Raw genomic sequence first — 57,671 nt, forward strand, 5'->3', positions numbered from 1 at the left:
CCTAGGCAAGAGGGCCGGATAGCAGGCGATCTTTCTTATTTTGCAATCCACATCAGCTAAAATTCATTGAAATGTACCCTTAAAAACAAAACCCCGAAAAAATTCGGGGCTTTGTCAACAATCTGAAGCAGCCGTATTGGCTGCTTTTTCTTTTCAGGCTGGATTCGCTCCTCCAAAGCGAATTTCCTGATCCAAAATAACTTCTTTCGGAGGGCTTTCCATAGGAATCGCGTATGGAATCAAGGCAAATTGCACTTCTTGGATCGGATCCGGCAGGCGAGGAGTGACCAGAAAACGTACTTGAGTCTGACCGCCGCCTCCATGAGTGCCGTTTCTACGGACGCTGTATTGCTGTTTGCCTGTCACTTCCAATAACAAATGAGGGCGGATATGACCTATGTTTTCGTTCGTTGAAAGATGCTCGATTTCCAGGAAAACAATACTTCCGTTCTGATGCTGCATCGCGTGGGTCAAAACGTACCGGAATCCGTTTACAACGGATTTCTGCATGACAGGTAACACGTTTATCAGCTCGCCGGGTTCGTCCGGAACGACCGAATGGCGGCCTTCATTGAGGCTGTGCAGCAGCCAACTAATTTGCGGAATATCAAGATCATAGGTTATGGCCCATTGCTGCATGATCTCTTTTGACGGAAAGTACCGTTTGCCGTTCGCTAACGCTTTTCGCTCGCAGAACAGTTGAAGGAGCTTCGCGTCGATCGATCTGAATTTATCATTATATTCATTTGGAATACGTTGCATTTCCGACCATCCCATGCGGATACTCCTTTTTACATTTGTTTTTTTCATTATTATACCAAATCATCACAGGCGTTCCTACTATGGGCCATCGTCGGCTTTTTGCACAATCATTTCATCTCAGGAAATACGCTTGACAGGGTTTATTGATCAGTAGTAAAATACCAATCAGAGGAAAATTGAACAAATGTTCAAAACAGTTGTTCAAAACAAATGTTCAAGTGTGGATGGCCAGGGCAAAACAAGGAGGGACATATGAAACACGACGCGCAAGGAAAAGACGTGAAGCTGAAAATATTAAATGCGGCCAAGAAGCTTTTTGCCAAAAAAGGGTTCGAGGGTACGACCGTCCGGCAAATATGCGATGAAGCCGGCGTGGCTCTGGCGCTCGTATCTTATCATTTTGGCGGCAAAGAGAATGTGTTCTACGCGCTGTTCGAGACGTTTGCGCCGAGCTTTCTGCAAAAGGAATACGATCTGGCCGATCCGATAGACGATCTCAAGTCGCTGATCCGCGAATTTGCGCTTTTCCGGCTTGCGGAGCCGGAGCTGATCAATTTGTTGCAGCAAGAGGTAATGATGCAAAGTCCGCGCCTGGAGAAAGTACAAAACATCGTTTACGCGCTTTGGCTCCAGCTGCGAGCGATTCTTGAAGCAGGCAAACGGCAGGGGCAGTTCGACTATGAGTCGCTAAGGCATACGGTGCATTTTGTCGTGGGGACGCTTATTTTTACCCGCAACAGTCCGTTCCTAGACCCGGTTTTGCAGCTGAAAGAAGACCTTTCGGTCAAAGAGGATCAGGAGGACGTCATCCGGTATACGATCAGCTATATTTTGAGCGGGTTAAAGTGCAGCGCACAGTAAGTAACGTTTACATCGGGGAGAGGGGAACATTGGGATGAAGAAGCAGGTGGCGGCAATTGTTGTATTGGCTTTGGCGCTGAGCGGCGGCGGCTGGATGCTTGCAGCGGACGGCAAAGACGCTGTGACGCTCGCAAGCGCGCGTAAAGCGAGCATACTAACGGCGGAGCAAGTGAACGTGTCTTTTCAGGGAGTGGGCGGTAAAATCGTCACGCTGGCTGCCAAGGAGGAGCAGACGGTCAAGAAAGGCGATGTGCTGATGACGCTCGACCCGACGGACGTCGACTTGCAGTTGAGAAAGGCGCAGGCCGACGTGGAATTGACGACGCTCAAAATCAAGCAAGCGGAGGACGGCATTGCGGTGGCGGAAAGCAAGCTGGGCAATGCGGTGAAGCAGGCGCAGCTCGGGCTGTCGCAGGCGCAAACGCAGCAGGCGCAGGTTGCCGAAGGGGCGCGCGCCGAAGACATCGAGCGGCAGAAGCTGGCGGTAGAGGCAGCGGACGAGGCGTACACGCATGCGATGAAGATGTACAATCAACTGCGCAACATACAAGATACTTACGAGGGCAATGCGTATTCCTATAAAGATTATCGCGATGCGGTCGAGAACGCGCGCAGCCAGGTCGCGACGCTGGAGAACGCCAAAAACCAGCAGCAGGCGGCGCTGACCAGAATGTTGAACGGCGCGACGGACAAGGAGCGTCAGCAGGCGATGCTTCAGACGGACAAGGCGCACGCGGTTCTGGAACAGCAGCAGCTGACGGAGGGCGATATCAACAATCAGCGCATCGGCATCGATGCACTGCAAAAGCAGCTTGAGCAGCAGAGCATTTTGCTGGAGTCGCTGAACGTGCAGAAGGACCGGCTCACGCTGCGGGCGCCGGCGGACGGCAAAGTGGTGAAAGTGGTGCCGAAGCTCGGGGAGAATGTCGGATCGGGTGCGCCGGTGGTGCTGCTCGAAACCGGCAAGCTCTACTACGATCTTTATGTCGATGAGCGGCAGGTCGGCAAATTCAAACCGGAATCGGCGGTGCCGACACGTTTTGCCGCGCTGCCGGATCAGGTGGAAGGCAAAGTGCAGTTCATCACGGCCGCACCGCAATTCGCCGCTTTGCGAATGAGCCGGGAGAAAGGAACGGCCGACCTCAATACGTTCCAGATTCGCATCTATGTCGATCGAACCGACAAGCTGCTGCCGGGGATGACTGCGGAGGTACAAGTCGATGAAATCTCATCTTGACGAATGGAAATTTGCACTGTCGAGCAAATTCATACCGGCGATATTGATCGCCCCGCTGATCGTGGCCGCCTTGTTCGGCTACATGTTCCAGAACAGCCAGATCAACGAAGCGCCGGTTGCCGTGGTTGATGAAGATAACAGTTCGTACAGCCGGAGCTTTATCGACAAGGTGAACGCGACGCAGTATTTGGACGTCACAAGCGTATTTAATGAAGCGATCGAACCGGAGGCGCTGATGGCCAACGAGAAATATATGGCCGTTATCTATCTTCCGCGCGGAATGGAGGAGCTGCGGTTCCAGGGCAAATCCGTCAATATCGGCCTGCTGATCGATAATTCGATGCCGTCTGCGATTGGGAATATCCGTACCGGCATGCAGGAGCTGATTATGGTTGAAAATACGTCGCAATCCGTCGGCAAGCTGAAGGTGATGGGCATGAGCGACGAAGCGGCGATGGGGATTGTGACGCCGTTGTCGCTCCAGCAGCGGCTGCTGTTCAATCCGACGTCCGATTTCATCGGCTTTATGGTCATCGGCTTCGTGAACGTAGTGGCGCTCGGCATTACAGCCATTGCGACTGCGTCCATCGTTCCCCGGCTCCGTGTGGAAGGAACGCTTGGAGAGGCGCTTCGCTCCCCGTTCGCCCTTTGGTCCCGGGTACTTCCCTATGCGATCATCTCCTGTATCAGCTTGCTGCTCGCCTTCGGTTTGCTGAAGCAGCTCGGCGGGCTGAGGTTCGCGGGCCAGCCGTTCGCCTTTGTCGTGCCGCTGCTGCTCTATACGCTGACCATCGGCCTGATGGGCATGGTTGTCGGCTGGACGGCGGCCGATCCGTCGAAGGTGGCGCTGCGAACGTACGCCATCGTGTATCCGTCCTTCATGCTGTCAGGCGTACAAGTGGCGCCGATTATTTTTCCTGCACCGATCCAGGCGATAAGCCATATGCTGCCGCTCACATGGCTGTTCAAGTTCATCCGGGGGATGGGCTACCGGGGAGGAAGGCTGGCTTACTACGTTCAAGAAATGGGCGTATTCGTGGCAATGATCGGGATATTATCGCTGCTTGTCGGGCTGCTTACGCTGCGGGAAACGCGAAGAGCCAAGCTTCACGCGAACATAAGCAAGGTTGCCGCATGAGTCAAGGATATAACCTCGGGATGTAATCGGGCAAAAGGAATCAAAAAAGGAAAGAGCACCTCACCGCCGACCTAAGAGAACAGCGGAAGAGGTGCTCGAATTTTGTTGCGAGGCATTGAGGATTAAGCGGGCCTGGCGACCGAATCACGTCCGGAGCTCATCCCTGATCCACGATCGAATTAACGAGCTCGTTTCTTCGATACGACCGACGGATGGAGCCACGGAGCAGGGGGGATGCGGCTTTGACCGACCGGCGTCGCAGTCACGGTCGGTATGGTGCGCACCGCAGCTTGCGCCGACGTGCCCTTGTTTCTTGATTTCGTCATTTGTACCGGCACACCGGTTCTCCGTTCACGGGCCTGTTTCTGCCGTTTGACGGACACGCTGCTTGTTTGCTCGACGACGAACGGCTCGGCATGCGCCTCGCCTTCCGGCAAACCTAGAATGCGTGTGGCGTGGTTATATTCAAGCATATAGCTGCCGTTATGCGTTATTCCCAGTTTGGCGGCTGCTTGAGCCGGTATAGTACACGAATCGTCCAGCTCGTTCTCCGGGACGTTCAGGCGGAGCTTGACGGGAGCGGAGTTCAGTTTGACCGTAATCGCAGACTTCGCCTGATGGCGGATCCCGAGCATGCTGAGGAGCGAATATCCCATGACGATCCGGTTTTGCCGATTCGGATGTCTGTCGATCTGAACGTTAGTGTAGTAACGGCTGACGGACACAGGTGTAAGCTTCATCTCCATCTTGATTTCATCCAAGTTTACGCGGCAGCGGGAACCGTTCGCAACGCCCAGATCTTTGGCAGTCTGCGGGTGCAGCTCCATATAGTGAAAGGAGCATTCGTTCGAGTTTTCACGAACGATTCGAACCTCTTTCTCCGCACTGCCTTTGCTTAAGGTGACCGACATTCCATCCTGGAGACCGTACAGTTCGTGTGGATATCCGTTCATGCAGTCCGTCACCAATACCATGCTTGACGCATCCACATCAGAGGTCACCCATACATCCAATATCCCAATTGCCAATTTCATCACCCCAAGTTTCAGCTTCGTTCGTGATAAACGTCATTCTACAGCGTATGCACTAGGGAGATACGCGGACTGTACCAATGTCTATAGTTTGCCTGTATGATACGGAAATATTGGGGGCTAGCCAAGCGGTTTCATGCCATTTCCACTAGGAAAAAAGTTGCCGGATTGAATCTTATATCAAGTGCCATTGTACCATCCGGTTTAGCCCGCGGAGGAACGAACTGGAAGTTAATAAAATCTTTGGATAATAGGTTATTGTTATAACAATTGTTGCAGTGCTATAATTATTTGGAGAACATGGGTATCTTTAACAAACAAAAGGAAAGAGAATACATATTGGAACCGGTCACATCTCTCTTTGAAAGGGTTTTCATAGATTTGGGAAACGGCGTAATCGAACGCTGCGCTGCGAGGATTGATGCCCGGAAATGTGCCCTGTCAGCTGAAAGGAGGTGAGTTTAATTTAAAGAAGAAGGACGCGGTTAAATGAAATTGTATTCATACGAAGGAGAGTGACGTAAAGGAAATGAAAGTTCAAAGACGATTATTGTACCGAAAATTGATGGCAGCATCGCTTTCATGGGCACTATTGCTGCCAGGAACGCTGTCGGGTTCTGCAATTGCAGCGTCCGACCCTTCAGGAAACGGAAGTCTTCCGAACATGACAGTCACCTCTACCGTTTACCGCGATCAGATGCCTCCAACGATCAAACACACGATTCCGACGGCCTCCACGAATCCGAAGGAGATTACCGTGACCGCCGAAGTGTACGACGATCTAGCGGTTTCCTCCGTTTCACTTTACTACAAAAATGCGGAGTCGCCGAGCTTCACCTCCGTCCCGATGACTGCAGCCGCAACCGCTGCCGCCCAATATTCCGCTGCCATTCCGAAGGCCGCTTTCGACAATACATCCCGCCTGCAGTATTATTTTGAGGCGAGCGACGGTGTGAACGTAACCCGACTTCCGGCAGACAGCTCCGTCAATTACGAAATTGCCGTATTCCCTGCCGGAGGCCCGATGAATTCGGAGCTTCTAATTACCGAACTAATGAATGATAACAAAGGCACGGATAATTACGAGTATGTCGAGGTGTACAACAATACGGACCGCGCCATCAATCTGAAGGATTACCGGCTTCTGTATGTGACCCAATCCACCGCGACTACGCCATGGGATATCGACACCGATCTGCTGCTTTCCCCTCAGCAAACCGCTCTCATCTGGGTGAAATCGTATGCGATGGCGGAGCGGCCGATCAGCGAATTTGTCAAGCATCACGGCCTGCAGCTCCCCGAATCGCGCATCACGTCGGTCGTTGCCGAGGACGAATCGATGAATAACGACATCGAGGGTCGAGTATACATAGCGACGGATGCCGGCAAAGTGACCTCGCAGGCCTGGTTTAACGTAGCGAAGGACGAGACGACCACTGAAGCCCGGACCTTCGTATACGAATATCCGAAGGACGGCACGACCCGCATGTATCTGCGGGCATACGGCCAAACGCCGACACCGGGGACGCTTCTGAGCGGCCAAGTGCCGGAACAGCCGATAAGCATTGCCGCAGATACACAGAAGCCGGTCATCTCCCATACGCCGCCTACGGCCCCGAAGGCATACGGAAGCGTAGTCCTGGAAACGTATGCAGCCGACAATCATGAGATCACGCAAATCAAAGTGTTTTATAAACGGGACGGGCAGGCGAGTTATACTGCTGAGAACATGACCTCGGCCGGCGGTGGCCTGTACCGCTCCCCATCGCTTAAAAGTCAATACTTCTTGCTCGCCGAGCATGTCGATTATTATTTTGAAGCATCGGACGGCATTCAAAAACGATCGTCTCTGGACGATACGGCCGGCGTACCTTATCGGATGTATTTTGCGAAACCGCAATACGGGCCGGTCTACATGAATATTCAGGACGGAACCTATATTCGCGGTACGAAAGTAATCGAAGGCAATAGCCTGGCCGGAGGAAACCAACTGCAGCTGTCAATCGACGGTACGGCGGTGCCGGCTCAAGTAACGATGCCCGGCAACGCATATATTCTCTTCGAAGCCGATGACATGCAGGACTCGTTCAAGAACGGCTTGCTGATCAACGACAAGCTCGTCCGGATTCTGGGGGACGGAGAACGGTTCAATGAGGTCGTCTACACGCTGCCCAAGCTGATGTTCACTCCCGGCAACAATACGGTGTCGATTGCCGCCGGCACCACGAAGGCGTATGACGATCAGGAAGGCAATAATGACGATTTCCGCCTGCAGAACACGCGCATCGTATTGTGGGACGGTACATACCGGCCTATCATTACTGCGCGAATCAAGAATGCGACCGACGGCACCTACACGACGGTGGACCCGCTGAAGGTCGTCACCGTCGGCGACGGAAGCAATAATAATGCAAGCTCCAAAACGCGGATCGATTACTCGATCGATATTCCGAACGATGCATTCCGAGGTGTTTCCTACTCGCTCGATTCCAAAAAATATCCCGACGGGGAGCATCTGCTGCAGACAACATCAAGCAGCGGAGACCAGCTTACGGTGAAGGCGATCATCGACAATACGCCTCCCGTCGTGGAAAGCATGACCCTCGCAGACGGACAAACGTACCGCGGCGAGTTGACCTTCGATGCGGTAGCATCCGATGAGGTGTCCGGCGTCAAATCGAAGGAGCTTACGCTCGACGGAAAACCGGTGGAGGCCGGCTCCAAAAAGTACGGTGCCGAGCTCGAGCCGGGCAGCCACGTGCTGCAGGTAAAAGTAAGAGATAACGCAGGCAACGAAACGGTTCGCGCGGTGACCTTCACGCTGAATCCCGAACATCCTCTCGAGCCTGCCGATCCGCAGCCGGTAATGGAAGAAGAGGGCGCTCACCAAAACGCCAAGCTTAGCGTCAAGGTGAACGATCCGAACGGCGATCCGCTGGACGTGACATTCTACGAGGCGTATCAATACGATTTCAGCGGCGATTCCGCGAAAACCGGCTTTAAAAATTCAACCGACCGGGAGCCGCCGCTCGAGCTTGTGCCGGCCGGGGAAACGCCGTTCTCCCAAGGGGACGCCGCATTGGTCCAGGCCAAGGATAAACAATACTTGAGCACGGAATCGACGATGCAATTTCCGTATCACCGGTTTGATTTCAAAATGACTCACGACGTCGCCCCTACCGATGAGGTGGAAGTGGTCTGGGTCGGGCACTCGCTGCCGGACCGTCAGGTGACCTTGTATACTTGGAACTTCAATACGCAGAAGTGGGAAGCCGGCGCAAGAGGCGTAGGAACGGAGGACTTCGAATTGAAGGCCAAAGTGAACGCGGGCGACATGGTGCGCGGCAATACGATCCATGTCCTCGTGCAGGATCTCATTCCGTCCCCGGATGAGGTGGACTTCACGTTTGCCTGGGTCAGCGATACGCAATATTATTCGGAGTCGTATCCGCAAGTTTATGATAAGATGATGCGTTATCTCGTCGAACAGAAGCAGCAAAAGAAGATCATATACACCATCCACACCGGCGACCTTATCGACGAATATGATAAGCCGGAGCAATGGGCCGTCGCGGATAAGAGCATGAAGTATCTGGAGAATGCCGGAATGAATTACGGCGTCGTCGCCGGCAACCATGACGTGGGGCACAGCAAGGGTGATTACAGCATATTCTCCCAATATTTCGGGCGCGACCGTTTTGTCAATCAGCCTACGTACGGCGGAGACAACGCCGACAACCGAGATCATTACGACCTTGTTTCCTCCAACGGCCATGATTTTCTTATTATGTATTTGGGTTACGGCGTAAAAGACGATACCGTGAAATGGGCCAACGACGTTCTCAAGAAGTATCCTGACCGGTACGCCATCATTGCGACACATGCCTATATTACCCCGAGCGGAGCGTACGGCGAGGACGGGCAAAAAATTTGGTCCGAGATCGTCGCTGCGAACAAAAATGTGTTTATGGTCTTGTGCGGACATTATCACGGGGCCGCCTATAATGTAAAGCATGTTGACGGGCGCACGGTAGTGGAGCTTCTGTCCGACTACCAATCGGGTCGCGAAGGCGGTCAAGGTTATCTGCGTTTTCTGCAATTCGACTTGGATAACCAGAAAATTCATGTCAACACCTACTCGCCTTATTTGAACGACTGGAACTTTTTCGACGAGCCGGGCAAGGACGAGTTCGACGTCGATTATCCGACCCGTCCGATTCGCAAGCAGGTTGCAACGGATTATATCGGCGTCAACGTGTACACAAGAAAAGAAATAGGCACGGCGAGCAGCGTCCCAAGCGGATCGACGGCGGGTGTCAAGTGGAAGCATCTGGATAAAAACAACACGTACTATTGGTATACGACTGCACGGGATGCATACCACGGCCAAACGGTTTCAGACATTTGGAAATTTTCCACGAAAGCCAAAAAGTAAGTCCGTTTAAGTGAAGCGAGGCGAAAGAGTCTTCGGATTCTTTCGCTCTTGCTGTTATTTTAGGCAGAGACGGCCATTGGCGAGACAGAGGAGGCACGGCAGATGACAATGTTTCGAAGAACAATCGTTTTCCGGCTGCTCGCGGGTTTGGTGCTGTTCGTTGGTTTACAGGCGCCTCTCGCACCGGCACATGCGCATACATCGACAATCGGATATTCCGATATTTCAATCTCGGGCGATACGATCGGGTACGAGCTTTATTTAAATCCGGAGGAAGTGGCTCAGTGGAAGGACGTCCGATCCAAAGGCGTCTTTGTGATCGAGGCGGGGCCTGCGGCTTCGCGCGACAAAAACCAAGTCAAGTGGACGCAGGACGACTTAATGCCGCTCGTTCAGGCGTCGCTGAGCGTAAAAAGCAAGGACGCTTCCGTCGTTCCGGCGATCAGCGACATTTCGATAAGGGACAAGGGTGGCATGCCGTTATTGTACATGAACCTGAAATACAAATTCCCTAAACCCGTCGAATCTTATGAGATACAGTATAACTTCTTTTTTGATGAATTGGATCCGCTCCATCAAAGCTTCGTTACCCTACGCACGCCTTCCGAAACCGTGAACAAGCAATTTGACAAAAACAACCGTCTTGCCGCAGGCCGCCTCGATGCTTCGGTCCACGCTTCCGGAGCGGAGGCACTGACCGCTTGGGGATGGCTCAAAATGGGGATCGAGCATATTTGGACAGGCATCGATCATTTGCTGTTTATTACCGCGCTGGTGCTCCTCAAACAGAAGAAGCGGGATTATTTGAAGATCGTGACGGCCTTCACCGTAGGCCACAGCGTTACTATCGCGCTTTCCGCTTTGGATATCGTCAATTTGCCCATGCGCTTCGTGGAACCGGTCATTGCGCTCAGCATCGTGTATGTGGCGGTCGAAAATTTGTGGCTGAAAAAGCTGAAGTGGCGATGGATGTTTGCGCTTCTATTCGGATTCATTCACGGCTTCGGATTCGCTCAGGTGTTGAAAGGCGCTTTGGGAGAGCATTACTTGCTTTCTTTGTTTACGTTTAACTTAGGAGTGGAAGTTGGCCAAATTGCCGTACTTGCCGTACTTCTCCCGTTCTTGATGCTGTCGGGCCGATTAAGCTGGTATCGGGGGGCGGTATACGTCGCTTCCGGATTTATCGCTGTAACTGGACTGTACTGGTTTATGGAGCGTGTGGGGCTGTACTAATAGGGAGACCTTCACACATAATCGCGCTGCGCCGGATTATCGTGTTCCACCGGTTAACGGGTAATGTCATACGGCCAATTCACCGATATTTCGGTGAGCGCGAACGAATGTACTTTAATATAAAAAAGCCGGATCCCCAGCGCATCCGGGACCCGGCCAAGTCAATCTATTGTTTGAAAATACCCAGCGATTCGCGCAAGTCGTGGGAGAGCTGCTCGAGCTCCTTGCCCGTGTCTACCAGCTGCGTACTGGATTCGTTTTGTTTGACGACAAGATTGGCTACATTTTCCGTGGAAGCGGTAAATTCTTCCGAAACCGCGCTTACCTGCATGAGCACCTCGTTCAATTCTTTCCCGGCTTCAAGCGATATGCGCAGCGACTCCCATACTTCGCCGAACCGTTCCGAGAACTCCTGCATCGACTTGGAGACGGAGCTGAAAATATCTTGCGATGCGTCGGAAGCCGCCAGCTGGCGCGAGAAGATCGGCATCGATTGGCTGACCAGATGGTTCGTCTGCTGCATATCCGTCTGAATTCGCTCAATAACGTCCCCTGCGGAATTGATCGACTGCTGGGATTGCGACGCCAAATTGCGGATTTCCTGGGCAACGACCATGAACGATTTGCCGGCCTCGCCGGAAGAAGCGGCGACAATAGCGGCATTGAGCGATAAAATATTGATCTTCTTCGAAATGTCCTGCAGCAGATCGAGCACGACGGATACGGAATTCGTACTATCCTGCAGCTGCTGCATCTTCTGATTCAAATCTTTGACGATCGACTCGACCATCCGGCTTTGCTCGGACAGTTCCTCCATCGTCGTCAAGCCTTGATGGCTCGCCGTTTTCATTTGCTCGGAAACCTGCTGCATCTTTGTGTTTTTGTCCATCACGTCATCCAGGCAGTGATGCAGCCGTCCGGTCAGCTCATTGCTCTTCTCGGCGTCGGATGCAAGGTTCATCGCGCCTTTGGCGACTTCGTCCATCGCTACGGCGATCTCTTTGGAAGCGGACTCGTTCAGTACGACCAGCTCTTGAATTCGATTGCTGGAATGGAGCAGCTGCTTGGCCGATCCGCCGGTATTGCTGACGATATGGCTGATGCTTTCCATCATTCGGTCAAAGCTGGTGCTGACGGAACCGATCTCGTCAGTTCGCTTGAAGCCGAGTCTTACGCTGAGGTCTCCTTGCTCGGCCTGCTGCATTTTCCGCTGAGCCGTCAGCATCGGTCTGCCGATGTTATAATACACGAGCCAGCCCAGAGCGAGAGACAATAGGATGGAGCCGGAGATGAGCCAATAGAAACTGTTTTTGATTTTACTGGCATCTTCGAGCAAGCGGGATTCCGGGATGGCGCCGACCAGCAGCCACGGTTGGTTTTCCAAGTTTTTGCTGACCGTTATGTACGAATTTTTTTGCGCGTCCACATACCGGCTTAAGTTGCCGTTGCTTTCCGGATCAACTTTTACTGCAGCAGGCTGGCCGAGTTCGATTCCTGACCTGTTCGTAAAATATGTCGTGCCGTCGGTGCCGAGCAGATGAATATCGCCGATGCCCCCAAATGTGATGGCTTTCAGAATGTCTTCGAAATACGAAAGCTTATACTCGACAATGAGCACGTCGGTCCAAACGGCGTCTTCCGAACTCCAAAAAGCTTTCGCAATACCGAACACCCGGGTATTGTTTTCATACGTGAACGAGCCGGCCTGCGGCGGCAAATACACGTTTTTGCCCTTCGCCTTGATGACCTGATCCACCCAAGGAAGCGAGTACAGCTGCGGCTTCGCCTTGGAGGATTGCGGTATAAACTGTTGGTTTTCCCCGTTGTACCGGATCATAGAGACGGAGAAAATCATGGCATTGTTGGTCAAAGTCGTGTTTTGCATATAATTCAAAAGCGCTTTGTCTGCATCCGATTTCGGCTTGTTCAGCTGCTCGGCGTTTTTGATAAGATTGTCCCGTTCCACCTCAAGCATATACTGCTCTTTTGATTTGGAATCGCCGGGTTTTAGCGCGTCGTTCATTTTTTGAATCTGTGTGTTCAGAGTGGCGATTCGCCCTTGCAGCTTCTGATATTCGGCCAGATCGGTGTCGATCAGAGGGACAAGCTTGCTGCGCTGCTGCGTCAATGCCTGATTGCTTGTCGCGTACAAAGCGATGCTGTTAAAAAAGCCTTCCATCTGCTTGTACCACAGGTCGACGTTTTTGGCTGCGTCCTGCGTTACCTGCTGGGCATTGTTGCCTACTTTCTCTTGTAATGCGGTTGTTGAGATGCTGTACACTGTCCATCCCGAAACGGCGCATCCTGCAACAATGCTGATAAGAAACAGGATAAACAGCTTAAAACCGACCGAACGCATGCGGCTAAAGCCCTGGGTGATCCGATTCTTAACATCTGGATACACGATATAACCCCCTGGTAGTATGGAATGGATTTATTGATCGGCAGCCGCCATCGTTAGGTCCGATGTACCGGATTGCCATAGTCGGTGTTGTATCATGCTAGTTAAAAATGGGGTGTAAGTGTTTACATCACCGCCTTTATTTTATTTTATCCCGTGTGAAGATAGTGTGAAGATTGTGGGAAATGGTGGCAATAATAAACAAAAAGTCGCATAAATCGATAAAATAGTTGTCGGGACAAGCCCGTTTTTGGCGAAATGTTTGTGAGATTCGGCCCATATATCCATGACAGGGCACGAGAATGAAAAAAAATTAACGGCTTGCCTGCGTAAAAAACAAGCACGTCCGCCGGTCCGGTCGAACGCGCTTGCCGTATGGAAATACGGGCTTAAGTCTGCAGTAGCAGCTTGGGTGAAGGTTGAGCGAGTTTTACAGTTCCACCTTAACCGACTGTTTATGGTAAACGGTATTCCTTCCTGGCTAAAATACGGAGGGACGCTTCTTCCGAAGCTGTTGGCGATTATATTTTTTTCTTTCGACGAAGTGATCCGAATCTCGTAAAGACTGACGTTGTGATCCAAGTCCGCATACATGACCGCGAGCTGTTGTGCTCCGAGCGAATATGGGAATATGACGGGTTCATTTTCACCGATGAGCACAGGAAGATTAACCGGGTTGGAGTAGTTGGACCAGTCCAAGATCTCCACCGTGACCCAATTTGCGTTGTCCTTGTCCAAGTTGGCGATATTGACGACCGCGGATATCGTTAGCGGCTCTCTCGTCAGCACGCCGGTAGAGAGTGTGTCTCCCATAAGGTAAGCACCTCCTTTCACTTTGCTCAGCTGCCATTCGCAAGTGAAAGGGAATCGATTGAATGGAGGAATGGATAATGATCAACTGGATCACGATCGCCTTTTCATTATTTGTATCCGTCGCTTCGCTATATAAATTCATAGCGGAACCGATCAAATACGGAATGAAATCATTTATATTGTTGACTGTTATAGGTTGTATTACAATGATTGCCGCGATCGTCCAGTACTGGTATGCCTATTTGCCCAAAGTCGGTCCCATCGGGAACGGTCCGAATGATACGATGATTTGGATTTCTTTTCTTATTTTGATAACGCTGGGAGGCTGTTATGTAGTTGCAGGAGTATATGGAATCGGTAAAAATAAAGAAACGGACAAAGGATGAGGCGGTGTTGAGGCAATCTTACGGATGGGGGCAGCTGTCCACGGAAAAGTAACTTTACAGGAAAACCATTGAGCTTAACGTAACCAATACTGCGTGCGGCTGACTCTGGTAAGCGAAATAGGTAAAATATAATAAATAGTAGGGAGAAATCCACTATTTTTGATTTTCCGAAGTGAATAACCTCGTATAACCGGTTAAAACCTATTATTCGGAGGAAGAACACTTCGAATAATAGGTTTTGGGCAATAAATCGGGCGAAATGCCGCCTTACGCTCCGTCCGCAAGCGCCTTCTTGAACTCGGCCGTCAGCAGCGGCACGACTTCGAACAGATCGCCGACGATGCCGTAATCGGCGATTTGAAATATCGGCGCGTCGGGGTCCTTGTTGATCGCGATGATGATGCGCGACTGACTCATGCCGGCGAGATGCTGAATCGCGCCGCTGATGCCGCAGGCAATGTACACCTCCGGCGTCACCACCTTGCCTGTCTGGCCGATCTGCAGCGCGTAATCGCAGTAGCCGGCGTCGCATGCTCCGCGGGAGGCGCCGACGGCAGCGCCGATAACGTCGGCCAGCTCTTCAAGCGGGCGGAAGCCTTCGGCGCTTTTGACGCCGCGCCCGCCGGAAACGACGATCTTCGCTTCCGTCAAATCCACCTTCCCCGAAGTTTTGCGCACCACGTCTCTCACCATGGTGCGCAGGGAAGCGGACGGGGTGTAGGGGACGGAGACGATTTGCGCCGCAGGCCCCTCCTCCCGAGGAGCTGCCGGCTGTACATTATTCGGGCGCAGCGTGACGACGAGCGGGCCGTCCGAAGCGGCCTCAATGGTTTCGAACGCTTTGCCGGCATAAATCGGGCGGACGAAGCGCGGTAACATTCCGTCATCCCCGCGATCGATCGCAATGACGTCGGAAATTTGGCCGGCCTGAAGACGGGCGGCAATCATCGGCGCCAGATCGCGGCCGATCGAAGTATGCCCGAGCAGCACGGCGCAGGGCGATAGCTCGCCCAGCAGCGGCGATAACGCCTGGTAATACGCTTCCGGATTGTAATGTTCCAAATCCGCATGATCGATAAGGTAGATCCGATCACAGTCGTACGTCGCTAGTGCGTTGCCGAGCTTGGTCAGGTTGCTCCCGATTGCGACGACGCTGACGGCATCGCCTTCAGAGCGGATCCATTGCGCTGCTCGCAGCGTCTCCAGCGTGACCTGCCGCAGCTGGCCTCCACGCTGCTCGGCAATAACAACGATCGTTCGGCTCATGCGCAACATTCCCCCTTTGCTGTTCCATGCGGTTTATAATACGTTTGCTTGCGTACGCAGCAGACGGACCAGCTCCGCCGCCTGAGCTTGCGGGTCCCCCGGCAGCCGTTGTCCTGCTTGCCTCGCGGAAGGAAGCGATATGCAGACGCGCGCGGTTTTGGCGGACAGTTCCGCCTCGGATAAACCGAGATCCGCAAGCGTCAAGCGATGAAACGGCTTTTTCTTCGCTTTCATGATGCCGGGCAGCGACGGATACCTCGGCTCGTTCAGTCCTTGCTGCGCGGTAAATACGGCCGGCAGAGTCACCTCAAGCGTCTCCGAATCGCCTTCGGCATCGCGTATGGCGACCGCCGTACCGGCGGCACAATCGATGTCGAGCTTCGTAATCGAAGAGACGTGGGGCAGATTCAACAGGCAGGCTACCCGGATAGCCGTTTGTCCCGCGCCTTGATCCACCGAAAACAAACCGCCTAAAATCAAATCCATCGAAGATTGACGCTGCAGATATGCCGCAAGCACGGTGGAATAGCCGAATCCGTCGCTCCCGACGCCATCGCCGCTGATCAGTACCGCTTCGTCGGCTCCCATGGCAAGCGCGGTTCGAAGCGCCTCGGCGCATCGTTCCGGACCGACGCTGACGACGGTCACGCTGCCGCCATGTTGTTCTTTTTGCCGAATCGCTTCTTCCACCGCATATTCGTCGTAAGGGTTAATTATAAACTTCGCACCATCCTCCGCAATGCCGCCATCCGCAAGGACTACTTTTTCTTCCGTATCGAAAGTTTGCTTCAGCAGTACGTATATGTTCATTTCGTGACGACTCCTTTCATCAACAGCCAAGCATAATACGAACCCCGACTGTTTCAAGACAATTAGCAATCGGGTTTCCCAGTGAAAAAAATGCAGCGAGCGATCTGAACGAAAATGGGTATTTTCTGAAAAACGCAACAGCGGCGACCGACCAACCAACGTTTCATGGAAATCGGCATTAAAAACAGCTTCCGCATGGTTTGGAAAAGGAACAATGCCTAATTATAGTGTATTGTAGCCTTTGCTTGAAAAATGCCACCCGATTCGACAAAAATGCGCTGCAAAGGCGAAAAAACAATCATGACGCGTAAAAAAGGCACATATGATAAGAATTACACAGGTAATGTAAACGTTTTCGGACAAACTTGTCGAATTTGGGCTTGTCATCAGGAGCGAAAGGATGGGAGCACCGATGTGGCAATGGGTCAATTTCTTATTGTTTTTGGTCGTCACGGGATGCGGCATCCGTTGGTTTGTGCAGGCGATTGCACGGCGCTCGCTGTACGTTCGGCTCGGTCAGCATGACGAGGTTGAGGCGCGGAACGCTGCAACGCCGCAGCCGCTTTCCGAATTCGTGCGTCAAGTGTTCGGCCATAAGAAGCTGCTTAAGGACCGGAAGAGTGGCGTCATGCACTTGATTCTTTTTTATGGATTCATTGTGCTGCAGCTCGGCGCCCTCGATTTGATTTGGAAAGGACTATCCGGCGGAAAACCGCTCCGGCTACCAGGCTACGAAGCATTCGGCCTGTTTCAGGAAATTACCGTTATAGCGGTGTTGGCGGCCGTCGTTTATGCCGGGTTCCGACGCTATGTCGAGCGTTTGCCTCGACTTAAACGGGGCTGGAAGCCGAGCGCTGTGTTGTTTTTCATCGGGCTTCTCATGCTGTCGGTCGTGCTGTCGCTCGCGTTCGAACGGTTGTGGCACGGCACGGCGCCTTCCTTCTTTGCTCCGATTTCGTCTTTGTTGTCGGAGAGCTTTGCCGGAATGTCCGCGACAGCGGCGCAAACGCTATTTTACGTGAGCTGGTGGCTGCATCTGCTGATCCTTCTATCTTTCCTCGTATACGTACCGCAATCGAAGCACTTTCACATCATAACCGCACCGGTCAATCTATGGCTGAAGCGCGGCAAATCGTCCCACCGTCTCCAGAAGCTCGACCTTGAACAGGAAGATACCGAAACGTTCGGTGTCGGCCGAATTGAAGATTTCACCCGGATGCAAATGATCGACTTTTACGCCTGCGTCGAATGCGGCCGCTGTACGAATGTATGTCCGGCCTCCAATACGGGGAAGACGCTGTCTCCCATGCATCTGATTACGAAGCTGAGGGATCATTTGACCGAGAAAGGAGCTGCGATTACGTCCAAATCGCCGTGGGTGCCGGCCTTTGCCTTTTCTCCCGGGCAAGAGACGCATCACATGAGCGCAGTAGAGGAGCATCCGGAATGGAACCGTGGGTCGCTTACGGACATTGGGCCGACCGTCGATTGGCAGCAATCGTCGTGGCAAAAAGCCGCAGATATGAACCCGACGGAACTTGAATTGATCGGGGATGTCATGAGCGAAAGCGAGATTTGGTCGTGTACGACGTGCCGCAATTGCGAGGATCAGTGTCCGGTAGGCAACGAACACGTCGACAAAATCGTCGACCTCCGCAGGCATCTGGTGCTGATGCAGGGCAGTATGCCGCCGGAGGGGCAGCGCGCGATGCAAAATATCGAGCGCCAGGGCAATCCTTGGGGGCTGAGCCGAAACGACCGGGTCCGATGGACCGGCGATATCGAGGGCGTTCCTGTGCCGACCGTCAAAGAGAACCCGGGCTTTGAAACGCTGTTTTTTGTCGGCTCCATGGGCTCTTACGACCTGCGAAGCCGAAAAGTATCCAGGGCCTTCGTGCGGCTGCTGCACGAAGCGGGCGTGAATTTCGCCATTCTCGGCAATGAGGAAAAAAACTCGGGCGACACTCCGCGCCGCATGGGCAACGAGCTGTTATTCCAACAACTGTGCCAGGACAATATCGAACTGTTCCGCAAATACAAAGTGCGCCGCATCGTGACAGCCTGTCCGCATACGTACAACACGTTAAAAAACGAGTATCCGGACTTCGGTTTGAAGCACGTGGAGGTACTGCATCATACGGAGCTGCTTGCCCGGCTGTTGGAAGAAGGAAAGCTGAAACCGAGCGTCACTGTACGGGAGCGGGTCGTATACCATGACTCCTGCTATTTGGGGCGGTATAACGGCGTTTACGAGCAGCCAAGGAACATTTTGAAGGCGATCCCCGGCGTTCGGCTTCTGGAAATGGAACGGTCCCGGGATAATGCCATGTGCTGCGGTGCCGGAGGCGGCATGATGTGGATGGAGGAGACGGGAGGGAAGCGGGTGAACGTCGCCCGTACCGAGCAGGCGCTGCAAACGGCTCCGACGGTTATCTCGAGCGCTTGTCCGTACTGTTTGACGATGATGGAGGACGGGACGAAGCTGAAAGACGCGGACGACCGGGTCAAAGCGAGAGATATTGCGGAGCTGCTGGAGCAGTCCGTATTCGGTGAGACGTAATGCTTACGAAGCCAGTTTTCTATCGAAAACTCAGAGTAAATGCTTACGAGGCAAGTTTTCTATCGAAAACTCAGAGCCAATGCTTACGAAGCCAGTTTTCTATCGAAAACTCAGAGCAAATGCTTACGAAGCAAGTTTTCTATCGAAAACTCTAAGGAGGAATCAGCGATGAATAGACCGATCCGCAAAGCGGCGGTGATCGGCTCGGGCGTCATGGGCTCGGGGATTGCCGCCCACCTCGCCAATTGCGGGATCGACTGCCTGCTGCTGGATCTCGCGCCGACGCAGCTGACGGCGGATGAAGCCGCCAAAGGGCTTACGCCGGAGCATCCGGCGGTGAGAAACCGGCTTGCCGCCGGCGCGATTGCCCGGCTGCCGAAGATGAAGCCCGCTCCGCTGTATGACGATGATTTTGCGGCGAGAATTACGCCGGGAAATATCGAAGATCATTTGGCGCACATCGCCGAGGTCGACTGGGTCATCGAGGTCATCGTGGAACAAGTGCAGGCCAAACAGGAGCTGCTCGCCAAGGTGGAGCAATACTGGAAGCCCGGGACGGTGATCAGCACAAATACGTCCGGCATTTCGGTGAACGAGATGTGCAAGCATTGCGGCGATGCGTTTCGCGCGCATTTTCTCGGGACGCATTTCTTTAACCCGGCCCGGTATATGAAGCTGCTGGAGCTCATTCCCGGTTCGGACACCGATCCAGCCATCGTGGAAAAGATGAAATCGTTCTGCGAGAATCGGCTCGGCAAAACGGTGGTCATTGCCAAGGATACGCCGAACTTTATCGCCAACCGGATCGGCACGTACGGCCTGCTCGTCACATTGCAGGAAATGACCGACAAAGGTTTCACCGTAGAAGAGGTGGACGCCGTGACCGGCCCGGCGATGGGCAGGCCCAAAAGCGCGACGTTCCGTACGCTCGACCTCGTCGGTCTGGATACGTTCGTTCATGTGGCGAACAACGTGCATGGGAATGTAACGGACCCGGGCGAAAAGGCGGCGTTTGCCGTTCCGAACGTGCTGAAGGCGATGGTGGAACGCGGCTGGCTTGGGGAAAAGGCGGGACGCGGCTTTTATTTGAAGCAAAAAGGAGCGGATGGAGGAAGCGAGATTTTATCTCTCAACCTCGCGGCCATGCAGTATGAAGCGCAGCGTAGAGTGTCTTCCGTATCGCTGGATGCGGCGAAGCGCGCGAAAGGAGCCGGGGCACGCTGCAAAGCGCTGATCGAGGCGGGTGACAAATATTCGCTGCTGGCGTGGAACATCCTCAAGAAAGTGCTGCTGTACTCCGCGGGGAAGATAGGAGAAATCGCCGATTCGATCCATGAGATCGACGAAGCGATGAAATGGGGCTTCAACTGGGATCTCGGACCGTTCGAAATGTGGGATGCGATCGGTTTGGCGAAGTCGGTGGAACGAATGGAAGCGGAAGGGGAAGTCGTTCCACCATGGGTCAAAGAATGGATAGCATCAGGGAACGTGTCGTTTTATCAGAAGCGGGAGAGCGGCCGCTTCTATGCGCATAACGGTTCGCTCCGCGAACTGAAGCAGCCGCCCGAGGCGATCTCCCTGCGCGAACTGAAGGAGCGCGGCAAGGTCGTCCGTTCCAACAGCGGGGCCAGTCTCATCGATCTCGGGGACGGAGTAGCTTGCCTGGAATTCCATTCACCGAACAACGCGATCGGCGCCGATATTTTGCACATGATCCGGCAAAGTCTCGAGGAGGTGCGGCGCGGTTTTGAAGGTCTTGTAATCGCCAATCAAGGGAAAAACTTTTGCGTCGGCGCCAACCTGATGATTTTGCTGATGGAAGCGCAGGACGGCGAATGGGACGAAATCGACGGCATAATCCGTCTGTTCCAGAACACGATGTACCGGCTCAAACGGTTCGAAAAGCCGGTTGTCGCGTCGCCTCATCGCATGGCGCTCGGCGGCGGCGTGGAGGTGTGCCTCCCCGCGGATCAAATCGTTGCTTCGGCGGAGACGTATTTCGGGCTTGTCGAGGTCGGCGTCGGGCTTATTCCCGGCGGCGGAGGCTGCAAGGAGCTCGCGCTTCGCGCCAGCCGCGGCACCCCGCTCCCGGAAACGGATTTGCAGCCTTACGTCAACCGCGCGTTCGAGACAATCGGCATGGCGAAAGTGTCGACGAGCGGCCATGACGCGATCAGGCTGGGGCTTATGCGGCCGGGGGACCGGATCGTGACAAATCCGGACCACGTGATCCATGAAGCGAAGCAGGCGGTGCTTCGCTTGGCGCAAGCGGGTTACGAGCCGGAGCGGGAGAGCAAGTTCCGCGTGACCGGCGCGGACGGCAAAGCGGTGCTGCTCACCGGCGCCTATGCGATGCGGCAGGGCGGATATATTAGCGAGCACGATATGAAAATCGCAGGCAAGCTCGCACATGTGCTGTCGGGAGGCGACGTTCCTGCAGGAACGCAGGTCAGCGAGCAGTATATGCTCGACCTGGAGCGCGAGGCGTTCCTCAGCCTCTGCGGCGAACCGAAGACGCAGCAGCGGATGCAGCACATGCTGACCAAGGGCAAGGCGCTTCGGAATTAGCGGCGTTAGCGCATGAAACGCTGGTTCAAAGAATGAAACTTGAAACGATGTGCGCAAAAGCCCAATGCTAACGGTCTTACCGCTGGTAATTGGAGAATGTGGTTTAATGCAGTTGGCAGATCGTTAGTGAACGACAGACGACTGAAAAAATCGGAAACATGAAATGCGAAAGAAGAGGTGAAGCCGCATGACCGATAAGCCTAGAGAAGCTGTGATCGTATCCGTCGCCCGCACGGCTGTCGGCAAAGCGAAGAAAGGCGGTTTGGCCGGAACGCGGGCCGAAGATTTGGGCAGGGCGGTGCTTCAGGCGGCGGTGGATCGGGCGCCGGGGCTGCGCAAGGAAGAGGTCGAAGACATCATCATCGGCTGTGCGATGCCGGAGGGCGAGCAGGGGCTTAACTTCGCCCGCATCATGTCGCTTTACGCCGGATTCCCGGTGGCGGTGCCCGCGCTGACGATCAACCGGTTCTGCTCCTCAGGGCTGCAGTCCATTGCCATGGCGGCCGAGCGAATCCGGCTCGGCGATGCCGACGTCATCATTGCCGGAGGCGTCGAGAGCATGAGCCACGTGCCAATGGCCGGCTTCAAGCCCGCCCCCCATCCCCACCTTGCGGAGTATATGCCCGAAATCTACATGGGGATGGGGCACACGGCGGAGCTCGTGGCGGAGCGATTCGGCGTAAGCCGGGCGGATCAGGACCGCTTCGCCGTCCGTTCGCACCGCAAGGCGATGGAGGCGATCCGTGAGGGGCGGTTCAAGGACGAGATCGTTCCCTTACCCGTCACGGCGGTGTCTTTCGACGAACAGCGGGGCAAGCTGCAAAAACGCGAATTCGTCTTCGATACGGACGAAGGGGTGCGGGCGGATACGACGGAGGAAGTGCTCGGCCGGCTCTCTCCGGCTTTCAAGCTTGGCGGCACTGTAACGGCCGGCAACGCGTCGCAGATGAGCGACGGCGCGGCTGCGGCTGTTGTCATGAGCCGGGAGAAAGCTGACGCGCTCGGGCTTCAGCCGCTCGCCGCGTTTCGCGCCTTTGCGCTCGCAGGCGTCGAGCCGGAAATCATGGGCGTCGGCCCGGTGAAGGCAATCCCGAAGGCGCTGCAGCGGGCGGGGTTGTCGCTAGGCGATATCGATCTGTTCGAAATCAACGAGGCGTTCGCCTCCCAATGCGTGCATGTTATTCGAGCGCTCGAACTAGACGATGTGAAAGTTAACGTCAACGGCGGCGCCATTGCTTTGGGCCATCCGCTCGGCTGCACGGGCACGAAGCTGTCGGCAACGCTCATTCACGAGCTGCGCCGGCGCGGCGGCGGCTATGGAGTCGTGTCGATGTGCATCGGCGGCGGTATGGGGGCGGCCGGAGTGTTCGAGGTGTACCCGTCGTAGGAAGCAAATCTGGAACCGAAACGAAGCGGAAAGGGAGAGGATGGCGATGACTCGTATAGCAGGCGGAAGCTTCATAATCGAAGATACCGATTATCAGCGCGTGTTCACCCCTGAGGACTTTACCGAAGAACAGCGGATGATTGCGCAGACGACGGAAGATTTCGTCGAAGGCGAGATTGCGCCGCAGGATGAGGCGATCGAGAAGTTGAATTACGAGCTGACCGTGGAGCTGCTGCGGAAAGCAGGGGAGCTTGGCCTGCTCGGAGCCGATGTGCCGGAAGCGTACGGCGGGCTCGGGCTGGATAAGATCAGCTCGACACTGATCGGCGAAAAGCTCTCGAAAGCTTCTTCCTTCGCGCTATCCGTCGGCGCGCACGTCGGCATCGGCACGCTGCCGATCGTCTATTTCGGCACGAAGGAGCAAAAGGAGCGGTATTTGCCGGAGCTCGCCACCGGAGAGAAGCTGGCCGCTTACTGCCTGACGGAGCCTGCCTCCGGCTCGGATGCGCTTGCGGCCAAGACGACGGCGCAGCTGTCCGGCGACGGCAAACATTATATATTGAATGGCTCCAAGCAGTTCATTACGAATGCGGGTTTTGCGGATCTTTTCATTGTGTATGCCAAAGTGAACGGCACCGATTTCAGCGCCTTCATCGTCGAGCGGACAATGGAGGGCGTCAGTTTCGGCCCGGAGGAAAAAAAGATGGGCATTAAAGGCTCCTCCACCCGGCCGCTTATTTTGGACAATGTGCACGTTCCTGTGGAGCATTTGCTCGGGGAAGCGGGAAAAGGGCATTTGATCGCCTTCAACATCCTCAATATCGGCCGTTACAAGCTCGCTGCAGGCTGTCTAGGGGCATCCAAGGATGCGATCGCGCTGGGGGCTAAATATGCAAATGAGCGCAAGCAGTTCGGGCGCCTCATTTCCTCTTTTCCGCTGATCGGCGGCAAACTCGCGGACATGAATATACGCACCTTTGTCCTTGAAAGCATGGTGTACCGCACCGCAGGCTTGTTTGACGAAGGATTGGGGGATTTGGATCATACCGGCCCGCAGATCGGCGTTCAATCGGCCAAAGCGATAGCCGAATATGCGATCGAATGCTCGATCAACAAAGTGTTCGGGTCGGAGACGCTCGATTTCGTGGCTGACGAAGGGCTGCAGATACACGGAGGATACGGCTATATTCAGGAATACCGGATCGAGCGGATGTATCGCGATTCGCGGATTAACCGGATTTTTGAAGGGACGAACGAAATCAACCGGCTGCTCATTCCCGGCACGCTCTTCAAACGGGCGCTGAAAGGGGAGCTTCCGCTCATGGAGAAGGCGATGGAGCTGCAGGAGGAGCTCATGGAGCTGATGCCGGCGGGGCAAAGCTTCGACGAATCTTTGGAGCAGGAAGCGCACTTGATTGCGATGGCCAAAAAGATTTTCCTGATGGTCGGCGCTCAGGCGGTGCAGGCGTATCAGATGGCGATCGAACAGGAGCAGGAAATATTAGCCCATCTGGCCGACCTTATGATCGCCGTCTATGCGATGGAAAGCGCGCTGCTGCGCACTCGTAAGCTGCAGGCCGCATCCGGCGAGGCGAAGGCACAGAATGCGGTCGACATGACCGTCGCGTTCGTACACGACACATTCGGGCAAATCGACGCGCTTGCCAAAGAGGCGCTGTGCACTATGGCGGATGGCGACGTGCTGCGCACCCAGCTCTCGGTACTCAAAAAGCTGACGCGCACGTCACCGGTTAACCGTGTGCAGCTCAAACGGGCGATCGCCGCGAGGGTCATCCAAGCCGAGAAATACATCGTCTGAATCATCATGAGAAATCGGGGTGGTCGAGATGCCTGACAAACCATGGCTTCAGCATTATCCTGACGAGGTGCCGCCGACCTATGATTACCCGAAGCATCCTTTATCGCATTTTTTGACGGAAACCGCCGCTGCCTATCCAAACCGGATTGCGCTGGACTTTTTGGGGAAGCGATTGACCTATCGATCACTGCACGAGTCGGCGCTCCGGTTCGCTCAGGCGGCAGCGCATTTGGGCATCCGCAAGGGCGACCGCGTCGCCATCATGCTTCCGAACTGTCCGCAAACGGCGATCGCCTATTTCGGCACGCTGCTTGCGGGAGGCATCGTCGTCATGACGAATCCGATGTATACGCCCCGGGAGCTGGAGCATCAGCTCAAGGATGCCGGAGCGAAGGCGATCGTTACGCTCGATTTGCTGTATGAACGGGTAACGAAAGTGGTGCTGCCCGCAGGCGTTCGGCAGGTGATCGTGACATCGATCAAGGACTATTTGCCCTTTCCGAAAAACTTGCTTTACCCGCTGAAAGCAAAGCTGGATGGACTGAAGCGGGACGTGAATTACGGCGGAGGCGTCTATTCGTTTGCGAAGCTGCTGAAGCGGTTTCCGCCTTCGCCTACCGCGGTAACGATCGATGCCGAGGAAGATCTCGCGCTCATTCAATATACGGGAGGAACGACAGGGCTGGCCAAAGGGGTCATGCTGACGCATTACAATTTGGTGACGAACGCGATACAGAGCCGGCTTTGGAGCTACCGGTCCGAGCAGGGAAAGGAAGTGTACTTGTCGCCGCTGCCGTTTTTTCACGTGTTTGGGCTTACCGTGCTGCTCAATCAGGCGGTATATTTGGCCGGAACGCTCGTGCTTCTGCCTCGTTTTGAGATTCAGCCGCTGCTGGAGACGATTCGCCGTACCAGGCCGACCGTGTTCCCCGGGGCGCCTACGATGTACATTTCCATGATTCATCATCCGGACGCTCCCCGGTACGATTTGTCATCCCTCGAAGTTTGCATCAGCGGTGCAGCTCCGCTGCCGCTCGAGGTACAGGAGCGGTTCGAAGCAATGACGGGAGCGAGGCTGATTGAAGGCTACGGCTTGACGGAAGCGTCCCCGGTGACGCATGCGAACAATATTTGGGCTAAGCGGAAGATCGGCTCCATCGGCATTCCTTTTCCCGATACGGAAGCGAAAATCGTACATCCCGATACGGGGGAGGAAGTCCCGGCAGGGGAGATCGGCGAACTGATCGTTCGCGGTCCGCAGGTGATGAGAGGCTACTGGAACCGTCCGGAGGAAACGGCCTTCACGCTGAAGGACGGCTGGCTGTACACGGGCGATATGGCGAAGATGGACGTGGACGGTTTTTTTTATATATTGGATCGGCGCAAAGATTTGATTATTGCGGGGGGCTTTAATATTTATCCGCGGGAAGTGGAGGAGGTGCTGTTCGAGCACCCCGACGTGGAGGAAGCGGTTGTGGCGGGGGTGAAGGACCCGTACCGGGGCGAAACGGTGAAGGCCTATATTGTGCTGAAAAAAGATAGCGAGGCGGACAGCGAGGTGCTCGGCGCCTGGTGCCGGGAACGGCTTGCCGCTTACAAAGTGCCGCGAATCTATGAGTTCCGCAACAGCCTTCCCAAGTCGCTCGTCGGAAAAGTGCTTCGTCGAAAGCTGCTGGAGGAGGAAGAAGAGCGGGCAAGGGAAGATACGCTTGATTCTTCATAAATATTGAACGCTTCGAGCATACCGAGGGGAGGGAAAGGTATGGACGATGTGAAGGAGGAGGGGGAAGCGGATCGTCCTTCGACCGATAGCGCGCCGAAATCGACCGGCACCTTCTGGGACTGGATCGGCTGCGAATGGACGGAGGAGAAGGATGGCCGCGTAACCGTATCGCTAACCGTGGAGCCGCGTCATTTGAACCATATCGGCATCGTGCACGGGGGCGTATACGCAACATTGATCGATTCCGCCATGGGGCTCGCCGTCATGCGTTCCAGACCGGATCACTCCGTGGTGACGACGAATTTGAATATGCATTACGTGGCGCCTGCGACCATCGGGAAGCTGACGGTCACCGCGGAAATCGTCCATGCTTCGCGCAAACTTGTGACGGCGCAGGCCAAAGCTTTCGGTGAGGGCGGGGCGTTGTGCGCCTTTGGCACCGGGACGTTCCGTGTGCTTGAGAAACAGGGGGGATGAAATTATCGAAAGTCGAACCCGACTTTGACAAACGAGGTGAGCGCATGAACATTCGTGACGAGATCGAACAAATCGTCCGTCGGATCAACCGTAAACCGGAGCGCATCCGGTCATTGCAGGCGGTATACCAATTCAATTTGGGAACGGGAGAATACTTTCAGGTCAAGTTCCATGGAGGGCAGGCGGAATTGTTCGACGGGACTCCCCACAAGGCGGACTGCCGCATCATTCTTTCCGAGCAGACGTTCCGCAAGCTGCTAAGCAACCAAGTGAACGCCATGACGGCATATATGTCGGGCGCGCTTAAGGTGGAGGGAAAGCTCAGTCTGGCTTTCAAGCTGTCCGAGGTGCTGAAGGCTTGCTTTTGAATGCATTCAGTCGGCGCCTCTAGCTCTGCACTTCCGCTAGCTGTCACCTCCCATATGTACAACTGGCTTTGCGGGAGCCCCTCCAGACTTGTGAAGCGGATGTGCAGCACACCGAGGCGGCTAACCAACCGGTGGGTTACTCTCGTTATCGATGTATGTCAGCAGCGCGAGGACGAATGATCAGATCTCCATGCACCTACTCCAATTCCGAAGCGCCGCGCATTCGTTTCCGGTATTGATTCGGAGATTCGCCAAAATGGCCGGAAAACTGCCTGGAAAAATAATGCACCGATGCAAAGCCGAGCTTGTCCGCGATCAGCGTAACCGAACGGTTCGTTTCGCGCAGCTCGGTTTTGGCTTGTTCCAGCTTGCGCAGCATAAAATATTGTCCGGGACTGGTCCCGGTCTCTTTGCGGAACAGTTCGTACAAATACGGCTGGCTCAACTGAAGGGTCCCCGCCCAGTCGGCCAGTTGAAACGATTCGTGCAGGTTGCTTTTCATCCAGTCGATCATTTTGCGTATGCGCAGGTCGCTCGGCAAGAACGGATAGGCCAAGAAACGTGCGAATCCGGTCACGAACGATTCGAACAACGATCGCAAACGGATCGCGCTGCCGATCTCCTGCGAATCAAAGTGACGGATGACCGCGAGAAAAGGCTCAAGCCAGTCCGCCCCGGCCGGAATGGAAGTTTGCGCGGGGAGCACAATCCCATCTGTAAAACGGACTCGGTCCGCGCTTAGCTGAGGTTTATAGGAAGCGAAGCGGTATTCGTTCAGCCGTTTGTCGCCCTTCTGCTTGGGGGTGCTGTCCCAGAGAAGATCGGCGTAGACGGACGCATGAACCATAGGATCGTGCTCGTCTGCTGCAAAGGCGTGCGGCGTGCCCGGCTCTATGCAGAACAAGTCCCGAGTCTCCGCCCGATATTCCTTGCCGTCGATCACAAGAAAGCCGCTGCCGCTCCGGATATAGATGAAAGTATAGGCATAATTCAGCCGGGGACCGATCTTCGCTTTGGGGCGAAACGGGTAAAAATCGGCGCCTAGAATGCGCGTGCGGATGTCGTTAAACGCAATATGCCGCGTTTCCATAGATCGGGTACTCCTTAACTTCTGACATAATCGATCCTATAATTGTGCAAAAAGTATACCATAGGCCAAAGCCAGTTTCATCCCTTGTCTGGTAAGATGATAAAAAACGGAAGGAAGGGCTGCACTTTGACCACGCCACTGCAATGGACTTCTTATGTACCCGGAATTTGGAAAACGACGATCGGCGCTCCATCGGACTTATCGCCGCTTGCTTTCATCGGACGCGAGCCGAAAACGGAAGCGCTGCAGCAAATGGGCGAGGCCCCATTTCCGTTCGGAAGCGGCGATGTTGCTATCGAGCAAAAAAAACGCGGACCGCTGCTCAGCGTGCCGCTTACGGCAAGCGAGAAGCTGTACGGGCTCGGATTGCAATTTATGAAATTGAACCAGCGGGGACGGACTCGTTTTCTCCGCGTCAACAGCGATCCGAAGCAGGATACGGGAGAAAGTCACGCACCGATCCCTTTTGTCGTGTCCGACCAAGGCTATGGTATTCTGATCGATACTTCGCGCATTGTGACGATTCATCTCGGTTCGACGGTTCGACTGGCAGAAACGAAAAAGGAACAAATATTTGACCGAAATAACCAAAAAGGGCAGTGGAAAGCGACGCTTGTGTCGGAGCGGATGGAGTTCTTGCTGCCGCTCGAAGGAGCCGACGTCTATGTAATTGCGGGAAATAACGCGCTGGACGTCGTTCGCCGGTATAATTTGCTGTGCGGCGGGGGCGCGCTTCCGCCAAGATGGGGACTCGGATTTTGGCACCGGGTGCCGACGCTGTTTACGGACAAGCAGGTGGCGGAAGAAGCGCTGGAATACCGGAAGCGCGAATTTCCGTGTGACGTGATCGGTCTGGAGCCGGGTTGGCACAGCAAGAGCTATCCGGTAACTTACGAATGGTATGAAGGCCGCTATCCGAATCCGAAGCAGTTTGTGGCTGACATGGACCGGGAAGGCTTCCGCATCAATTTATGGGAGCATCCTTACGTCTCGCCGGAAGCGGGGCTTTACGAGAAGCTGCTTCCGCTATCCGGTTCGTACACGGTATGGGGCGGGCTAGCGCCGGATTACTCGCTGGAGGAAGCGAGAACCGCTTACCGGGAACAGCATCGCAGCGAGCATCTGTCGATCGGGGTTTCCGGCTACAAGCTCGACGAGTGCGACGGCAGCGAGCTGACGGGCAACTCGTGGATGTTCCCCGCCCACGCCGAGTTTCCATCCGGCCACGACGGCGAGCAGCTGCGGCAAATGTACGGCCTGATGTTCCAGAAAATGACGTCGGAGCTGTACCGGGAGGAAGACAAACGGACGTACGGGTTGATCCGGGCGTCCGGCGTCGGCGCTTCCTCGATGCCTTACGTGCTGTATTCGGACTTGTACGATCACAAGCAGTTTATTCGCGCGCTATGCAACGCCTCGTTCAGCGGTCTCTTGTGGACGCCGGAGGTGCGCAAGGCGTCGAGCGCCGAAGATTGGGTGCGCCGGATGCAGGCGGTCTGCTTCTCGCCGATGGCGATGCTGAACGCTTGGGGCGATGGAACGAAGCCGTGGAGCTTCCCGGAAGTGGAGCATATCGTCCGCCACTATATTCAACTGCGCATGCGGCTGCTGCCTTACTTGTACAGCGCATTTGCCAAATACCATCAGGACGGCACGCCTCCGTTCCGCGCGATGCCGCTGGTGACCGGAAACGTTCAGAACGAGAGCGGCGCCGTTTCCGCATCCGCCGTGAAGGTCGATACCGTCGACGCGGCTTACGGCGGGAACAAGAAGAAGGAATGGGACGACCAGTTCATGGTCGGCGATGATCTGTTGGTGGCTCCGCTCTTTGCTGGCGAACAGGAGCGGGACGTTTACTTGCCGCATGGTCGCTGGTTCGGGCTTGAAAGCGGCGAGACGTACGAGGGCGGCGGCGTTGTCCGGGTTGCTCCGGGGCTGGAGCAAATTCCGGTTTTCGTACGGGACGGCGCGGTCATTCCGATGACGCCGTGGCGCGCGCATGCGCCGCGGCAAGGGGAGCAAATGCCGCTCATCTTGTGCCATTTCGGCGAAGCGGAGGGCAGCGGCTCCCTGTATGACGACGATGGAGAGAGCTTTGCTTACGAGCGCGGAGAATCCGTTTGGAGAAAGGCGGAGGTGAAGCGTTCCGCGGACGGAAGCTGGACTGGTACGCTCTCCGGACATGAGGCCTCGTTCCCTTCCACGTTCGGCGAGGTGCAGTGGCACTTCGGCCTGAAGAAACTGCCGTAAATCCGGGCGGTTGCAGTGATATAACAATAATGAGGAGCATTTCTGGCATGTCGGCCGGAAGTGCTCCTCATGGTTTGTATCGTAATGGCATGAATGGTTTCAATGCGTTCACCTCAGCGGAATTACCGCTTGCCGATTCCTTCCCAGAACAGCGGCCAAACTTTGCCGAGCCATTCATCGATTTGCTGTGTGCGCAATAAGTACGACTGCATCAAGCAGCTGTCCATCAGGCACAAGTACGAAGCGACAAGCTCCGGCTTGTTGAAGCTGCGCAGCTCTCCTGCGGCATAAGCTTCTTCCAGCAAACGGCCGACCGGTTCGGCCAGTTGCTGCTCCATCAGCATCAGCCGCTCCTTGAGGCCGCTGGCCAAAAATGGCGGCGGCAGCAGCAAAGCCCGTTTCAGAAAAAACGCCCGTTCCCCGCTCATCCGCTCGTTATGACAATATTCCCGGATCAGTCGCCGAAGAATGGTATCCGTGGCCTCGCGCCGCAGCTTCGATTCCTGCAGCAGCTCAGCGATAGACTGCATATGCTCGCGCAGCACATCCTCGAGAGCGGAAAGAAACAGTTCCTGCTTGCTTCGAAAATGAGGGTGCAAGGATGGAGCTTTGATCCCCGCGCGTGCGGCGATATCCGATACATCGGCACCTTCGTACCCGCTGCGGGCAAACAACTGGAGGGCGGCATGCTTGATCGCTTGGGCCGTCATAGCATTACAACCCCCGTTCGCGGAGCCGGATGCGGCGATACGAACTCACAGAAAAAGCAGGTATTCGTGGAAAAGGAACTTGTTTTTGTTCTTCGAGTATGCCAAAGCTCATTGGTTATCACACCTTCCGTATCACTTGTTAGATATTATAACGCGAAAATCACATAAATCATATAAATAAATATTTTCATGTCACGATTTATTACATATCTTTTTTAATATTCTTTTATTTTTCAAACGCAACTTTTTCCAAAAGCTTGTCGTCTAGTGAGTAGATTCGCAAATGACAGTGAGGGGGATTCACTTGAAAAGGCTGAAAAAGGCGGGGACCGTCGCCATCGCGTCGGCGTTGTTGCTTACGAGCGCACCACAAGTATGGGCAAGCGAAATCGCTGGAACAGCGGGCAGCACATCCGTAAGTGTTCCGATGTTGCCTGACAAAGGAAATACAGCTCCGGCGGAAGTCAAAATTTCCAAAGATCACGCGATCGATCTAGCCAAAAAGTATATTGCGATTCCAGAGGGGTACGTGCTAAATTCCATTAATCTGAATTCCAACGGGTATCCTTATGGGAAAAACGGCTCGAGCTGGAGCATGAACTTTTCCAAAACAATCAAAGACCATTATTACGGCAATATCAGCATTACGATCGATGGGACGAACGGCAGACTGACCAACTATTATATGAACGAAAATGATAACGACCGCAAGCCGAGCTACCCGCCGAAAGCGGATTACAAGGCGGCGAAGCAAATCGCGGATGCCTGGATCGCCAAAATGAACGCCGGGGAGCAGGATCAATTGCGCTACAATGTGCGCGACGAGCAATCGTTCCGCACGCCGATTGACGGGAATTACCAATACAGCATCCGCTATGATCGGACGGTGTCTGGAGTGCCGTTCTCGCAAAACGGAGTGAACGTCGGCGTAAACGGCGAAGGGCAAGTCACGAGCTACAGCTTCAATTGGGACGATACGGCTACTTTTGAGAAGAATGTGACCCCAATCGGTATGGAGCAGGCCGCGCAGGCATTCCGGGATAAAGCGAAGGCTGCGCTAAGCTATGAAATCCCGTATCAGGCGAAGGGGAACAGAAAGCCGATCACTACGTATCAAATGGGTACATTTATGATCGACGCAGCAAAGGGCGAGCCGTGGAGCCCAGGGATCATTCCGCAGTCCGGCGAGGAGGAACGGCCGATAACCGATAAGCCGCTTGCGGATAAGCCTTCGGCAACGCTCAATTTAACCAAAGAGGAAGCGGTGGAGAAAGTCACCTCCGTGTTTACATTGCCAGCGGGCGTCAAACTGCAAAATGCATCGTACAACGAGTATACGAATCCGGACACGGGTGAGACGTCCTCCGCCTGGAATTTGAGCTGGAGCCAGCCGGCTGGGGAGAACGAGGCAAGCGCAAAAATGGCAGGCAGCTCGGCATGGGCAACCGTTGACAGCAAAACCGGTGAGATTAAAAATTTCAATTTAAACCCGCCGTATGTACCGATGTCGGAGCAAAAAGACGTGGAAGCCAAAGTTTCGCAGGACGAAGCCAAGGCCAAAGCGGCCGAGCTGGTCAAAAAACTGCTGCCCGGCTATACCGATCAATTGGTTCCCGATACGGTTCCGGAAAAACTGTTGCAGCCGCTGCTGCTCAAAAGAATGAAAACATGGGATATCCGTTTCAAGCGGGTCATTGACGGCGTAAGTGCGGGAGGAGAAACGGTGTACGTTAATATTGACAGGGAAACCGGGGATCTTATCGGCTTTTCCAATTCTATAAGCACGTTTGCTTATCCGCAGCAGAAGCCGCAGGTCATTGCGCTCGACAAGGCGAAAGATCTCCTGCTTGCGCAGTACGATATCGAGCTGAGCTACGAGCCCGATCTGTCGGACACTCCGCTGTATACGGATAAAATCAAGCTCATGATCGCTGCAGGAGAAATCGCTCCCGGCATTGCTCCGGACGCATCCGGTAAGCAAAAGGACGCCAAGCTCGTATACAAGCTGCTGCCCAAGTATTCCCGGGAGCCGGTCGTGCTTGATGCCGAGACCGGTACCTGGAAAAATGCCGCCACCGGAGACGCAGTATCGCTGGAGCGAGTGAAGGTCGGCGATATTGAGGGCCATTGGGCTCAAAAAGAGCTGCAGCTGATGCTCGATTATCAAGCGCTTGACGTCAAGGACGGCAAAGTGAACCCGGATCAGTCGATCACGCGCGGCGAAATGATCAAAATGCTCGTCATTGCGATGAACGGCGGCAATGGCGGCATCCGCTACGATGCCAACCGTTCCGCTTCTTTTGCCGATGTAAAGGCGGATTCCGCTTATTTCGCTTACGTCGAGAACGCCGTAGACCGTGGCCTGTTAACACCCGGCACCGATTTCAGACCGGAGGATAAAATGAACCGGGAGGAAATGGCCGGACTCATCGTCAAAGCGCTTGGCTTAAGCGGCCTGGCCCAACACGACGCCGTGTTCAACGATAATTTTGCCGATAAAGCGAAGCTGAAACATGTCGGCGAGGCGGCCATCGTCGTAGGACTCGACATCATGTCGCTGGTGGACGGCAGCTTCCAGCCCGAACAGGAAGTTTCGAAAGCACAGGCGGCAACCGCGTTTTTCCGTTATTTGCAAAAACGCGCCGAGATCCAGGACCGAAAATACCCGGTATATTATTAATCCTTTTTCAAAAACATACGTCGGTCGGCGGTAATGAAACTTGAGACCGCAAGCATCGTACTTAGCCCATTGCAACTCGATAAAGAGATGCAATGGGCTACTTTATTTTCGTTCTACCAATGCAAAAACGCTCGCTTTATTGGTAAGGAAATATGTAAAAAATTTTAAAAAATGATTGTATTAGGAAGGGATGTTTCCTATCATTAATGTTGAATAAAACCTTGACTGACGTGTGGAGCTTTGCGGCACGTACTCGGAAGCGGAGGAAGAGCATGAGATGGTTGCTGGGCATATTAATAGCGGCATCACTGTTTATCCAACTTGGCTGCGGAGCTGAAGCGGAAGAAGAGGGGGATGGTATGAAAATCCCCAAAGTGAACAAGATTGCCATCGACGGTTCAGGTGCAGACTGGGAAAAGCAGGGCTTATCGGTCACGCTGCACGGCAGTACAAAAGGGGAAACGACAGACGCATTCGATTTTACCCCGAACTTGAACTTCGGTTGGAACAAGGATGGACTCGCTATTTTTGCCAATGTCACGGATGATGTCGTACATGTAAATTCACTCCCTGCGAAGCTATCGAATGGCGATAGCATAGAATTGATAGTTAGCGGCAAAACAGATGGAAGCGACAGTATGAAAGTGATTTTATCTGCAGGCGCGGATGGCAAAGACGAAGCCGTGGTACGTATCGAAGGTCGTATCGGCGCAGATTCGCAAAGAAATGAAGCGAGAGTGACGGCGAAAAGCCAAAAGACGGGAACGGGCTACACCGTGGAAGCATCCATCCCCTTCTCTTTGATGCATATGGATGCGAAGAGCGGTGCGGCATTGGCTATGCAAATTCATACGAACGATTACGACTACGGCGGGGATAAGAATGCGATAAGCTACCCACTGTATTACACGAGCAAAGCGACGGAAAGCTCGCCGGCGATGCAAGTCGCAACGTTGTCGGAGAAAACGGGGAAATGGTACGCGCCGGACATCAAAAGCTATAAGACCAAGGATTCGGTATTTGTATATTATTATGCCGATGAAAAGCATGCAGGCAAGGAAGTTGCGATTCGCGGCGGTCAAGAGGAATGGGATCGGAAACCAGTCGCTATACGTGAAAATGCAGCAATAGCTCAGCTGCAAATTTCTCTCGCAAAACTGGGAGGGAGCAGCACGAAACTGGATGTTGTTGTCGATGGACGGCTTCGGCAGGTTATTGATGTGCCGTCGGTCGAAACGGAAGACGGTAAATACCCTTACGAAAATGATATCAAAGCGTATGAGCAGCGTGACAAAAAAGCGCTTCCCCCGGAAGGCGTCACGGTGTTTATCGGCAGCTCTAGTATTCAGCGATGGTCGACGCTTGAGAAAGATATGGCGCCGCTGCAAGTGATCAACAGAGGATTTGGGGGATCTGAGGCGTATCAGGTGACTCATTTTGCCGATCGCATCGTCATTCCCTACAAACCGAAGAAGATCGTGTTCTACGAAGGCGATAACGATATCAGCAAAGGAACTTTGCCGGAGCAAATCGTAGAAGAATGCAAAGCGTTCGTTCGCAAAATACATCATGCACTGCCCGGCACGAAAATATATTTCGTATCGATTAAGCCCAGTCCTTCCCGGATAAAAGACTGGGAAAAAAGCAAGAAAACGAATCAACTGCTTGAAGAATATGCCAAGCAGCATGAATACCTTGAATTTATTGACGTCAGTGCAGCGATGATTGACGAGAAAGGGAATCCGAAGGCAGACATATTCGGGCCCGATCGGCTTCATATGAATGAAAAGGGCTATGACATATGGACTTCGATCATCAGGCCGAGGATTGAAAAATAAAGGGATGCACCCGGTTCGACTGCCGGGGGAGGGAGAAACTGCAAGCTTACGGGATGAATTACAGCAAGCCGCTTATGCTCCCCGATGTTTCCGGAGGAAAGCTTATTGGCGATGAATTGATAAAAATGTCCGATCCTGCACAGGATCGGACATTTTTTGCGAGATTCGGTACTTCGGTTTCCGAATCCGCATAAGCAGTTCTAGGTGTGGTTTACGCAGCCATCTCCGCTCCTAACGCAGGAAGTAGTACCAGTGTGCCGTATGAATGCAATCCATGACACTGTCGCATGCCGGCATCATGGCGTTTGCTTGGCTAGGAGCTGCAGATAAGCTCACGCCGGTTGCCAATGCCAGTGCCAACACGCCTAAAATCAAACGTTTGCGAAGTATTTTCATTCAGGAGCGCCTCCTTTCAGTTTAAAGTGGTTGATGCGAAGCTAATTTTAACATCTGCTATTTTGATCCGACAGCTACTCCGGACATACGGGCGGTAATGAGTTTTATACATGACCGGATGATGACTATTCATGTCGAGTTTGATTCTAAAAAAAATTTTTAGAAATACTGTAACGAAACTTTTTAACATAGGGACGCAAAGCCATGGCCTAAGGCATCGGTCGATGCTTTTTCATCTCCGATTGTCGGCCCCTTGTCCAATGTTTTCATAAAAGCTTCCTGAATGATGTCTTCGGTAGCTCCATGATCATTAGTAGTGAGGCGATAAAAGCAGCAATAGTTTGCCTTCATTTTTTTCCATAACGTTTAGACCCCCTTTTGCGACAATGTGTGGGAGTTGTTTCCTGCTTGAATATACGACTTATGGAATAATGAACATCCTTTAGTATATGACAGCGAAAGGGTCTGAAAAGTTTCGCGAACATTCGTGAAAATCCGGGAACACGAAAATGCTTCTCCCACCCGTTTTCCAGCATCACTAATCAATCATAATACTGGGAGAAATAAATTACCAACCGCGTAGTTTTTTTAGCAGTACAGGCACGGATAGGCTGAGGCCCACATAAAATAACACTAATCTCATCGTGGGGGTGGCTGACGTGCCTGGATTTTTTTCAGCAATAGCTTTATTTATTAAAGAATTAATGCTTCTGGTTTCATATGTAAAAAATAATGCTTTTCCCCAACCGCTTGCAGAAGAAGACGAAGAAAAACATTTAAGATTAATGGCCCAAGGGAACCAGTACTCCCGGAACTTGTTGATTGAACATAATCTAAGACTCGTAGCGCATATTGTCAAGAAATTCGATAACACCGGCGAAGATCTGGAGGATCTGATCTCCATCGGAACGATAGGGTTAATCAAAGCGATTGAGTCTTTTTCTCCGGATAAGGGGACCAAGCTGGCTACTTTTGCCGCGCGCTGTATCGAGAACGAGATTTTGATGCATCTCCGGTCCTTGAAGAAGACCCGCAAAGACGTCTCTTTGCATGACCCCATCGGTACGGATAAGGAGGGCAATGAAATCACGCTCATCGATATTCTCGGCACCGAGGCTGACGATGTAGTGGATAAAGTGCAGCTCAAGATCGAGAAGTCAAAGATTTATCGCAATCTGGATATATTGGACGAAAGGGAACGGGAAGTCGTCGTCGGCCGCTTTGGACTGGAAGCCGGGGGCGAGGAACGGACGCAGCGGGAAATCGCGAAGGAGCTGGGGATCAGCCGCTCTTACGTGTCGCGGATCGAGAAGCGGGCGCTGATGAAGCTGTATCATGAGTTTTATAAGGCGAAGCGGTAAGTGGATATAGGATGTTTCTTGCAGCCTGCCGATACGGCAGGCTGTTTCAGAACAGCAGACTTAAGGAGATATTAAAAAAAGCGGACGAGCTTCTCCCTTTGTCGGATAACTGCGATCACTATTACAAAGTTTTGCTATTACACAGCAGACTTGAAAATTGGGAACTTTTCTTGAAGACCATACTGTCTTTTAGAAACACCCGTTAAAAAGCAATAAGTAAGAAAAACACATTCGAGAAAGTAATGAAAATGGAGATCGAAAGTGTACCTGAAAGAATTGTGGGGGCCTGTCGTGGTGGCAGGTCTTTTTGATTTGGTACGCCTAGCCAAGCTATGCACAACTAGCCGGTGGAAGTCCGGTCGAGGGTATGAGCCAAGTCGCCGCGCAGCGGACAAACGGTTGATGGAGATATACTAAGGCTACAATGTAGCTCTCTCGGGAGTGCAGGCAAACATATGGCACATAAATATTGGTATGTACTGATATATAAACTATGATTTCTCGTCAATCATTAATTGCATTTCCTAGATTTACAAGACATTAATAAATATATCATTGAATATGTCAGTGACATGATATAAGCTCGTTTTAGATCACATCTCAGGTGATAGGTTGCTTGCGAGCATACTCTGAATCTGACGTAGGCAATAGCATGTGTAGAATAGCAAAAAAACAAGGACTACCGGGACGCCAATGGTTGCTTCCTACGCGGTGAAGAAGTAATTCATTTTGTAAAAACGCTTACAATCTGGAGTCCATGATTATGATAAAACGAAGGATGACCTTAGATGAAGAATGTACGTGCATCAAAAAAACCGAGTCAGCAATTGTATTTGCAGATTGCCGATAAGGTCAAAGACATCATCCGGAGCCGCAGGCTTCAACCGCATGACCCCGTTCCTTCAGAAGGAGAGCTCGCGAAGCTGTTCGGCGTAAGCCGGATGACCAGTAAGCTGGCACTAGAACGATTGGCAGAGCAAGGTATGGTATATCGTTTGCCGAGAAGGGGGACCTTCCTATCCGGACAACCGGACAGCATGCTGTATGACGGAGAGCTTCCGCCCGAAAGAAAGCCGGCTCCGGTAGAGGAGAAGCATTGTAGGCAGATAGCACTTATCGTGCCCCATCTTTCCGATTACACTTCAAGAATTATTGCAGCAGCCGAGTCGGAAGTGCGAAAGCACGATTGCGATCTTATTTTGAAAATCAGCAAGAATAAAGATGATGAGGATAACTGCCTGCAGAGGCTGGTTGAAGGGGGAATCGACGGCATTATTTTATTTCCCCAGGGGCGCAAGACATGCAGTGATCAGGTGCTGAGATTGAAATTACAGCAATTTCCGATTGTGATTATCGACCGGATATTCCGTGAGGTTCAGATTGATTGCGTATATCACGATCACTACCTTGGTTCTTATCAGATGACCAAGTATTTGATCGAAAAGGGCCATCGGGAAATCGGATATACTTCGAATGCGATCGATAATATTACCAGTAGAGAGGATCGGTATCAAGGCTATATTCAGGCGCTGCTCGATCATGCGATTCCCGTAAAGGTCCAATCTATCCATTTTAGAAGCGTACCCTGCGATCCAAGCCGGATTAACGAGAGTGATCCTGAACAGGAACAGTTTATAAAGGAAAATCCGCTGATCACAGCCCTCATGTGCGGGGACGATCATGTGGCCATTTCAACCTTATATACAGCCCTGCGCATGGGGATTTCCGTCCCCGATCAGCTTTCTATCGTCGGGTTCTCTGATATCCAATTAGCAGCTTTAACTCCGATTCCTCTTACAACAGTCAGACAGGATACGGAGCAGCTTACCCATTCGGCTTTTAATCTTCTTATGAAGCGGGTTAACCATTCCCTTGAGAAACAGATTACCATAAAAATTCAAACGACGATCATAGAGAGAAAATCCGTTCTCTAGGAGTGACAGGAGGAGTTTTGTAATGAAAATTCATTTTCTAGGAACCGCAGCTGCGGAGGGATTCCCGAATGCATTTTGCCGCTGTGAGCATTGCCTCAAAGCAAGAGAGCTTGGAGGGAAAAACATACGAACACGAAGCTCGGCCATCGTTGACGACGTGATCAAATTCGACTATTCGCCCGATTCTTATATGCAGGCGCTTCGCGACAACATTGATTTCACCGCTATCGAGCACCTGCTTGTCACTCATACGCACTCCGATCATTATAATGCCTATGACTTGGAATGCCGGAGGACAGGAATTGCTCACAACCTTCAGCATCCGATGCATATCTACGGCAATGATGCCGTGATGCACCATACACGCGTCGCCATAGGCCGCTTTGTAGGGGAGCGTTATGCATTCCATCTGCTGCGCCCATTCGAGACGATAGCCGTGGGTGACGCACGGGTTACGCCGCTGCTGGCGGATCATGACCGCATGGAAACATGCTTGTTGTACGTGATCGAGAAGGGAGGAAAAAAGCTGCTGTACGGACATGATTCTGGCTGGTTTCCGGAAGCTACCTGGGCCTGGTTAAAGGGTAAGGAACTGGATTGTGCGATACTCGACTGCACCCACGGATATACGGGAAATTCTCGCGACCGAAATCATATGTGTATTGAGACCATACTAGAGGCTCAGCGCGAGTTCCAGAAGGAGAACATATTGAAAGAGGAAGGGCTCATCATCGTTACGCACTTTAGTCATAACTCCAAGCTGCTTCACGACGAATTTGACGAAATATTCAAACCTGCCGGGATCGTTGTGGCCTATGACGGAATGATTGTTCACATCTAGAAATACAGTTGATCGGATCGGAAGCTTCCTTCGGATTACGTTCCGTTACTGGTTACTTGCTTTTATAAAAATTCAAATTACAACCAAAGGAGTGTCATAAAGTATGATGAAAAAAATGATAAGTACAACGTTGCTCTCGATCCTGTGTCTCACGGTAACTGCTTGCGGTAGCGGCAATAATAACGGAAATGTCAAAGGGCCTACCACGCCGGCTAATTCGCCGTCCGCAGCTGCGCCAGCAGCGAATGAACCGGTGAAGAATGAGAAGCTGATTGTTTATACGAATGCGAATTCCGATGGTCGTGGCGAATGGATCATCGAGAAAGCGAAAAGCGCCGGCTTCGAGATTGAGCTTGTCGGAGCAGGCGGAGCCAATTTAACGAACCGGTTGATTGCAGAAAAGAACAATCCGATTGCAGACGTAGTGTTCGGCTTGAACAACATGCTTTATGAAAACCTGAAGAAGGAAAAAGTGTTGACCAAATATGTTCCGAAATGGGCTGGAGAAGTAGAGCCGGGCTTGAACGATCCGGAGGGCTTCTATCACGGACTTGTGAAGCAAGCGATTCTGCTTGGCTATAATCCGAAAAATTATACAACCGAAACGGCACCGAAGGATTGGACGGACCTTTATAAAAATCCGGCATTCAAAGGCAAATATGAAGCTCCTACTCTTCTTGGACAAATTACGCCTCAACTCGTCGTTGCCGGAATACTGACCAGACACCAGGATCCGAAGGGGGAGCTTGGGATCTCCAAGGAAGGCTGGAATGAAGTGAAGCAATTGTTCGACAACGGTGTGAGAGCGGTTGAAGGTGAAGACTTCTACGCTAACCTGGCTAGCGGAAAAACGCCTCTTGGCGCGGTGGTTTCCGGTACACTCAGCAAGAAGGAAGAGCAGTATAAAGTGAAGGCAGGTATTGTAAGTCCACAAATCGGCGTGCCGATGATTGTAGAGCATGCGGCGATTGTGAACGGTACCAAGAAGAAGGCAACGGCAGAGCGGTTCGTCGAATGGATGGGTACTGCTGACGTTCAAGGAGAATTTGCCGCTAAGTTTAATTCCATGCCTGCGAATACGAAAGCAGCTGCTAAAGCCAATGAGTCCGTGAAGGCATTGTATTCCAATTTGAAAGCACAGCCTTTGGATTGGGGCTTCATTGCTAACAACATTGGCAAATGGGTAGAGAAAATCGAATTGCAGATCATGAAATAAGCAAAGTGAAACATGGATAAACGGCTTCGCCGCCTATTGGCGGCGCGTTTATCGAGAAATGGAACAATCAGCGGAGAATATACTTTCTGACATTTTGAAAAACACACTGCATATTGGAGGCTCCAATATGCAGTTGTTCTTTACGATATTAAAATAAGGACATAGGGGTATATATGATAACATTTCGAGATATACAAATTAAATTCGGTAATTTCCATGCGATCAAAAACCTCAATCTGCAAATCAATGAAGGTGAGTTTTTCACCTTTCTGGGTCCGTCAGGTTGCGGGAAAACGACGATTCTTCGCAGCCTTGTTGGATTTATTACTCCATCGAGCGGTCAAATTATGCTAATCGACAGGGATATTACCCATGTGCCTATCGAAAAAAGAGGCATCAGCATGGTGTTTCAAAGCTATGCTTTGTTTCCTACCATGAATGTTTATGAGAATATTGCCTTCGGCATGCGAGTCAAGAAGGCCTCGAAGGCCGAAGTAGACCGGGAAGTGAGGGATATCGCCCAGAAGGTGGATTTGAAGGAGGAACAGCTTTTCAAAAAAGTGTCGGAGCTGTCCGGCGGCCAGCAGCAGCGCGTGGCGATTGCCAGAGCGCTGGTGTTAAAACCGAGTATTCTAGCGCTGGATGAGCCTTTATCCAACTTGGACGCCAAGCTTAGAGTACAACTGCGTAATGAGCTGAAGAACCTTCAGAAGAAGTTCGGGATCACGACGATCTATGTCACTCACGATCAGGAGGAAGCGTTAACATTGTCTGATCGTATTGCCGTTTTCAACAATGGAATCGTAGAGCAAGTCGGCACACCGCAAGAAGTCTATAATCAATCCCAGACGGAATTTGTTTGTAACTTCATAGGCGATATCAACAAGATCGATCCGCGGACAATTCAAAATAGTCGATTGAAGGAATATATTGATCCTAACAAAGTAGCCTATATCCGCAACGAAAAGGTGAGCTTGCTTTCCCTGCCGGATCAAGATGCCGTGCAGATGAGGGGGAGGATTGTAGATCAGGAGTTTTATGGACTATATAGCAAATATGTAATAGAAGTTTCCGGTGGGGGGCTACTGAAGACCATCGAGAAGGAAAGCGGGCTTGCTCATAATAAAGTCGGTGACGAGATTACTATATATATTCAAAGCAAAGATATTCTGCAGTACTAAGGGAAGGAGGATGTGTGTTGAACGCAGAGAAACTGAAAAAATCGATAGCCTCTATCAATCCGACTGCCTTTATTTTTTATGCTCTGATTGCCTGGTTCGTCGTTGCATTCCTGATTTATCCGAACATTAATATTTATTATGAAATCTTTTTTAAAGGCGGCAAATTTTCATTCGAGGCGGCCGAGAAGCTGTTGTCATCCGAACGAGCCATGAGAAGCTTGTATAACAGCTTTATTCTAGCCGTATCCCTTGTTTTTACGGTAAACATTGTCGGCGTTACTCTAGTATTGATCTCGGAATATTTTGATATCAAGGGTGCGAAGGTGCTAAGGCTTGGCTATTTCACTACCCTAATCTATAGCGGCGTCGTACTAGTATCCGGATATAAATTCGTATATGGTGAGAACGGATTCATTACCAAGCTTCTCGCCAGTCTGTTTCCTTCTTTTGACACGACCTGGTTTCATGGCTACTGGGCAGTATTATTCGTAATGACCTTTGCATGCACGTCCAATCATGTCCTATTTCTAAGCAATGCTATTCGGAAAATCGATTTTCAAACCGTAGAAGCGGCGAAAAATATGGGTGCGTCCACCTTTTATATTTTATGGCGGGTTGTTCTTCCGGTTTTGAAGCCCACGATGTTTGCTCTCACGATTCTGATCTTTCTGACAGGCCTCGCAGCAACGTCCGCTCCGTTGATCTTGGGCGGAAGAGAGTTCCAGACAATCACGCCGATGATTCTAACCTTCTCAAACAGTATGTCATCTAGAGACCTAGCCGCACTGCTGGCGCTAATTCTCGGTCTGGCTACATTAATTCTGTTGACCATCATGATCCGGTTTGAACGGAAAGGCAACTTCATGTCCGTTTCCAAAGTGAAGTCGGAACTGGTCAAACAGAAGATCAACAATAAGCTTGGCAATATCGCCGCACATGTTCTGGCGTACTTCCTGTTTCTCATTTATCTCATTCCGGTCGTTCTTATTGTGGTCTTTTCATTTACGGATGCACACAGCATATCTACAGCAACGCTGGACTGGAATAGCTTCTCCTTGAGCAATTACATTCAAGTGTTCTCCAACATGTCGGCGTTCAAGCCTTACCTTGTGAGTATTGTGTATGCCGCTGCGGCATCGGTAACCGTTGTAGCTCTGGCCTTGGCAGCGTCTCGAATTTTGCATAAGTTTAATAACAAATGGACCTTTGCCTTGGAGTATGCGCTTCTGATTCCGTGGATGCTGCCTTCCACGTTAATCGCAATCGGGCTTATCGTCACCTTTAACACACCAAGACTGATTATCGGGAACTCCATTTTAGTGGGAACGGTCTGGATGCTGTTTCTGGCCTATGTGATCGTTCACATTCCGTTCACCCTACGAATGGTGAAAGCGTCCTTCTTCAGCTTAGACAGTAACCTGGAGGATGCGGCGAAAAACTTAGGCGCCAAGTCCTTCTATACGTTCAGGAAGGTACTGTTACCCATCATACTCCCATCAACGCTTGCGGTTCTTGCGTTAAATTTCAACGGAATTTTGGCTGATTACGATTTGACCGTATTCCTCTATCATCCGTTGTACCAGCCGCTTGGTATTGTGATCAAGAACAGTACGGATGCGCAGGCTTTGGCAGATACTAAAGCATTAACCTTGGTTTATTCCGTAGTTTTAATGTTCATGTCCGGTATCACGTTATATTTTGTTTATGGAAAAAAAAGTAGATTGTAATAGATACAATGAGTTCGCAATGAAGTACCCCTTAGGATAAACATGAAAAGAACCCCTTGGCGAATCCGATGAATTCTAAGGGGTTCTTTTCATGTTTAGCAAGTTACATCGGTTCGTGTTCACATCGTCAAGAAATTCGATAACACCGGCGAAGATCTGGAGGATCTGATCTCCATCGGAACGATCGGATTAATCAAAGCGATTGAGTCTTTTTCTCCGGATAAGGGGACCAAGCTGGCTTCTTTTGCCGCGCGCTGTATCGAGAACGAGATTTTGATGCATCTCCGGTCCTTGAAGAAGACCCGCAAAGACGTCTCTTTGCATGACCCCATCGGTACGGATAAGGAAGGCAATGAAATCGAGCTCATCGATATTCTCGGCACCGAAGCCGACGATGTGGTGGATAAAGTGCAGCTCAAGATCGAGAAGTCAAAGATTTATCGCAATCTGGATATATTGGAACTGCTTGTCTTATTTTTTTGTTGCAAATGCAATAAAGTTAGGGTAAATTAAATTATATCCTTTTTGTTGCATTTGCAACAAAAATATGAACTAAGGAGTTAATCTATGAAGGAAATCCTTCGTGAAATTGGAATGATAGCAAGGGCATTAGATTCAATAAGTAATATAGAATTTAAAGAATATGACCTTACAAAAGGGCAGTATTTGTACCTTGTGCGTATATGTGAAAACCCAGGAATCATTCAAGAAAAGTTAGCTGAGATGATAAAAGTTGATAGAACAACAGCAGCTCGTGCTATTAAAAAACTTGAAATTGATGGATTTATCGGAAAAAAAGACGACACACATAACAAAAAAATTAAAAAACTCTTTCCAACAGAGAAAGGGGAAAATGTTTATCCTTTTATAAGAAGAGAAAATGATTATTCCAATAGCGTTGCATTAGAAGGGTTTTCCGAAAGAGAAGTGGAGGCAATTTCCGATTTTCTTCAAAGAGTAAGAAAAAATATAGAAAAAGACTGGGAATTTGTGAAAAAGGGGAACAAGAGAAATTATTGATTTTTTAAAGGAGTGATATGTTTAAATGACTATAGATATAAAAAAGTGTACACTTGAAGATTCACGCAAACTTCTAGAGATTAGTTATGAAACATTTTATGAGACATTTAAGGATCAGAATTCACCCGAAAATATGAATACTTATTTGGAAAGGGCATTTAACTTAAAACAATTAGAAAAAGAATTATCCAATCATTTTTCGCAATTCTTTTTTGTTTATTTTCATAATGAAGTTGCTGGATATTTAAAGGTCAACACCAATGATGCTCAGTCTGAAGAAATGGGTGATGAATCACTTGAAATCGAGAGGATTTATATAAAAAGCAAATTTCAAAAACATGGGCTTGGCAAATATCTGCTAAATAAAGCTATAGAAATTGCGATGGAGCGTGACAAAAAGAAAATCTGGCTAGGCGTATGGGAAAAAAATGAAAATGCTATCGCTTTTTATCAGAAAATGGGGTTTGTTCAAACAGGAGCTCACTCTTTCTATATGGGTGATGAAGAACAAATAGATTTTATAATGACCAAAACACTCATATAACATTTCTGGCGAATGTTAGTTCATCAGTGATCCCGGGGGCAGTTTGCAGCCGCGGCAGTTGCTCCGTCATTAAGCAAAAGGGAGTTTTGTTATAAAGCAAACGGGGAGGAGAAAACCAGTGTATATTCCTTCGCACTTTCAAATTGAAGATTTAAAAGACGCTTATGACGTTATAAAAGAACATAGTTTTGCGACACTATTTTCACAACAAAATGGAGTACCCATCGCTACACATTTACCTTTAATATTGGATAAGGAGAACAAATATTTATACGGGCATTTTGCACGTCCAAATCTACAGTGGAAGGATATTAGCAATCAACTTGTCTTAGCCATTTTTCATGGTCCGCATTGCTATATCTCTCCTTCATGGTATGAAACAAATAAAGCAGTTCCAACATGGAATTATGTGACAGTTCATGTATACGGGGAAGTCAAACTTATTGATGATGAAAAAGAGTTAATGGATTCCTTGCATGAAATGGTATTGAAATATGAAGCTCCTGATAGTCCATATAAATTGCAAGATGTAGACGCAGACTTTATCGCTGGAATGAATAAAGGGATTCAAGGGTTCAAAATAAGAATTAGCAAGATAGAGGGAAAAGTAAAATTAAGTCAAAACCATTCAATACAAAGGCAAGAACTTGTCATTAAACAACTGGAACGGATTCAGAACGGAGACGAGCAAAAGATTGCCTCTCTTATGAAAGAAAACCTAAAAAAATAAATTCAGGTTATTGAGCTATCGGAGTACGATAGTTCAATAACTTCAATTGTAGCAGGCGCTGCGGCGACCTGCTTTTGGTCGTTGAAGTAATGTGCATAAGAAGTAATGAGAATGAACTTTTATTACCCACTTAAAGCTAAAGTTACCAGATACCCTTCAAACTCATATAAAATCCAGTGCTATTGTCATTTCAGATTCAAATTGAAATAACGGATAACTAAAGTGTAGGAGCTTGCCAAACGGTAGAGTTTGACAATCCGGTCAAGCTGCCGCACATCCTTTTACCCCGGTAACCGCGTAAACTTTCGGTAGTTAGCAAATCTCAGACACACTTCAGCCAATCGAAGCAAAGCCACAGAGAAAGCAGGCTTCCGGAAACCGATCCGAAAGCCTGCTTTTCTGTGGCGTGTATTTAAAATGGGAACGTGATTATGGGGCTAAATTCTGGACTCGATCCAAAATTTGCGTCACCTGCTTCAGCGTATCGAGCAGTGGAGAATCCTTTAGCGATTTCCAATCTATCGCACCGTTGTTTATTTTCTCCAAATATACGTTAATCTCCTGCATTAATTTTTCGTTATAGCTTACCAATTGTTGATGAACGCTCTTCGCAAAAGCCGGTGCTTCGATAGCATTAAATTTAAGAATTCGCTCCTTCATGTCTGTCAATTCACTCTTTAATTTGTCTCTTGCCCCCGGATCGTTTATAGCCTTCTCGGCAAGAGCGGGCCATTGCTCCGCCAGCCGAGCAGCATTGGATATAAAGGACCTCGCTTCTTCGGTGTAATTTAATGAATCGTTAACCTTATCCGCAATAGAGCAGCCTGTGACTACGAACAGGAGAAGCACAAGATACATAAATCTTATTCTCATCATGCAGACCTCCCTGTCTTTTATTAGTGTATTACTGTTTTAAACGCGTTATGGTTTCAAATAACCAAAGAATACAAACAAACAATGAACAGGGAAATCGCAGCGAGTCAGTCCTTTTGAAGAAATGATCCTTTATTGAGGTAACGGATAGTACATATGTATGACTCGAAAATTGTTAAAATCGGTAATTTATGAAAAGGTGGACTGGTAATTTGTATGCAAATGGGAAGTCCGTACTGGCCTGGGTGAAGAACATCGGAAAGCCGTATGGGAGAAAACCGCACCTACGGTTTGATGAGGAAGGGCTAATATCTCCTGCCCTTTACTCTACTTAGTTGAATAACGAAGAAATTTTTAACTTTATTAGTTACAATTTGTCGATCCATGCAGTGATGAAATCAACAAATTTTTTGCTGCTGGAGAGATATTTTTAAAAGAAACGGCAGCAATGCCTATGGAACGGAAATGCTCTCAATGCAATGGTCTCTTGCATAAATCATATTGATTCTGTGACAGTATCATTTCAGGGAGAATACTTACACTATTGCTCAAAGACGAGGTATGTCTGATTGGTATCTCAGGTACAAAACGAGAGTCTGTAAGGTCGAACGGGATTATGGATTTGAAAAAAACTAACGGGTAACGCTAGTTTAATAAAGTCAGTCTAAAACCTTCCGTAAAAAGCAAACTAGATTTAATAGCTCTTATGGGAGGTTTATTTATGATTTTAAGTGAGTTATGGCGGCTGTACGAAACCGAAAAACGAATCCAGGGGTTTCGTCTGATAACTGGATAAGATTATTCGTTAACATACTTTTTTATTAGCTGCATCGCTGTTAATATAGGTACCAAAGAAGGAAAGACACACAGTATGAGTGAAATCATTGAATGGAGGGGAACGCATGCCACATGAAAATAAACTCGGACAAATAGTGATTTTGAATGGCAACCCGCGGGCTGGGAAGTCTAGTATTGCCACCGCGATCCAGAATACGTTTGAGGGTGTATGGATGAACGTGGGGGGCAGTCTGTTCAAGAAAATGACCCCCGAACGCTACCAGCCTGGGATCTCGCTTCGGCCCGGTGGGGAACGCCCCGACCTTGAACCTCTCATTGTGACCCTGTATGAGGCCATGTATGAGTCCATTGCTGTACACAGCCGCTTAGGACTGAATGTCGTGGTGGATGTCTGGCACCACGATTCTTATTCGATTCCGCGGGGGATTCTTCCCAAATGTGCCAAAATCCTGAGTGGACTGCCGGTTTTATTTGTGGGTGTACGATGCCCAATAGAGGTTGTCATGCAGCGGCGGATCGCTACCTGGAATACCGGCTACGAAGAGGACGGCTCTGTGCCAAAGCCGGTGAGATTGTGGCAGCAAGCTGTCCATGTGCCGGGTATCTATGACATGGAGGTTGATACTTCGATCCTTAGCTCCGAGGAGTGTGCCCGCCAGATCCGTCAGCGTGTCGAAGAGGGGCCGCCGTTCTCGGCATTTCAGAGTCTTGAGGCCATGATGTAGGTGCTATAGTATCATCTTGAAATTGCTCAGATAGCGCAAAAATACCGAGTAAGCTTGGAGTATGGAATATCGCCAATTCCGATATGAGATCAAAGCTTAGCGTATATTTTCGTCAAATGTTTGCAGGACCCCTAATTGATCACCATGAAAAGAGCAACGGTGCAGCAGACAGCGTTCATATACAAGGGGGAGTTAGGCACCAGACAGGGCTTACTCTTGAAATTTTCGGAGACAAGGGAACCATCGTACTCATTGCGCCTGCTTCGATTCAATTTGGATCACATCAATTACGGGGTGCAGGGCCAACTGATAAAAAGCTTCATGAATTAACAATCCCTGATTCTTATTACTGGGTACCAGATTCCCTTAAAAACGATGCAGGGTTTGTTCTGAATGTCGCTCAGGCGCACAGTAAGTTTGCTAAAGATATACAAGCAGGAACATTCCTGACACCTAGTTTTGCGGATGCGGTAAAACTTCATCTACTTCTTGATGCAGTGGAAAAAGCAGCACAAACTGGACAACGTCAGTATCTCTGAATTATTGTTCGATTGTTGAGGAGCCACAACGAGTGGACTCCTCTTTTTTCATAGTGAAATATCGGGAAATTCATTCGGTGAAGGTGAGGGCAAATTCAAAAATCAATAAATATCATTTGTCGTGCTAACGGGAAACGATAAGCATCTCCGCAATTGTAAATGGCAAGGGTTCAAAACAAAGAGAGGTTTACTTTACCACCGAATGTAAAGTGTGGTTGAAGAAGTATCTCGCGAGCCGCGAGGACTCCTGCAAGGCCTTATTTGTAACCGATTCGCATCCTACAAGACGGATGGCTATTCCGACGATCAGGAGGACATTAAAACGGCTTGTTGATCGGGGAGAACTCGAAGCAAATGTATATCCACATCGCTTTCGTCATACTCAACCACTCAAATATACGCCCAACTGCGCGGGGAACGCCGGCGAGAACTCTACCGTCGTTACTTTTAGGTTTGTAGCCGCGGTTGTCTAAAGGAAGCTACTGTTCAACTAAAGGTCAGGATACTACAACTATAGTTATTTTTTGCAAAATTTGTTGAGGTGTTTGACGATTTTTGATTCGTTCGGGAATTTTCACACTGGAGACGATCGCCCATGCTGAACGCACAAAAATCAAGCCGCCCGTAGAGCGGGCGGCTATATAATCCTCATTTCGATACAGTCAATTCCGCAATTTTCTTATCGGCCTTTTCCTGTGCTTCCCGAAGCACGGTATTAATATCCTTCTTGTCGATAGCTATCCCCTTGCGCATATCCCGGATAATGGACTGTACTTCTTTGTCGGCGATATTTGCCGGGGGTGTCGGAGAGGCCGGGTATTTGAATATGGCGGCCGTATTTTTGTCCTTTAAGGCTGGAATGGCCGTGCCGAACGCCTTCTTAACCCCGTCGTCGTTCATGATCGTCACTTTGGCATTACTACTCAAAAGGATTTGCTCCTCGCGGGAAGCCATCATCTGAAGCACCTGCATCGCCTGATCCTTGTGTTTACTGGTTTTGGAGATGACTAGCCCTCCAGCAATCGCATGTCGTCCTTTGCCTACGCGGTCTTCGAACGTTGGATTTGTCACCAAGTCCCAATCGGGCGCCATACCATTCGCCTGGGCCTGTACCAGGTCGCTTAAAGTCTTACTGTACCAATCCGGAACCATCGCAACATTCTTGTCCTTTATAAAACCGTCGGGAGCATACGCGTACTTGTTCCCTGATACGAATCCAGGCATCTTGTACATTTGATCAAATACCTCTAACACCCTTTTATAAAGCGGGGTATCGATCAGCGCCTTGTTCGTCTTCGGATCGACGAACGGCTGCGAGTAGGGGCTTACCATATGATCCGGCAACCGGAGGTCGACGCCAATATATTGCACGCCATCTTGCATCCGGGTCATTTTGCGGGCCAATTCCATAACCTCAGGCCACTGCATGTCATCTTTCGGGTACGGCAAACCAAACTGGTTGAACAAATCCTTGTTGTAGAACATCGCGCCCGCACTTTGATAGTACGGCATCAACGGAAATTTCCCCGGCTCCAACCCCCGGACGGTTTGCACTGTCTGAGGATCCAGCTTGGTCAGATCAATCTGGAACTTCTTGATCAGATCAGTTAAATCCTCGGGTATCCCCAACTGCTTGAGCGGCATATACCAATCGTTGTCGAGCATAATTATGTCCGGCATATCGTTGGCCGCAATCAACTTCTCCAATGCTTCGGTTGTGCCGTTGGTTTTTGTCATTAATTCAAGGGTAATGTGAGGGTACTTTTTCTTTAACGGTTCTACGTAAAACGTCTGAAAATCCACATCGGACAAACTGACCCCATGAACTAAAAATTTCAGCGTGACGGGATCCGTCGGCACAGTGAAAGTGGATGTTGCTTCCTTTTTTCCGGAATCGTCGGACGCAGCGGAACTTGGGCTTTGGGATGAACTGCACCCCGATAAGGCCAAGGAAGCAGCGAGTGATAACGTTGTAATCGCTTTCAATGATGGGTTCACTTGAATTCTTCCTTTCGGATAAATGTTTGTTTAAATATTCGAATGATGTTGCTGCCACCGAGTCCATCGCCGGATCGGACAGTAGACCCTATGCCTTGACTACTGCAGCCAGATTGTTTTTGCTGATCGTGACAGGCTCCTTGGGCATCGTCTTCACTTCCGACCCGTACTTGCCCTTATCCGCCGCAGTCCCCTGTCCCTGGCTGCTGCCGATCACCGTCATGGCTGCCAACAGAAAGCGCAGCTGCGACCGGTACTGTACCGAAGAACACAGCAGTTCTTAATAAATAGAGAAATTGAAGAGTATATTATTTAGGCATGCAAAATGTAATCGTTTGACATGATCATATGTCCACTTTTCGATCATTTGCTTACCATGAATTAACTATACCATCTTATCCTTCATCCTGTAAATAAAGTCTTCCCTTCAATTGATTTACCCTAACATGAATGAATGGCCCGTACACGTAAAACAAGAAAAGCACCCAGAGCGAAACGCTAAACGACATACTCCGGCACAGCTTACGGATGTGATGGCGACAGTACTCGAAATTACTGAAACGAGCTATCCCTCACAATATAACGGATATGATATTTTGCCGTTGGAGGGCTCCAGTCTGGTGTTACAAGAAAATAATAAAGTATTGTATGCCCAGTATTGAGTATGATGCCGCCTGCTATGTCTTGGCACTACCTGAAGTGTTTAAGGTTGTTCCTGACAATATAGAATTTGATTGGACGAGAAGATATGATGAAGAGTATGAAGAGTTCATGCAAACAGAAGCGCTGCTATCGATGGAAGAAGGAGATAAGCAACTTGTACTCGCGGCGGACAACCTGTTCAGCGGGTTGTCTTTTTTTCTGAAGGATGGTTTAGATCACTGGATGATCAAAAGTTTGCAGTTTTCGTCCAGGCCTGCAAGATCAAAGGCGGTTTTCAATTTCCTTAATAGTGTGTCCGCTCTCACAGTCGGCCGGCGTACTGCAGAATAAATCTTAGCTGAGGTTGGCAGTTATTTCGATTATAATAGACAAAAAGTGTGCAACTATAACTGTATTTTTTTGAGGTGATTGAATGCGTTTCATTAACAAGAATATTTCTAAAGCGGCAAGTTTGTTTTATGCTACTATATTCCTCGTCATTATCTCGGCAACGGTTCTGCTCTCATATTTGAATACAACTAGAAGCTTGCAACAGGAATTGATTTTTTCCAATACAGCACTGCTTCATCAGGTTATGGAAAAAACAGAAATGATCCTTCATGAAGTGGATAAGGATGCGCTGAACTTATTACAAGAGCCGGAGGTTCGGATGTTCGCCGACGGCAATTATGCTGACAGCTTGGAGCGCTTGCAGAAGCAAAGTGACTTGATGAAGAAGCTGGAGAATATGATGAACGCGAATACCCATATTCAATCGGCCTACTTATATTCGTATGGGGAAAAGATGTATCTTTCTTCCTCTACGTCATCAACGGAGACGGCCTTCTTCGACAAGGGCTGGAGAGACAGCTTCGATCAATTTGCAGGCTATTATAGTTGGCTCGGACTTCGCAGTATAGAGGATAAAATGGCACTATATCCGGCAAGAAAGCAAGTGCTGACCCTGGTTCGCTCTTATCCGGTGATTAGCAGCCCTACCTTTCGTAAGGGGGCTTTGATCATCAATATCGACGAGAGCATGCTTTACAACTTAAATGATGGTGTTAGAAGACTAGGCCAATCCTTTATTCTCGATGAGAATGGGCAAGTCTTGTCCCATTCTGATAAACAAATGCTAGGCCAAAATATTAGTACCAAGAATGAAATCATCAAAATAATGAACAGCGGCGGGGCGGGGAGCTTCGAAGAAACGATAGATGGGACCCAAAATCTGGTGTTCTTTGCTTCGTCTGGGTACACAGGCTGGAAATATATCAGCGTCATCCCAAGTCTGCAGTTGAACCGGGAATTACTTACGGTTCGCAATTGGCTTATGTTGATCGCTTTCGTCATGTTTGTAGTGGCACTTGCCGCGGTGTTTTTGGTCAATACAGTCACGTACCGGCCCTTCGAGAGCTTTGTCCGCTCGATCAATAAACAGCTGAATTCACGCAAGGGACCGGATTCGGAGCTTCAAGTGAAGGAACGCGATGTGAACCTCGAGACGGCTGAAGGGTTATTCGATAGCTTTCTACTAGAGCATGACCACATGCAGCGTCAAGTAAGGCAGAACATACCGGTGATGAAATGGAGACTTATCTCCGATATGCTGATGGGGTATAGGACCCGATTTATAGAGGTTAAGCCTCATTTGGAATGGCTTGATATCCAGCTTCATCCAGCTCATTTTATCGTGATGTCAGCAGAATTTGATCATAAGGCTCAAATTTCTTCCAAAGATTTGCCGCTTTATGCTTATGCCTTGTGCAATGTGGCTGATGAGCTGATCCATGCCGAGAATAAGGGAACAGCTGTTGAAATGATTGATGGCAGGGTGGTCATTATCATCAGCTTTGAGAAGGCGGAGCAGCAATCCAACATGCTGACAGCCTTAACCATTGCTGATTTGATCAAGACCTTCGTACAGGAGCAATTCAAGCAGACGATTACGATAGGAGTTGGCCGGCAGTATGAGCTGCTGGAGGATCTCCACAAGTCTTATCGTGAAGCGCTAGAAGCACTTCAATATCGGTTGCTGCTTGGAGCAAACCACGTGATCTCTATTGAGGATATAGAAGATTACAGTCGGCAGCAATTTTACCGTTTATTCGATATGGCGGATGCGGTGCTTGACTCGGTGAAGGCTGTGGATGATGGAGGGGTAACCAAGAAGCTGGAGCTGTTATTCCAGCAGGCCCTTCAGGAGAGTGTTCCTCCGAAACTGCTGATGCAGATATGTATGCAGCTGGTCCTTCGGTCACTGAAGATCGGTTCAGATATCGGTCTGGACGTCGAGTCATTGATTGGCGGAGACGTTAAGCTATATGAAAAAATTGAGGCTGCTGAAAATGCAAATGAGCTTAAACGGGATATTACCGGCTACTTCAAACAACTCCTCGACCGAATCGTTGAGAAGCGAAGCCATCGCGGCAGCAATGAGACGGTAGAGCATATGTTAGCGTTTATTTCAAAGCATTACATGAGAAGCGATCTTTCCATGAATATGATTGCGGATACATTCCAGCTGAGTGTGCCTTATATCAGTAAAATATTTAAGGATTATACGGAAAGTAATTTTACCGACCATCTGATTCAATTGCGGATCAACAAGGCGAAGCAGCTCCTGGAGAAAGGCAACGCCAAGGTTGGGAATATTGCAGAGCAAGTTGGCTACTCGAACTCACACAGCTTCATCCGTATTTTTAAAAAAGTAACAGGCTTGACCCCTGGAGAATATCGTGAACAGTTGATTTTGGAGCGCAGTAGAACAAACATCCATGGTATTAACAAAGGTAACCCCATGAATAATGATCAATAGTCAATATTATGAACAAGTGAACATTTGCAAACACCCCTGTAGGAGGTAGGATATGGACATCACAGAATGTTGAAATTGAGGAGTGGTTCCTATGAGCGAGAAGTTGGCGGCGGCGCATGCGTCACCCCATCCATCGTCTCACGCTTTGCCCCGACCGAAGGCGAATGGGCTGAGGAAATGCATCAAACGGGACAAATATTTGTATCTAATGCTGATCCCGATCGTTGCTTATTACCTTATTTTTAAGTATGCGCCGATGCTCGGGGAAGTCATTGCCTTCAAGAATTACCGGTTTGCCGATGGCATCTTGGGTAGCGAATGGGTGGGTTTGAAGCATTTTCGGAAGCTGCTCAGCAGTCCTGATTTTTTCAATATTCTGCGTAATACCTTGCTTCTAAATGTATATAGCGTCGTATTCGGGTTCCCGGTGCCGATCCTTCTCGCACTGCTGCTTAACGAGGTAAGAAACGAAGGGTTCAAGCGGATAATTCAAAATTTGCTCTATGTGCCACATTTCATCTCATGGGTGGTGCTTGGCGGAATCATCAACACGCTGCTTAGTCCTAGCACGGGAGTCGTTAATTTCGTATTGCACCATGGATTTGGAATGGAGCCGATCTACTTCCTGGCCAACCCGTTTTGGTGGCCTGTGATGTTTGTTTTGTCGGGTATCTGGCATAGCGCCGGCTGGAATACGATTCTTTATATGGCGGCGATCACGGGCATCGACCCCCAGCTCTATGAAGCAGCCCGTATGGATGGCGCAGGCCGATTAAGCCAAATTTGGCATATCACACTGCCAGGAATCCGCAGTACCATTGCGGTCTTGCTCATCTTGCGCATGGGCTACATGATGGATATCGGCTTTGAGCAAATTTTTGTACTGCAAAATACTGCGGTACTGGAAGTTGCAGATGTCATCAGCACCTATGTATATCGGATGGGACTTCAACATGTGCAATACAGCTACACAACCGCTCTGGGCTTGTTTCAATCGGTCATCGGTCTGATCCTTGTTATCTCTATGAACCGGATAGTTAAGCTGCTCGGTGAAAGAGGCTTATGGTGAGGAGATTAGACAGATGATGGGACAAACAAGCTTATCCAACCGGATATTTCACAGTATGAATGCCATACTACTCGGCTTTATTGGTTTAATTACGCTATTTCCGTTCCTGAATGTGATTGCCAATTCGCTAAGCGGCAGTCGGGCACTTGCGTCGGGCGAGGTCTTTCTGTGGCCGGTAGACTGGACCTTTGAAGGGTTCCACAATCTGATCGAGGATGGACAACTGTTCATTGGCATGCGCAATACGATCACGATTACAATGATTGGAACATGCCTCAACTTGATCGCCACTATGCTGGCAGCTTATCCGTTATCCCGGGGACGGCTGCGCGGACGGAATGCTCTTCTCATGGGGATTACCTTCACGATGATCTTCAGCGGGGGCATCATCCCGAATTTCATTCTAATAAAATCGCTAGGCTTGATGAACAGTTATTGGGCTTTATGGCTTCCAAACTTGATTAGCACCTACAACATGTTCGTCATGAAATCGTTCTATGAAGGTCTCCCCGTTGAACTGGAGGAATCGGCAGTCATGGACGGAGCCAATGATTTTCAGATATTGGGACGAATCATTATTCCTTTGTCCATGCCCATTCTGGCAGCCCTTGGCCTATTCTACGCTGTCAGCTGGTGGAACGCTTACTTCAATGTCTTAATGTACATAACCAGCTCCACCAAGCTTTCCCTCATGATGGTGTTGTACCAGAAGATGAACAATGTTAGTGAAACCTTGCTAACTATAGGGGGCTCGGAGGGAGCTATGGACAGCCAGAATCTGACGCCGGAGGGCATCCGGGCTGCGGCAATCGTAACAGCAACGGCACCCATTCTGATGGTTTATCCTTTCTTACAAAAGTATTTTATCAAAGGTGTTCTTATTGGCTCCGTTAAAGGTTAATTACATAATCATGGTATCGATAAGACGAAGTCTTATGATATATAGTTTGATGGATTCAGGAGGTCAAGTACATGCGCTTCAGACAGAAAAAAAAGGTTGTTTCAGCGGGTTTGGCCATTGCACTCGGAATGGCAGGAATGTTGTCCGCATGCGATGAGAAGAAGGAGTCTGCAACTGCGCAGGAAGGAGTTAATGAAACCGATAAGTATGCCAAGCTGCCAAAAGAAATCAGCATCTCCATGTTTGACCGGGGGCGCGTTCCGGCAGAGGAAGGATCCTACGAGCAAAACCGATGGACCAAATGGATGAACGAAAATTCAGGCGTTAAAGTTAAATGGGTGCCGGTACCCCGCAGTACGGCGCAGCAGAAGCTCAATACGCTGGTCGCTGCCAACGAGGCGCCGGACTTGATATGGGAATTTGATCGCAATTATATCGCCTTGCTGGCCTCCCAAGGAGCGATTCAGCCGATTGACTCCTATATCGAGAAATACAGCACATCCTACAAGAAATAC

At 50.5% G+C, this 57,671-nt stretch carries 44 protein-coding genes and 2 pseudogenes (1 of these 46 running past the window's edge); 34 read left to right on the forward strand and 12 right to left on the reverse strand.

Translation table 11 applies throughout. The annotated features are described in order from the left end of the window. Positions 1-153: 153 nt before the first annotated feature. Positions 154-762: a hypothetical protein gene (locus ACFQI7_RS33515; protein ID WP_377518326.1), complete on the reverse strand. Its 609-nt coding sequence runs from the start codon at positions 760-762 to the stop codon at positions 154-156. Between the two features lie 252 nt (positions 763-1,014). On the opposite strand from ACFQI7_RS33515, the gene ACFQI7_RS33520 reads away from it, so the two are divergent. Genes ACFQI7_RS33520 through ACFQI7_RS33530 form a run of 3 tightly spaced genes read left to right on the forward strand, consistent with a single transcriptional unit; the run spans position 1,015 to position 3,998 of the window. Then, a complete protein-coding gene (locus ACFQI7_RS33520) occupies positions 1,015-1,623 on the forward strand; it encodes a TetR/AcrR family transcriptional regulator (protein ID WP_218103019.1) in 609 nt (202 codons plus the stop codon). Between the two features lie 34 nt (positions 1,624-1,657). Beyond that, positions 1,658-2,860 carry an HlyD family secretion protein gene (locus ACFQI7_RS33525; RefSeq protein WP_218103020.1) on the forward strand — a complete coding sequence of 401 codons (1,203 nt, stop codon included), beginning with the start codon at positions 1,658-1,660 and terminating at the stop codon, positions 2,858-2,860. Further along, entirely contained in the window at positions 2,844-3,998 is a 1,155-nt protein-coding gene (locus ACFQI7_RS33530) for an ABC transporter permease (RefSeq protein ID WP_218103021.1), read from the forward strand. Before ACFQI7_RS33525 ends, ACFQI7_RS33530 begins: the two co-directional genes overlap by 17 nt. Before the next feature lie 179 nt (positions 3,999-4,177). Here ACFQI7_RS33530 and ACFQI7_RS33535 read toward each other — a convergent pair whose 3' ends face one another. Next, a complete protein-coding gene (locus tag ACFQI7_RS33535) occupies positions 4,178-5,026 on the reverse strand; it encodes a hypothetical protein (protein WP_218103022.1) in 849 nt (282 codons plus the stop codon). A 667-nt stretch (positions 5,027-5,693) separates the two neighbouring features. Between ACFQI7_RS33535 and ACFQI7_RS33540 the strand changes: the two genes are divergently transcribed. Both ACFQI7_RS33540 and ACFQI7_RS33545 read left to right on the forward strand, forming a co-directional pair. Further along, a complete protein-coding gene (locus tag ACFQI7_RS33540) occupies positions 5,694-9,464 on the forward strand; it encodes a metallophosphoesterase (RefSeq protein ID WP_218103023.1) in 3,771 nt (1,256 codons plus the stop codon). Positions 9,465-9,566: 102 nt separating this feature from the next. After that, positions 9,567-10,697 carry a HupE/UreJ family protein gene (locus ACFQI7_RS33545; RefSeq protein WP_218103024.1) on the forward strand — a complete coding sequence of 377 codons (1,131 nt, stop codon included), beginning with the start codon at positions 9,567-9,569 and terminating at the stop codon, positions 10,695-10,697. Positions 10,698-10,863: 166 nt separating this feature from the next. Here ACFQI7_RS33545 and ACFQI7_RS33550 read toward each other — a convergent pair whose 3' ends face one another. After that, positions 10,864-13,101: a methyl-accepting chemotaxis protein gene (locus ACFQI7_RS33550; protein ID WP_218103025.1), complete on the reverse strand. Its 2,238-nt coding sequence runs from the start codon at positions 13,099-13,101 to the stop codon at positions 10,864-10,866. 427 nt (positions 13,102-13,528) lie between these two features. Then, positions 13,529-13,911: pseudogene (locus ACFQI7_RS33555) on the reverse strand (hypothetical protein). Between the two features lie 77 nt (positions 13,912-13,988). Between ACFQI7_RS33555 and ACFQI7_RS33560 the strand changes: the two are divergent. Beyond that, on the forward strand, positions 13,989-14,297 hold the full coding sequence (locus tag ACFQI7_RS33560; protein ID WP_218103026.1) for a hypothetical protein: 309 nt from the start codon (positions 13,989-13,991) through the stop codon (positions 14,295-14,297). A 267-nt stretch (positions 14,298-14,564) separates the two neighbouring features. Here ACFQI7_RS33560 and ACFQI7_RS33565 read toward each other — a convergent pair whose 3' ends face one another. Then, positions 14,565-15,563, reverse strand: a complete 999-nt coding sequence (locus tag ACFQI7_RS33565) for an electron transfer flavoprotein subunit alpha/FixB family protein (RefSeq protein ID WP_218103027.1) — start codon at positions 15,561-15,563, stop codon at positions 14,565-14,567. A gap of 33 nt (positions 15,564-15,596) precedes the next feature. Continuing rightward, a complete protein-coding gene (locus ACFQI7_RS33570) occupies positions 15,597-16,373 on the reverse strand; it encodes an electron transfer flavoprotein subunit beta/FixA family protein (RefSeq protein ID WP_218103028.1) in 777 nt (258 codons plus the stop codon). Positions 16,374-16,773: 400 nt separating this feature from the next. Between ACFQI7_RS33570 and ACFQI7_RS33575 the strand changes: the two genes are divergently transcribed. From ACFQI7_RS33575 to ACFQI7_RS33605, 7 genes are all read left to right on the forward strand, one after another. Then, entirely contained in the window at positions 16,774-18,933 is a 2,160-nt protein-coding gene (locus ACFQI7_RS33575; RefSeq protein WP_377518330.1) for a (Fe-S)-binding protein, read from the forward strand. A gap of 168 nt (positions 18,934-19,101) precedes the next feature. Continuing rightward, a complete protein-coding gene (locus ACFQI7_RS33580) occupies positions 19,102-21,501 on the forward strand; it encodes a 3-hydroxyacyl-CoA dehydrogenase/enoyl-CoA hydratase family protein (RefSeq protein WP_218103029.1) in 2,400 nt (799 codons plus the stop codon). Positions 21,502-21,688: 187 nt separating this feature from the next. Beyond that, the gene (locus ACFQI7_RS33585; protein WP_218103030.1) at positions 21,689-22,888 is read left to right on the forward strand and encodes an acetyl-CoA C-acyltransferase; all 1,200 of its coding nucleotides are present in this window, start codon (positions 21,689-21,691) and stop codon (positions 22,886-22,888) included. Between the two features lie 40 nt (positions 22,889-22,928). Continuing rightward, positions 22,929-24,707, forward strand: coding sequence for an acyl-CoA dehydrogenase family protein (locus tag ACFQI7_RS33590; protein ID WP_218103031.1), 1,779 nt, complete (start codon positions 22,929-22,931; stop codon positions 24,705-24,707). A gap of 28 nt (positions 24,708-24,735) precedes the next feature. Further along, a complete protein-coding gene (locus ACFQI7_RS33595) occupies positions 24,736-26,430 on the forward strand; it encodes a long-chain-fatty-acid--CoA ligase (RefSeq protein ID WP_218103032.1) in 1,695 nt (564 codons plus the stop codon). Between the two features lie 39 nt (positions 26,431-26,469). Beyond that, complete coding sequence (locus tag ACFQI7_RS33600) at positions 26,470-26,907, forward strand: PaaI family thioesterase (RefSeq protein ID WP_218103033.1); 438 nt, start codon at positions 26,470-26,472, stop codon at positions 26,905-26,907. 44 nt (positions 26,908-26,951) lie between these two features. Beyond that, positions 26,952-27,275 carry an SCP2 sterol-binding domain-containing protein gene (locus ACFQI7_RS33605; RefSeq protein ID WP_218103034.1) on the forward strand — a complete coding sequence of 108 codons (324 nt, stop codon included), beginning with the start codon at positions 26,952-26,954 and terminating at the stop codon, positions 27,273-27,275. Between the two features lie 196 nt (positions 27,276-27,471). On the opposite strand, the gene ACFQI7_RS33610 is transcribed toward ACFQI7_RS33605, so the two are convergent. Continuing rightward, complete coding sequence (locus tag ACFQI7_RS33610; RefSeq protein WP_218103035.1) at positions 27,472-28,365, reverse strand: helix-turn-helix domain-containing protein; 894 nt, start codon at positions 28,363-28,365, stop codon at positions 27,472-27,474. Between the two features lie 126 nt (positions 28,366-28,491). Here ACFQI7_RS33610 and ACFQI7_RS33615 point away from each other — a divergent pair, with 126 nt between their 5' ends. Further along, positions 28,492-30,615, forward strand: a complete 2,124-nt coding sequence (locus ACFQI7_RS33615; protein WP_230415692.1) for a glycoside hydrolase family 31 protein — start codon at positions 28,492-28,494, stop codon at positions 30,613-30,615. 122 nt (positions 30,616-30,737) lie between these two features. On the opposite strand, the gene ACFQI7_RS33620 is transcribed toward ACFQI7_RS33615, so the two are convergent. Continuing rightward, positions 30,738-31,325: a TetR/AcrR family transcriptional regulator gene (locus tag ACFQI7_RS33620; RefSeq protein ID WP_218103036.1), complete on the reverse strand. Its 588-nt coding sequence runs from the start codon at positions 31,323-31,325 to the stop codon at positions 30,738-30,740. A gap of 304 nt (positions 31,326-31,629) precedes the next feature. On the opposite strand from ACFQI7_RS33620, the gene ACFQI7_RS33625 reads away from it, so the two are divergent. Both ACFQI7_RS33625 and ACFQI7_RS33630 read left to right on the forward strand, forming a co-directional pair. Next, positions 31,630-34,005, forward strand: coding sequence for an S-layer homology domain-containing protein (locus tag ACFQI7_RS33625; RefSeq protein WP_218103037.1), 2,376 nt, complete (start codon positions 31,630-31,632; stop codon positions 34,003-34,005). 272 nt (positions 34,006-34,277) lie between these two features. Continuing rightward, positions 34,278-35,843 (forward strand): GDSL-type esterase/lipase family protein, encoded by a 1,566-nt coding sequence (locus tag ACFQI7_RS33630; protein ID WP_218103038.1) that lies wholly within the window; start codon positions 34,278-34,280, stop codon positions 35,841-35,843. Positions 35,844-36,074: 231 nt separating this feature from the next. Here the strand turns inward: ACFQI7_RS33630 and ACFQI7_RS33635 are convergent, their stop codons facing one another. Then, positions 36,075-36,239 (reverse strand): hypothetical protein, encoded by a 165-nt coding sequence (locus ACFQI7_RS33635; protein WP_218103039.1) that lies wholly within the window; start codon positions 36,237-36,239, stop codon positions 36,075-36,077. 659 nt (positions 36,240-36,898) lie between these two features. Here ACFQI7_RS33635 and sigK point away from each other — a divergent pair. The 10 genes and pseudogenes from sigK to ACFQI7_RS33685 all read left to right on the forward strand — a co-directional run bounded on the left by sigK (position 36,899) and on the right by ACFQI7_RS33685 (position 46,793). Continuing rightward, a complete protein-coding gene (sigK, locus tag ACFQI7_RS33640) occupies positions 36,899-37,600 on the forward strand; it encodes an RNA polymerase sporulation sigma factor SigK (RefSeq protein ID WP_218103040.1) in 702 nt (233 codons plus the stop codon). A 788-nt stretch (positions 37,601-38,388) separates the two neighbouring features. Beyond that, on the forward strand, positions 38,389-39,534 hold the full coding sequence (locus ACFQI7_RS33645; RefSeq protein WP_218103041.1) for a GntR family transcriptional regulator: 1,146 nt from the start codon (positions 38,389-38,391) through the stop codon (positions 39,532-39,534). Positions 39,535-39,556: 22 nt separating this feature from the next. Beyond that, the gene (locus ACFQI7_RS33650; RefSeq protein WP_218103042.1) at positions 39,557-40,375 is read left to right on the forward strand and encodes an MBL fold metallo-hydrolase; all 819 of its coding nucleotides are present in this window, start codon (positions 39,557-39,559) and stop codon (positions 40,373-40,375) included. 103 nt (positions 40,376-40,478) lie between these two features. Then, entirely contained in the window at positions 40,479-41,591 is a 1,113-nt protein-coding gene (locus tag ACFQI7_RS33655) for an extracellular solute-binding protein (protein ID WP_218103043.1), read from the forward strand. Positions 41,592-41,764: 173 nt separating this feature from the next. Beyond that, a complete protein-coding gene (locus tag ACFQI7_RS33660; protein WP_218103044.1) occupies positions 41,765-42,772 on the forward strand; it encodes an ABC transporter ATP-binding protein in 1,008 nt (335 codons plus the stop codon). Positions 42,773-42,789: 17 nt separating this feature from the next. Then, on the forward strand, positions 42,790-44,499 hold the full coding sequence (locus tag ACFQI7_RS33665) for an ABC transporter permease (RefSeq protein ID WP_218103045.1): 1,710 nt from the start codon (positions 42,790-42,792) through the stop codon (positions 44,497-44,499). Between the two features lie 120 nt (positions 44,500-44,619). Next, a pseudogene (locus ACFQI7_RS33670) lies at positions 44,620-44,961 on the forward strand (sigma-70 family RNA polymerase sigma factor); the annotation flags it as partial. 105 nt (positions 44,962-45,066) lie between these two features. After that, positions 45,067-45,519 (forward strand): MarR family winged helix-turn-helix transcriptional regulator, encoded by a 453-nt coding sequence (locus tag ACFQI7_RS33675; RefSeq protein WP_377518336.1) that lies wholly within the window; start codon positions 45,067-45,069, stop codon positions 45,517-45,519. 25 nt (positions 45,520-45,544) lie between these two features. Continuing rightward, positions 45,545-46,063 carry a GNAT family N-acetyltransferase gene (locus ACFQI7_RS33680; RefSeq protein WP_377518338.1) on the forward strand — a complete coding sequence of 173 codons (519 nt, stop codon included), beginning with the start codon at positions 45,545-45,547 and terminating at the stop codon, positions 46,061-46,063. A gap of 118 nt (positions 46,064-46,181) precedes the next feature. Beyond that, a complete protein-coding gene (locus ACFQI7_RS33685) occupies positions 46,182-46,793 on the forward strand; it encodes an FMN-binding negative transcriptional regulator (RefSeq protein WP_218103358.1) in 612 nt (203 codons plus the stop codon). Positions 46,794-47,222: 429 nt separating this feature from the next. On the opposite strand, the gene ACFQI7_RS33690 is transcribed toward ACFQI7_RS33685, so the two are convergent. Next, positions 47,223-47,669 carry a DUF6376 family protein gene (locus ACFQI7_RS33690; RefSeq protein ID WP_230415775.1) on the reverse strand — a complete coding sequence of 149 codons (447 nt, stop codon included), beginning with the start codon at positions 47,667-47,669 and terminating at the stop codon, positions 47,223-47,225. An 899-nt stretch (positions 47,670-48,568) separates the two neighbouring features. Here ACFQI7_RS33690 and ACFQI7_RS33695 point away from each other — a divergent pair. From ACFQI7_RS33695 to ACFQI7_RS33705, 3 genes are all read left to right on the forward strand, one after another. Beyond that, the gene (locus tag ACFQI7_RS33695; protein ID WP_218103357.1) at positions 48,569-49,189 is read left to right on the forward strand and encodes a chloramphenicol phosphotransferase CPT family protein; all 621 of its coding nucleotides are present in this window, start codon (positions 48,569-48,571) and stop codon (positions 49,187-49,189) included. A 116-nt stretch (positions 49,190-49,305) separates the two neighbouring features. After that, positions 49,306-49,728, forward strand: coding sequence for a hypothetical protein (locus tag ACFQI7_RS33700; RefSeq protein WP_218103356.1), 423 nt, complete (start codon positions 49,306-49,308; stop codon positions 49,726-49,728). Between the two features lie 209 nt (positions 49,729-49,937). After that, entirely contained in the window at positions 49,938-50,201 is a 264-nt protein-coding gene (locus ACFQI7_RS33705; RefSeq protein ID WP_230415773.1) for a hypothetical protein, read from the forward strand. A gap of 175 nt (positions 50,202-50,376) precedes the next feature. Here ACFQI7_RS33705 and ACFQI7_RS33710 read toward each other — a convergent pair whose 3' ends face one another. Next, a complete protein-coding gene (locus ACFQI7_RS33710; protein WP_218103355.1) occupies positions 50,377-51,726 on the reverse strand; it encodes an ABC transporter substrate-binding protein in 1,350 nt (449 codons plus the stop codon). 88 nt (positions 51,727-51,814) lie between these two features. Then, entirely contained in the window at positions 51,815-51,958 is a 144-nt protein-coding gene (locus ACFQI7_RS33715) for a hypothetical protein (protein ID WP_218103354.1), read from the reverse strand. Positions 51,959-52,374: 416 nt separating this feature from the next. Here ACFQI7_RS33715 and ACFQI7_RS33720 point away from each other — a divergent pair, with 416 nt between their 5' ends. The 5 genes from ACFQI7_RS33720 to ACFQI7_RS33740 form a co-directional block, all read left to right on the forward strand. Further along, complete coding sequence (locus tag ACFQI7_RS33720; protein ID WP_218103353.1) at positions 52,375-52,719, forward strand: DUF2538 family protein; 345 nt, start codon at positions 52,375-52,377, stop codon at positions 52,717-52,719. An 82-nt stretch (positions 52,720-52,801) separates the two neighbouring features. Then, positions 52,802-55,186: a helix-turn-helix domain-containing protein gene (locus ACFQI7_RS33725; protein ID WP_218103352.1), complete on the forward strand. Its 2,385-nt coding sequence runs from the start codon at positions 52,802-52,804 to the stop codon at positions 55,184-55,186. A 91-nt stretch (positions 55,187-55,277) separates the two neighbouring features. Continuing rightward, positions 55,278-56,255, forward strand: coding sequence for an ABC transporter permease (locus ACFQI7_RS33730; RefSeq protein WP_218103351.1), 978 nt, complete (start codon positions 55,278-55,280; stop codon positions 56,253-56,255). Positions 56,256-56,268: 13 nt separating this feature from the next. Continuing rightward, on the forward strand, positions 56,269-57,156 hold the full coding sequence (locus ACFQI7_RS33735; RefSeq protein WP_218103350.1) for a carbohydrate ABC transporter permease: 888 nt from the start codon (positions 56,269-56,271) through the stop codon (positions 57,154-57,156). A 71-nt stretch (positions 57,157-57,227) separates the two neighbouring features. Continuing rightward, on the forward strand, positions 57,228-57,671 hold the start of the coding sequence (locus ACFQI7_RS33740; protein WP_218103349.1) for an extracellular solute-binding protein. It continues 1,146 nt past the right edge of the window; 444 of the gene's 1,590 nt are visible here — the first part of the coding sequence; it begins with the start codon at positions 57,228-57,230; the stop codon falls past the right edge of the window.

Origin of the sequence: Paenibacillus allorhizosphaerae (assembly GCF_042659105.1) — a bacterium.
Taxonomy (GTDB): Bacteria; Bacillota; Bacilli; order Paenibacillales; family NBRC-103111; genus Paenibacillus_G; species Paenibacillus_G allorhizosphaerae.

What these genes read in the sequence shown, in the direction of transcription:
- ACFQI7_RS33515 (WP_377518326.1), bottom strand. Translation starts at nt 762, where the DNA reads ATGCAACGTATTCCAAATGAATATAATGATAAATTCAGATCGATCGAC.
- ACFQI7_RS33520 (WP_218103019.1), top strand. Translation starts at nt 1,015, where the DNA reads ATGAAACACGACGCGCAAGGAAAAGACGTGAAGCTGAAAATATTAAAT.
- ACFQI7_RS33525 (WP_218103020.1), top strand. Translation starts at nt 1,658, where the DNA reads ATGAAGAAGCAGGTGGCGGCAATTGTTGTATTGGCTTTGGCGCTGAGC.
- ACFQI7_RS33530 (WP_218103021.1), top strand. Translation starts at nt 2,844, where the DNA reads ATGAAATCTCATCTTGACGAATGGAAATTTGCACTGTCGAGCAAATTC.
- ACFQI7_RS33540 (WP_218103023.1), top strand. Translation starts at nt 5,694, where the DNA reads ATGACAGTCACCTCTACCGTTTACCGCGATCAGATGCCTCCAACGATC.
- ACFQI7_RS33545 (WP_218103024.1), top strand. Translation starts at nt 9,567, where the DNA reads ATGACAATGTTTCGAAGAACAATCGTTTTCCGGCTGCTCGCGGGTTTG.
- ACFQI7_RS33560 (WP_218103026.1), top strand. Translation starts at nt 13,989, where the DNA reads ATGATCAACTGGATCACGATCGCCTTTTCATTATTTGTATCCGTCGCT.
- ACFQI7_RS33565 (WP_218103027.1), bottom strand. Translation starts at nt 15,563, where the DNA reads ATGAGCCGAACGATCGTTGTTATTGCCGAGCAGCGTGGAGGCCAGCTG.
- ACFQI7_RS33570 (WP_218103028.1), bottom strand. Translation starts at nt 16,373, where the DNA reads ATGAACATATACGTACTGCTGAAGCAAACTTTCGATACGGAAGAAAAA.
- ACFQI7_RS33575 (WP_377518330.1), top strand. Translation starts at nt 16,774, where the DNA reads ATGGGAGCACCGATGTGGCAATGGGTCAATTTCTTATTGTTTTTGGTC.
- ACFQI7_RS33580 (WP_218103029.1), top strand. Translation starts at nt 19,102, where the DNA reads ATGAATAGACCGATCCGCAAAGCGGCGGTGATCGGCTCGGGCGTCATG.
- ACFQI7_RS33585 (WP_218103030.1), top strand. Translation starts at nt 21,689, where the DNA reads ATGACCGATAAGCCTAGAGAAGCTGTGATCGTATCCGTCGCCCGCACG.
- ACFQI7_RS33590 (WP_218103031.1), top strand. Translation starts at nt 22,929, where the DNA reads ATGGCGATGACTCGTATAGCAGGCGGAAGCTTCATAATCGAAGATACC.
- ACFQI7_RS33595 (WP_218103032.1), top strand. Translation starts at nt 24,736, where the DNA reads ATGCCTGACAAACCATGGCTTCAGCATTATCCTGACGAGGTGCCGCCG.
- ACFQI7_RS33600 (WP_218103033.1), top strand. Translation starts at nt 26,470, where the DNA reads ATGGACGATGTGAAGGAGGAGGGGGAAGCGGATCGTCCTTCGACCGAT.
- ACFQI7_RS33605 (WP_218103034.1), top strand. Translation starts at nt 26,952, where the DNA reads ATGAACATTCGTGACGAGATCGAACAAATCGTCCGTCGGATCAACCGT.
- ACFQI7_RS33610 (WP_218103035.1), bottom strand. Translation starts at nt 28,365, where the DNA reads ATGGAAACGCGGCATATTGCGTTTAACGACATCCGCACGCGCATTCTA.
- ACFQI7_RS33620 (WP_218103036.1), bottom strand. Translation starts at nt 31,325, where the DNA reads ATGACGGCCCAAGCGATCAAGCATGCCGCCCTCCAGTTGTTTGCCCGC.
- ACFQI7_RS33630 (WP_218103038.1), top strand. Translation starts at nt 34,278, where the DNA reads ATGAGATGGTTGCTGGGCATATTAATAGCGGCATCACTGTTTATCCAA.
- ACFQI7_RS33635 (WP_218103039.1), bottom strand. Translation starts at nt 36,239, where the DNA reads ATGAAAATACTTCGCAAACGTTTGATTTTAGGCGTGTTGGCACTGGCA.
- ACFQI7_RS33645 (WP_218103041.1), top strand. Translation starts at nt 38,389, where the DNA reads ATGAAGAATGTACGTGCATCAAAAAAACCGAGTCAGCAATTGTATTTG.
- ACFQI7_RS33650 (WP_218103042.1), top strand. Translation starts at nt 39,557, where the DNA reads ATGAAAATTCATTTTCTAGGAACCGCAGCTGCGGAGGGATTCCCGAAT.
- ACFQI7_RS33655 (WP_218103043.1), top strand. Translation starts at nt 40,479, where the DNA reads ATGATGAAAAAAATGATAAGTACAACGTTGCTCTCGATCCTGTGTCTC.
- ACFQI7_RS33660 (WP_218103044.1), top strand. Translation starts at nt 41,765, where the DNA reads ATGATAACATTTCGAGATATACAAATTAAATTCGGTAATTTCCATGCG.
- ACFQI7_RS33675 (WP_377518336.1), top strand. Translation starts at nt 45,067, where the DNA reads ATGAAGGAAATCCTTCGTGAAATTGGAATGATAGCAAGGGCATTAGAT.
- ACFQI7_RS33680 (WP_377518338.1), top strand. Translation starts at nt 45,545, where the DNA reads ATGACTATAGATATAAAAAAGTGTACACTTGAAGATTCACGCAAACTT.
- ACFQI7_RS33690 (WP_230415775.1), bottom strand. Translation starts at nt 47,669, where the DNA reads ATGATGAGAATAAGATTTATGTATCTTGTGCTTCTCCTGTTCGTAGTC.
- ACFQI7_RS33695 (WP_218103357.1), top strand. Translation starts at nt 48,569, where the DNA reads ATGCCACATGAAAATAAACTCGGACAAATAGTGATTTTGAATGGCAAC.
- ACFQI7_RS33700 (WP_218103356.1), top strand. Translation starts at nt 49,306, where the DNA reads ATGTTTGCAGGACCCCTAATTGATCACCATGAAAAGAGCAACGGTGCA.
- ACFQI7_RS33720 (WP_218103353.1), top strand. Translation starts at nt 52,375, where the DNA reads ATGCCCAGTATTGAGTATGATGCCGCCTGCTATGTCTTGGCACTACCT.
- ACFQI7_RS33725 (WP_218103352.1), top strand. Translation starts at nt 52,802, where the DNA reads ATGCGTTTCATTAACAAGAATATTTCTAAAGCGGCAAGTTTGTTTTAT.
- ACFQI7_RS33730 (WP_218103351.1), top strand. Translation starts at nt 55,278, where the DNA reads ATGAGCGAGAAGTTGGCGGCGGCGCATGCGTCACCCCATCCATCGTCT.
- ACFQI7_RS33735 (WP_218103350.1), top strand. Translation starts at nt 56,269, where the DNA reads ATGATGGGACAAACAAGCTTATCCAACCGGATATTTCACAGTATGAAT.